The 57,671-nt window shown below is 35.1% G+C and carries 54 protein-coding genes and 1 tRNA gene (1 of these 55 running past the window's edge); 45 read left to right on the top strand and 10 right to left on the bottom strand.

Annotated elements, in window-relative coordinates:
* Positions 1-1,023, bottom strand: partial view of an NAD(P)-dependent alcohol dehydrogenase gene (locus tag BM371_RS17250; RefSeq protein WP_034679185.1) — the 5' portion only. It extends 30 nt beyond the left edge of the window; only the first 1,023 of its 1,053 coding nucleotides appear in the window; it begins with the start codon at positions 1,021-1,023; its stop codon lies beyond the left edge, outside the window.
* A 337-nt stretch (positions 1,024-1,360) separates the two neighbouring features.
* Here BM371_RS17250 and BM371_RS17245 point away from each other — a divergent pair, with 337 nt between their 5' ends.
* The 21 genes from BM371_RS17245 to BM371_RS17140 all read left to right on the top strand — a co-directional run bounded on the left by BM371_RS17245 (position 1,361) and on the right by BM371_RS17140 (position 21,849).
* A complete protein-coding gene (locus BM371_RS17245; RefSeq protein WP_034679187.1) occupies positions 1,361-2,263 on the top strand; it encodes a helix-turn-helix domain-containing protein in 903 nt (300 codons plus the stop codon).
* A gap of 66 nt (positions 2,264-2,329) precedes the next feature.
* Entirely contained in the window at positions 2,330-3,664 is a 1,335-nt protein-coding gene (locus tag BM371_RS17240; RefSeq protein ID WP_034679190.1) for a carboxylesterase family protein, read from the top strand.
* Between the two features lie 375 nt (positions 3,665-4,039).
* On the top strand, positions 4,040-5,359 hold the full coding sequence (locus BM371_RS17230; RefSeq protein ID WP_081874596.1) for a phenylacetate--CoA ligase family protein: 1,320 nt from the start codon (positions 4,040-4,042) through the stop codon (positions 5,357-5,359).
* The gene (locus BM371_RS17225) at positions 5,356-6,441 is read left to right on the top strand and encodes a 2Fe-2S iron-sulfur cluster-binding protein (protein WP_034679194.1); all 1,086 of its coding nucleotides are present in this window, start codon (positions 5,356-5,358) and stop codon (positions 6,439-6,441) included. Before BM371_RS17230 ends, BM371_RS17225 begins: the two co-directional genes overlap by 4 nt.
* A gap of 83 nt (positions 6,442-6,524) precedes the next feature.
* Entirely contained in the window at positions 6,525-7,463 is a 939-nt protein-coding gene (gene paaA / locus BM371_RS17220; RefSeq protein ID WP_034679304.1) for a 1,2-phenylacetyl-CoA epoxidase subunit PaaA, read from the top strand.
* A 189-nt stretch (positions 7,464-7,652) separates the two neighbouring features.
* The gene (gene paaB, locus BM371_RS17215) at positions 7,653-7,934 is read left to right on the top strand and encodes a 1,2-phenylacetyl-CoA epoxidase subunit PaaB (RefSeq protein ID WP_034679196.1); all 282 of its coding nucleotides are present in this window, start codon (positions 7,653-7,655) and stop codon (positions 7,932-7,934) included.
* Between the two features lie 30 nt (positions 7,935-7,964).
* Positions 7,965-8,753, top strand: coding sequence for a 1,2-phenylacetyl-CoA epoxidase subunit PaaC (gene paaC, locus BM371_RS17210; RefSeq protein WP_074958863.1), 789 nt, complete (start codon positions 7,965-7,967; stop codon positions 8,751-8,753).
* Between the two features lie 185 nt (positions 8,754-8,938).
* Positions 8,939-9,403 carry a 1,2-phenylacetyl-CoA epoxidase subunit PaaD gene (paaD, locus tag BM371_RS17205; protein ID WP_034679200.1) on the top strand — a complete coding sequence of 155 codons (465 nt, stop codon included), beginning with the start codon at positions 8,939-8,941 and terminating at the stop codon, positions 9,401-9,403.
* A 95-nt stretch (positions 9,404-9,498) separates the two neighbouring features.
* Entirely contained in the window at positions 9,499-10,299 is an 801-nt protein-coding gene (locus BM371_RS17200; protein WP_034679202.1) for an enoyl-CoA hydratase-related protein, read from the top strand.
* 83 nt (positions 10,300-10,382) lie between these two features.
* Positions 10,383-11,519 carry a 3-hydroxyacyl-CoA dehydrogenase NAD-binding domain-containing protein gene (locus tag BM371_RS17195; RefSeq protein ID WP_034679203.1) on the top strand — a complete coding sequence of 379 codons (1,137 nt, stop codon included), beginning with the start codon at positions 10,383-10,385 and terminating at the stop codon, positions 11,517-11,519.
* A gap of 88 nt (positions 11,520-11,607) precedes the next feature.
* The gene (locus tag BM371_RS17190) at positions 11,608-11,919 is read left to right on the top strand and encodes a hypothetical protein (protein WP_034679205.1); all 312 of its coding nucleotides are present in this window, start codon (positions 11,608-11,610) and stop codon (positions 11,917-11,919) included.
* Positions 11,920-11,924: 5 nt separating this feature from the next.
* The gene (locus BM371_RS17185) at positions 11,925-12,338 is read left to right on the top strand and encodes a PaaI family thioesterase (protein WP_034679207.1); all 414 of its coding nucleotides are present in this window, start codon (positions 11,925-11,927) and stop codon (positions 12,336-12,338) included.
* Positions 12,339-12,367: 29 nt separating this feature from the next.
* Positions 12,368-13,060, top strand: a complete 693-nt coding sequence (locus BM371_RS17180) for a DUF6624 domain-containing protein (RefSeq protein WP_034679210.1) — start codon at positions 12,368-12,370, stop codon at positions 13,058-13,060.
* Between the two features lie 62 nt (positions 13,061-13,122).
* Positions 13,123-14,331: a 3-oxoadipyl-CoA thiolase gene (pcaF, locus tag BM371_RS17175; RefSeq protein ID WP_034679212.1), complete on the top strand. Its 1,209-nt coding sequence runs from the start codon at positions 13,123-13,125 to the stop codon at positions 14,329-14,331.
* A gap of 120 nt (positions 14,332-14,451) precedes the next feature.
* Positions 14,452-15,045, top strand: coding sequence for an acyltransferase (locus tag BM371_RS17170; RefSeq protein ID WP_034679215.1), 594 nt, complete (start codon positions 14,452-14,454; stop codon positions 15,043-15,045).
* Between the two features lie 21 nt (positions 15,046-15,066).
* Positions 15,067-15,897: an alpha/beta hydrolase gene (locus BM371_RS17165; protein WP_034679216.1), complete on the top strand. Its 831-nt coding sequence runs from the start codon at positions 15,067-15,069 to the stop codon at positions 15,895-15,897.
* Between the two features lie 127 nt (positions 15,898-16,024).
* Positions 16,025-18,520 (top strand): phenylacetic acid degradation bifunctional protein PaaZ, encoded by a 2,496-nt coding sequence (paaZ, locus tag BM371_RS17160; RefSeq protein ID WP_034679217.1) that lies wholly within the window; start codon positions 16,025-16,027, stop codon positions 18,518-18,520.
* 110 nt (positions 18,521-18,630) lie between these two features.
* A complete protein-coding gene (locus BM371_RS17155; RefSeq protein ID WP_034679218.1) occupies positions 18,631-19,317 on the top strand; it encodes an SMUG2 DNA glycosylase family protein in 687 nt (228 codons plus the stop codon).
* Between the two features lie 132 nt (positions 19,318-19,449).
* Positions 19,450-19,914, top strand: a complete 465-nt coding sequence (gene tnpA / locus BM371_RS17150; protein WP_034679305.1) for an IS200/IS605 family transposase — start codon at positions 19,450-19,452, stop codon at positions 19,912-19,914.
* Positions 19,915-20,026: 112 nt separating this feature from the next.
* Entirely contained in the window at positions 20,027-20,791 is a 765-nt protein-coding gene (locus tag BM371_RS17145; RefSeq protein ID WP_034679219.1) for a methyltransferase domain-containing protein, read from the top strand.
* A 293-nt stretch (positions 20,792-21,084) separates the two neighbouring features.
* Positions 21,085-21,849: an enoyl-CoA hydratase/isomerase family protein gene (locus BM371_RS17140; RefSeq protein ID WP_034679220.1), complete on the top strand. Its 765-nt coding sequence runs from the start codon at positions 21,085-21,087 to the stop codon at positions 21,847-21,849.
* Positions 21,850-21,876: 27 nt separating this feature from the next.
* Here the strand turns inward: BM371_RS17140 and BM371_RS17135 are convergent, their stop codons facing one another.
* Complete coding sequence (locus tag BM371_RS17135; protein WP_034679221.1) at positions 21,877-22,419, bottom strand: GNAT family N-acetyltransferase; 543 nt, start codon at positions 22,417-22,419, stop codon at positions 21,877-21,879.
* 113 nt (positions 22,420-22,532) lie between these two features.
* Positions 22,533-24,134, bottom strand: a complete 1,602-nt coding sequence (locus BM371_RS17130; RefSeq protein WP_034679223.1) for a class I SAM-dependent methyltransferase — start codon at positions 24,132-24,134, stop codon at positions 22,533-22,535.
* A 101-nt stretch (positions 24,135-24,235) separates the two neighbouring features.
* On the opposite strand from BM371_RS17130, the gene BM371_RS17125 reads away from it, so the two are divergent.
* The 10 genes from BM371_RS17125 to BM371_RS17080 all read left to right on the top strand — a co-directional run bounded on the left by BM371_RS17125 (position 24,236) and on the right by BM371_RS17080 (position 30,348).
* The gene (locus BM371_RS17125; RefSeq protein ID WP_034679224.1) at positions 24,236-24,853 is read left to right on the top strand and encodes a hypothetical protein; all 618 of its coding nucleotides are present in this window, start codon (positions 24,236-24,238) and stop codon (positions 24,851-24,853) included.
* Between the two features lie 2 nt (positions 24,854-24,855).
* Complete coding sequence (locus tag BM371_RS17120) at positions 24,856-25,422, top strand: hypothetical protein (protein WP_034679225.1); 567 nt, start codon at positions 24,856-24,858, stop codon at positions 25,420-25,422.
* A 3-nt stretch (positions 25,423-25,425) separates the two neighbouring features.
* Entirely contained in the window at positions 25,426-25,716 is a 291-nt protein-coding gene (locus BM371_RS17115; protein ID WP_034679227.1) for a winged helix-turn-helix domain-containing protein, read from the top strand.
* A 68-nt stretch (positions 25,717-25,784) separates the two neighbouring features.
* Entirely contained in the window at positions 25,785-26,072 is a 288-nt protein-coding gene (locus BM371_RS17110) for a membrane protein (protein WP_034679228.1), read from the top strand.
* A 123-nt stretch (positions 26,073-26,195) separates the two neighbouring features.
* The gene (locus BM371_RS17105; protein WP_034679231.1) at positions 26,196-27,035 is read left to right on the top strand and encodes a metallophosphoesterase; all 840 of its coding nucleotides are present in this window, start codon (positions 26,196-26,198) and stop codon (positions 27,033-27,035) included.
* 10 nt (positions 27,036-27,045) lie between these two features.
* On the top strand, positions 27,046-27,354 hold the full coding sequence (locus BM371_RS17100; RefSeq protein ID WP_034679233.1) for a hypothetical protein: 309 nt from the start codon (positions 27,046-27,048) through the stop codon (positions 27,352-27,354).
* 24 nt (positions 27,355-27,378) lie between these two features.
* Positions 27,379-27,864: a Coq4 family protein gene (locus BM371_RS17095; protein WP_034679235.1), complete on the top strand. Its 486-nt coding sequence runs from the start codon at positions 27,379-27,381 to the stop codon at positions 27,862-27,864.
* 22 nt (positions 27,865-27,886) lie between these two features.
* The gene (locus BM371_RS17090) at positions 27,887-29,263 is read left to right on the top strand and encodes a DUF4153 domain-containing protein (RefSeq protein ID WP_034679238.1); all 1,377 of its coding nucleotides are present in this window, start codon (positions 27,887-27,889) and stop codon (positions 29,261-29,263) included.
* 64 nt (positions 29,264-29,327) lie between these two features.
* Positions 29,328-29,789: a hypothetical protein gene (locus BM371_RS17085; RefSeq protein ID WP_228376808.1), complete on the top strand. Its 462-nt coding sequence runs from the start codon at positions 29,328-29,330 to the stop codon at positions 29,787-29,789.
* A gap of 43 nt (positions 29,790-29,832) precedes the next feature.
* Positions 29,833-30,348 (top strand): hypothetical protein, encoded by a 516-nt coding sequence (locus tag BM371_RS17080; protein WP_034679241.1) that lies wholly within the window; start codon positions 29,833-29,835, stop codon positions 30,346-30,348.
* A 76-nt stretch (positions 30,349-30,424) separates the two neighbouring features.
* On the opposite strand, the gene BM371_RS17075 is transcribed toward BM371_RS17080, so the two are convergent.
* The 3 genes from BM371_RS17075 to BM371_RS17065 form a co-directional block, all read right to left on the bottom strand.
* A complete protein-coding gene (locus BM371_RS17075) occupies positions 30,425-31,390 on the bottom strand; it encodes a hypothetical protein (RefSeq protein ID WP_143106494.1) in 966 nt (321 codons plus the stop codon).
* A gap of 212 nt (positions 31,391-31,602) precedes the next feature.
* Positions 31,603-32,052, bottom strand: coding sequence for a D-aminoacyl-tRNA deacylase (gene dtd / locus BM371_RS17070; RefSeq protein WP_034679245.1), 450 nt, complete (start codon positions 32,050-32,052; stop codon positions 31,603-31,605).
* Positions 32,052-32,510: a hypothetical protein gene (locus BM371_RS17065; RefSeq protein WP_034679308.1), complete on the bottom strand. Its 459-nt coding sequence runs from the start codon at positions 32,508-32,510 to the stop codon at positions 32,052-32,054. The genes dtd and BM371_RS17065 overlap by 1 nt, the downstream gene beginning before the upstream one ends.
* Positions 32,511-32,618: 108 nt before the next feature.
* On the opposite strand from BM371_RS17065, the gene greA reads away from it, so the two are divergent.
* The 6 genes from greA (at position 32,619) to BM371_RS17030 (ending at position 38,597) form a co-directional block, all read left to right on the top strand.
* On the top strand, positions 32,619-33,089 hold the full coding sequence (greA, locus tag BM371_RS17060; RefSeq protein WP_034679246.1) for a transcription elongation factor GreA: 471 nt from the start codon (positions 32,619-32,621) through the stop codon (positions 33,087-33,089).
* Between the two features lie 20 nt (positions 33,090-33,109).
* The gene (locus tag BM371_RS17055; protein WP_034679247.1) at positions 33,110-33,499 is read left to right on the top strand and encodes an HIT family protein; all 390 of its coding nucleotides are present in this window, start codon (positions 33,110-33,112) and stop codon (positions 33,497-33,499) included.
* 64 nt (positions 33,500-33,563) lie between these two features.
* Entirely contained in the window at positions 33,564-34,751 is a 1,188-nt protein-coding gene (gene clpX / locus BM371_RS17050) for an ATP-dependent Clp protease ATP-binding subunit ClpX (RefSeq protein ID WP_034679248.1), read from the top strand.
* Between the two features lie 72 nt (positions 34,752-34,823).
* On the top strand, positions 34,824-36,827 hold the full coding sequence (locus tag BM371_RS17045) for a T9SS type A sorting domain-containing protein (protein ID WP_034679249.1): 2,004 nt from the start codon (positions 34,824-34,826) through the stop codon (positions 36,825-36,827).
* Positions 36,828-37,195: 368 nt separating this feature from the next.
* Positions 37,196-38,479: a peroxiredoxin family protein gene (locus BM371_RS17035; RefSeq protein WP_034679250.1), complete on the top strand. Its 1,284-nt coding sequence runs from the start codon at positions 37,196-37,198 to the stop codon at positions 38,477-38,479.
* 44 nt (positions 38,480-38,523) lie between these two features.
* Positions 38,524-38,597: transfer RNA gene (locus BM371_RS17030), tRNA-Met, on the top strand.
* Between the two features lie 545 nt (positions 38,598-39,142).
* On the opposite strand, the gene BM371_RS17025 is transcribed toward BM371_RS17030, so the two are convergent.
* From BM371_RS17025 to BM371_RS17010, 4 genes are read right to left on the bottom strand one after another with little or no spacing between them, the layout of a single operon-like run.
* Complete coding sequence (locus BM371_RS17025) at positions 39,143-40,198, bottom strand: DUF3810 domain-containing protein (protein WP_034679251.1); 1,056 nt, start codon at positions 40,196-40,198, stop codon at positions 39,143-39,145.
* A gap of 2 nt (positions 40,199-40,200) precedes the next feature.
* On the bottom strand, positions 40,201-41,961 hold the full coding sequence (locus BM371_RS20840; protein ID WP_034679253.1) for an MFS transporter: 1,761 nt from the start codon (positions 41,959-41,961) through the stop codon (positions 40,201-40,203).
* A gap of 46 nt (positions 41,962-42,007) precedes the next feature.
* Positions 42,008-42,733: a lysophospholipid acyltransferase family protein gene (locus BM371_RS17015; protein ID WP_081874592.1), complete on the bottom strand. Its 726-nt coding sequence runs from the start codon at positions 42,731-42,733 to the stop codon at positions 42,008-42,010.
* 3 nt (positions 42,734-42,736) lie between these two features.
* A complete protein-coding gene (locus BM371_RS17010) occupies positions 42,737-43,195 on the bottom strand; it encodes a GtrA family protein (protein WP_034679255.1) in 459 nt (152 codons plus the stop codon).
* 229 nt (positions 43,196-43,424) lie between these two features.
* On the opposite strand from BM371_RS17010, the gene BM371_RS17005 reads away from it, so the two are divergent.
* From BM371_RS17005 to BM371_RS16970, 8 genes are all read left to right on the top strand, one after another.
* Positions 43,425-43,688 (top strand): hypothetical protein, encoded by a 264-nt coding sequence (locus tag BM371_RS17005; RefSeq protein WP_034679258.1) that lies wholly within the window; start codon positions 43,425-43,427, stop codon positions 43,686-43,688.
* Positions 43,689-43,776: 88 nt separating this feature from the next.
* The gene (locus tag BM371_RS17000) at positions 43,777-44,628 is read left to right on the top strand and encodes an ATPase (RefSeq protein ID WP_034679260.1); all 852 of its coding nucleotides are present in this window, start codon (positions 43,777-43,779) and stop codon (positions 44,626-44,628) included.
* 16 nt (positions 44,629-44,644) lie between these two features.
* Positions 44,645-46,942 carry an NADP-dependent malic enzyme gene (locus tag BM371_RS16995; protein ID WP_034679262.1) on the top strand — a complete coding sequence of 766 codons (2,298 nt, stop codon included), beginning with the start codon at positions 44,645-44,647 and terminating at the stop codon, positions 46,940-46,942.
* Positions 46,943-47,255: 313 nt separating this feature from the next.
* Positions 47,256-47,840 carry a Holliday junction branch migration protein RuvA gene (gene ruvA, locus BM371_RS16990; protein ID WP_034679263.1) on the top strand — a complete coding sequence of 195 codons (585 nt, stop codon included), beginning with the start codon at positions 47,256-47,258 and terminating at the stop codon, positions 47,838-47,840.
* Between the two features lie 6 nt (positions 47,841-47,846).
* Positions 47,847-54,926 (top strand): T9SS outer membrane translocon Sov/SprA, encoded by a 7,080-nt coding sequence (gene sov, locus BM371_RS16985; protein ID WP_051883031.1) that lies wholly within the window; start codon positions 47,847-47,849, stop codon positions 54,924-54,926.
* 159 nt (positions 54,927-55,085) lie between these two features.
* Complete coding sequence (locus tag BM371_RS16980; protein ID WP_034679264.1) at positions 55,086-55,964, top strand: CPBP family intramembrane glutamic endopeptidase; 879 nt, start codon at positions 55,086-55,088, stop codon at positions 55,962-55,964.
* A 97-nt stretch (positions 55,965-56,061) separates the two neighbouring features.
* Positions 56,062-56,439 carry a glycine cleavage system protein GcvH gene (gcvH, locus tag BM371_RS16975; RefSeq protein WP_034679315.1) on the top strand — a complete coding sequence of 126 codons (378 nt, stop codon included), beginning with the start codon at positions 56,062-56,064 and terminating at the stop codon, positions 56,437-56,439.
* Between the two features lie 25 nt (positions 56,440-56,464).
* Positions 56,465-56,794: a VanZ family protein gene (locus BM371_RS16970; RefSeq protein ID WP_034679316.1), complete on the top strand. Its 330-nt coding sequence runs from the start codon at positions 56,465-56,467 to the stop codon at positions 56,792-56,794.
* Positions 56,795-57,671 lie beyond the last annotated feature (877 nt).

The raw sequence follows: 57,671 nt of genomic DNA, 5'->3' as shown, positions 1-57,671 counted from the left end.
ATATCTCACATCGCTTTTCAGCATTCTTTCATATGCTTCGTTGATGTCCTGCATCTTAATCATTTCAATTTCCGAAACAATATTATGTTCACCACAGAAATCAAGCATTTCCTGAGTTTCGGCAATCCCGCCAATCACTGATCCAGCGACCGATTTTCTTCCCATAATCATGGGTGGAGTAAATAAAGAATCTTCCATTTTACCGATAAATCCTACCAAAACGTGAGTTCCGTTGATATTTAAAGTAGTGATGTAAGGATTTACGTCGTGATCGTAAGGAACTGTGTCGATAATCAGATCGAACTTACCTTTTACAGAGTCCATTTGCGAATGATCTGTAGAAATGACAACATGATCTGCCCCTAATTTTTTAGCATCTTCAGTTTTACCGGGAGTTCTTGAGAATAAAGTCACTTCAGCACCTAAACCTTTTGCAAGTTTGATTGCCATATGTCCCAATCCACCTAAACCAACAACTGCCACTTTGGAACCTGGCCCAACTTTCCAGTGTCTTAAAGGTGACCAGGTCGTAATTCCTGCACAAAGAAGAGGTGCAACTGCTGCCAAGTCTAGATTTGCCGGAATTTTTAAAACATGACCTGCATCTACAACCACCTTCTGAGAATAGCCACCAAAAGTATGACCGCCCAAATGTTTATCCTGTCCGTTATAAGTTCCTGTAAATCCGTTTAGGCAATATTGCTCAAGATCCTGCTTACAGCTGTCACAAGTTCCGCAAGAATCGACAATACATCCGACTCCCGCAAGATCACCAACTTTGAATTTTGAAACTTCGCTTCCTATTTTTGTAATTTTTCCGATAATTTCGTGTCCCGGAACTGCAGGATATTTGGTTCCACCCCAATCATTTCTTGCCGTATGAAGATCAGAGTGGCAAACTCCGCAATACAGGATTTCGATTTCAACATCGTTTGATGTTACTTCTCTTCTGTCAATATTCATTTCTGCTAAATCGGCAGTTGTAGATTCTGCTCCAAAAGCTTTTACGGTAAATGTGTCCATATTTTTTTAATTTAGTTTGATATTATAATGTTTCTTTTTTCTAAGCTGATTATCGACAATCGGTCATAATTTGAAAAGTTCGTGTTCTTTGCTGGTGAAATCGCAGATTCGACGAAGTCAAACGCCTTTGCGAACGAAAAATATTTTCAAACATTTTAAAAAAAACTTTGCGCTCTTTGCGTTAAATTCAAATATTATCAATTTTCTGATACAAAATTCGATAGTTTAAATGTAAAAATACTTATATAAATTACAGAATGATTTACCAATTTTACTTACACCGAAAAATTGTAGACAGGAAATTGGTAATTTTGAATTAAAATTAAAAATTTACTTCATGAAAAATCAGGAAGTTGAAATAGTCAACAGTGTTTCGGAATATAATAAAATGGTGAATCATGAAACGATGAATCCTTTGGTTAGCGTGGTAGATTTTTCCAAATCTGATCCTATCTGTCAGTTCAAAAGAACTTTTGGTTTTTATACCGTTTTTCTGAAAGATGTAATGTGTGGTGATATGCAATATGGAAAACACAGCTATGACTATCAGGAAGGAACTCTGGTTTTCATCGCTCCGGGACAGACTTATGGAATTTATAATGCAGATACTTACATTCAGCCTGCAGGTTTTGCTCTGATCTTTCATCCGGATTTATTGAAAGGAACTAATTTGGGCAAAAACATCAGAAACTACAATTTCTTTTCTTACGATGTTCATGAAGCATTACACCTCTCAGAAAAAGAAAGAGAAATTATTCTGGAATGTTTTAAAAATATCAAGCTTGAGCTTGAACAGGCTATTGATAAACATAGTAAATCATTAATTGTTAACAACATTGAGTTATTTCTGAATTACTGTATGCGTTTCTACGACCGTCAGTTTATTACAAGAGATCACATTAATCAGAATTTTATAGGAAAGTTTGAAAAATCATTGGATGATTATCTGAAATCTGACAAACCTAAAAGCCTGGGCTTTCCGATGGTCAATTATTTTGCGGAACAGCTTAATCTGTCTGCGAATTATTTTGGTGATCTGATTAAAAAAGAACTCGGAATTTCTGCTCAGGAATTCATTCATAACAAACTGATTGACGTAGCAAAAGATCAGATTTTTGATGCATCAAAATCTATCAGTGAAATTTCTTATGATTTAGGGTTTAAGTACCCACAGCATTTTACAAGGCTTTTCAAAAGTAAAGTAGGCGTTTCTCCGAGTGAGTTTAAATCTCTGAATTAATTTTAAATTATAAATAAAATTTGTAAATTGTATTAATAAAATAAGTTTAAAGTCTATTGCGAAACAATGACCGCAAATCAGCATAATAGTAATACTTATACTTTTCAGTCGCCTTTCGGAAAAATCTTAGCTTTTAGAGAAAACGGAATTTTAAAAGCTAAAAACATTCGTTATGCCTATTCTGAAAGATTCAAAAAACCGATTGCTGTTGAGCCATCAGATTCGGAAATCATCTTTCCTGAAAAAACACCGGTTTGCCCACAGAATATCAGTCCGCTCTTAGAAAAGATGATTGGAAAAACCAATTTGGATGGTTTTGAAGTAGATGAGTCTCCGCAATATATTTCAATTTTCAGACCTCAAAATTTTACTGAAAATGAGAAACTTTCTGTCATTGTCTGGATTCATGGTGGTTCATATGAAATTGGCTGTGGCGATCTTTCCACGGCTGATCCCACAGATTGGGTGAAAGAACAAAATATTATTATAGTTACAGTCTCTTATCGTTTAGGAATTTTCGGGTTTTTAGGCGGAACTGAAAAAAGACCCGCTAATTTAGGCTTGTTTGATCTGATTGAAGCTTTGAAATGGATCAAAAATAATATTGCTGCTTTTGGTGGTGATCCGAAAAATATTACACTTTTCGGGCAATCTTCTGGTGGTGATGCAATTGCCCATCTGATGATTTCGGATGGTACACAGGGATTATTTAAAAGAGTGATTATTCACAGTGCGCCTTTAGGTTTGCGAAAAAACCGTCAGAAGATGGCAGCAGAATTTTTAAACAATACTAAAATGTTTGAGGATACATCTGATGTGTTAGAAATTATAGAAAACTACAAAAATTTTGTTCCTTCTTTTTTTAAGTATGGTTTAAAAGCAGCAATGCCTTTCGGTACTCAATATGGTTTTCCGCCTTTGTGTTATGAAAATGAAGTTGAAGAAAAATGGAAACAGATTGCCAAAAATATTGATGTACTGATTGGTTTAAATGACGAAGAAACTTCCTTTTACCTGAAAGCATCCGAAACTTTAAGTAAATACATCCCGAAAAAAATTCTCAACAAAGCTATTCGAGTGACGACCGAAATAATTTACGGAAAACCAGCCAAAGATTTTGCTGAAAATTATGCTGAAGCAGGGGGAAATGTTTTTTTATTCAGAATTCATCCTCGTCTTAAAGCAATGAATCATTTTTTAGGAGCTCATGCCATAGACCTGCCTTTTATTTTTGGTAATGAATCTGCATGGAAAAATGCCGGAATTTTAAAAAATATTCCCTGGAAATATATTGAAGAAAATGGCAAAAAGCTAAGGAAACTTTGGACAGAATTTGCAATAAATGGAAGCATTTCAGATACATCTGAAAGACCTGAAATTCTCGAGGTTTCTAAAGTCTAATTTTTTATGAAGCAAATAAAAAATCTGCTCAATCTCATAATTCTGCGAGAGAATCATTACTCATTTTTTATCTGATTGTTTGCGTTCCTTAGGAATCTCAAAATTGACAAATATGCTTAGATTCCACGCTTCAATGCGTTTCGCTCTGAATGAAAAACTATGTAAATATTCTTTATACAGCATCTTTGTCATTCTGACTAAGGAAGAATCAACTTTAACCTCGTTCTGAATGGTAAAATCAACATAAATCAATCTTAATTCAATCTCAACTCGATTATTTAGAATCATTCAAAATATGATGGAAATCATAAAAATTTTGTCACCTCCCAAATTCTTTTTAAATTTACACCTAACAAATGTTAGTTAGTTATGGATGTGGATTTTTCAGTTGAATACTTACAGCTCGACCAATTGAGACAACTCCAGTCGGAAAGACTGGTGAATTTGGTGGGTTATCTTGAGGAGAAGTCGGATTTTTATAAAGGAAAATTTGATGAATTAGGAATATCAACTGGGGAAATAAGGACAATTGAAGATATTGCAAAACTTCCGATTACTTACAAACAGGATTTAAGAGACAATTATCCGTTCGGATTATTTACCGTTCCGAAAAATGAATTGCAGAGAATTCACTGTTCAAGCGGAACGACGGGAAAACCAACGGTGGTAGGATATACAAAAGAAGACGTTGATTTATTCAGTGAAGTCGTGGCAAGATCTTTAAATGCAGCAGGAGCAAAACCGGGAATGCAATTACACAACGCTTACGGATACGGAATTTTCACAGGTGGACTTGGACTTCATTATGGAGCTGAAAAATTAGGAATGAGCGTTCTTCCGATTTCGGGAGGAATGACTTCAAGACAGGTTGATCTGATTATGGATTTTAAGCCTGAAGTGATCTGTTGCTCACCTTCATATGCGTTGACAATCGCTGATGAATTTGCGAAAAGAGGAATCTCGGCAGACGAAATCAGTTTAAAATATGCCGTTTTAGGTTCAGAACCTTGGACGGAGATTATAAGACATCATATTGAAGAAAGATTAGGCGTTCATGCAACCAATATTTATGGATTGAGTGAAATTATCGGACCAGGAGTTTCGATGGAAGATTTTGAGGAAAAAGGAGGTTCTTACATTTGGGAAGACCATTTTTATCCTGAAATTTTAGATCCGATTACGAAAGAAACTGTTCCTTTCGGGGAAGAAGGCGTTTTAGTGATTACGACTTTAACGAAAAAAGCAATGCCGCTTTTACGTTATTGGACCAACGATATCACAAGTCTTTACTATGAACAAAACTCAAAAAGAACAATGGTTAAAATGAAACCAATTCTTGGAAGAGCCGATGATATGCTGATTGTAAGAGGTGTAAATGTGTATCCAAGTCAGATTGAAGAAGCATTTTCTCATGTGGAAGGCGTGGTTCCGAATTATTATTTAACACCGATTGAGAAAGAACAAATGTGTGTTGCCCTTGATATTGATTTGGAAATTGATAATGAATTTGTGAAAGCGCAACAAATTGAAATTAATACCGATGATTATGCTATTTTTGTCGGAAACTTTGGAAAAAGTATAGAAAACGAAATAAAAAAACGAGTAGGGATCACCACGAAAGTGAAAATTCATGCTCAGGACAGTTTGCCTAAGTGCGAAGGTGGAAAAATTAATAGAATACTAAAAACAAAATGAATTCATTTTATAAATTAAAAACTGTAAGGGTTCAGAAAGATACCAACGACGCAGTCAATGTAGCCGTTGAAATCCCTGAGGAACTGAAAGATAAATTCAGATTCAAGCAGGGGCAGTATCTTAACTTCCGAATGATGATCGACGGAAACGAAGAGAGACGTTCTTATTCTATCTGCAACGCTCCGAGTGAAAAAAGCAACACGCTGGAAGTATTGGTTAAGTTGTTAGAAAACGGAAAAGTTTCAGGCTATTTCAACGAACATCTTCATATGGATGAAGTTCTTGAAGTGATGCCTCCGATGGGCGGTTTCAACACGTCTTATCACCCGACAAACGTAAAAACTTACGTTGGTTTGGCTGCAGGAAGCGGAATTTCTCCGGTTTTATCAAATATTAAAGAAAGTCTTTATCAGGAACCTAATTCCAATGCTTATTTGTTCTACAGCAACAGAAGTATGAATCATGTAATGAAAAAGGCTGAGATCGATAAACTGGTTGAAACTTTTAATGGAAGACTGAAAGTTGTTTATTTGGTAAGCCGTGAGCAACATGAAGATCCGATTTTTGAGGGAAGAATTTCTCCTGAAAAACTGGAACTTTTATTTGATAGATATACTGACATTGATGTAAAAGAATCGACTTATTTCATTTGCGGACCTTCAGAAATGATTAAAGGGATCGCAGATTATTTAAAGAAAGATAAAAAAGTACCGGCAATTCAGGTTTTATTTGAATATTTCACCGCTCCTGACGAAGAAAATACGGAGGAAATGAGCGATGAGTTCAAGGCCATTGCCAACATCGAAAGTATGGTAACGGTAATCATCGATGATGATGAATATTCGTTCCACTTGAATTCAAAAAAAGAGAGTATCTTAGATAAAGCATTGAAAGACAATCTTCCTGTACCTTTTGCGTGCAAAGGAGGAGTTTGTTGTACGTGTAAAGCCGAAGTTTTAGAAGGTGAAGTTTTCATGGAGAAAAACTACGCGCTTACCGAAGAAGAAGTAGCCAGAGGCTTCGTTCTTACTTGCCAATGTCACCCGACAACGAATGTGGTGATGCTTAATTATGATGTTTAATAGAATTTGAAAATTTGAAAATGTGTTAATTTGAAAATTAATTGATGCATTCTCAAATTCTCAAATTTTCAAATTCAAAGATTATGGATTTAGAAAAATTTGTACAATACGTACACGACGAAAATAAAGTGGAACCAAAAGATGTAATGCCAGATGATTACAGAAAATTACTGGTTCGTCAGATTTCACAGCACGCCCATTCTGAGATTGTCGGAATGTTGCCGGAAGCCAACTGGATTTCCAGAGCTCCTTCTTTGAGAAGAAAAATGGCTCTTTTGGCTAAAGTTCAGGATGAAGCAGGTCACGGTTTATACTTGTATTCTGCGACTGAAACCTTAGGAAACGGAACTATCAGAGCGGATAGAGATGCGACTTACGATGACATGTTGGAAGGAAAAGCAAAATATTCAAGTATTTTCAACTACCCGACACTGAGTTGGGCAGATATCGGTGCCATCGGATGGTTGGTTGACGGTGCTGCCATCATGAATCAGGTAATGTTGATGGGGAATTCTTACGGTCCTTACTCAAGAGCGATGGTGAAAATCTGTAAAGAAGAATCTTTTCACCAAAGACAGGGTTATGAGATTTTAATGGCACTTTGCCGTGGAACAAAACAGCAGAAAGAAATGGCTCAAGCTTCGCTAAACCGTTTTTGGTGGCCTGCTTTAATGATGTTTGGCCCCAATGACGACAGTTCGCCAAACTCTAAAATCTCTATGAATTACAGGGTAAAAAGAGAAAGCAACGACAGTCTTCGTCAGAGATTTATTGATGTTACGGTTTCTCAGGCTGAATTTTTAGGCTTAACCATTCCGGATAAAGATTTAAAATGGAATGAGGAAAGACAGCATTACGATTTCGGAGAACTTCCTTGGGATGAATTCATGGAAATCTTAAAAGGAAACGGACCTTGCAACAAGAAAAGATTACAGACAAAAGTAAAAGCACAACAGGAAAACCTTTGGGTAAAAGAAGCGGCTATTGCTTTTGCAGAGAAACAGCAAAAAGAAGTAATATAATATTTAATATAAACCATTAAGATTTTGTTTAAAAGTCTAGTTTAATTAAGATAAATCATTTTGATTGTAAATCTAAAGAGTAGCTAAACTTAATATTCTTAACAACTTAATTGTCCTTAATGGTTAAAAATTAAATTTCAAAAATAATTCAAAATCTAAAATTTAGAATTTAAAAATTAAAATTTGACTATGGCAAATTTAGATATGTGGGAAGTGTTTATTCAGACTAAACCGGGATTATCTCACAAACACGTTGGAATAGTACAGGCACCAACAGCAGAAATGGCTTTGCAGAACGCAAGAGACGTTTATACAAGAAGAAAAGAAGGAACTTCTGTTTGGGTGGTTCCAAGTAAGTATATTGTGACTTCAGAAGGAATTGATAAAGAAGCTTTCTTTGATCCGGCTGATGACAAATTGTACCGTCATCCGACCTTCTACGATATTCCAAACGATGTAAAAAATATGTAAAACAGCGATTGGCTGTTAGTTTCTCGCAATTTGCCAAAAGCTAAACGCCAAAAGCCAAAAGCTAAAGTAATGAACCCATTATATAATTATTTATTAAAACTAGCGGACGACAGTTTCATTATGGGACAGCGTTTGTCTGCGTGGTGCGGAGAAGGCCCTTATTTAGAGGAGGATATTGCATTGACAAACATCGCGTTGGATGAACTTGGACAGGCAAATAACTTCTATGTTTACGCTTCAAGAGTGATTGATAACGGTAAAAGCGAAGATGATTTAGCATTTTTAAGATACGAACACGAATATGTAAACGCCCACTGGACAGAACTTCCGAACGAAGATTATGCTCAGACGATTCTTAAAGTGTATGTTTTCGCTGTATATCAGAAGTTAATGTACGAAGCATTATCCAATTCTGCTAATGAAGAACTTTCTGCTCTTGCCCAAAAATCTTTGAAAGAAGTAAGGTATCACTATACTCACGCTTCTTCTTGGATGAAAATTTTCGGACAGGGGACAGAAGAAAGTAAATCTCGTCTGGTAAAAGCAATTGAAAATATCTGGGAATATTCAAAAGGTTTATTTGCAAAAGTGGAAGGAGAAGATGATTTGATTGCTTTAAATATCGCTCCAAATGTTGATGATCTTTATGAAGATTTCCTTGCTATTACCAAAAGAGATTTTACAGATTTCGGATTAGAATATCCTGCGAATCCTTTTATGCAGCCAAAATCAAGAACAGGATATCACACAGAATATTTCGGATTTATGCTTTGTGAATTACAGTATATGCAGAGAGCATATCCGGGTTGTACTTGGTAGGTTTTTGAATGTAACAATGTATCAGTTTATCAATGTAACAATTTTAAGGTGAAATGTTAGACTGTTATTGAGTATTTATTCTTTGTTGACTTTGCTAAGTGAAACGCCTTTGCGAACTTAAAAACAGTTAGTAGTCAAAAAAATCTTAGCGCACTTTGCGTTAAAAAAAATCAGATTAAAAAAGATTGAAAAATCCTTTAGAAATATTAGAATTAGTTCCCGACCCGGAAATTCCGGTAATCAATATCGTGGAATTAGGTATTGTAAGAGAAGCAAAAGTTACCAGCGAGAATTCTTGTGAAGTAACGATTACGCCGACTTATTCTGCCTGTCCCGCTATGTTTACCATTGAGGAAGACATCATGAAAATCATGAAAGAAAACGGTTGGGATGCGAAAGTGGTCACCAAAATGTTTCCGATTTGGACAACAGACTGGCTGACGGATGAAGCGAGAGAAAAACTCCGTGTCTACGGAATTTCACCTCCCGAAAAAGGAGCAGACGAACATCACATCGGGAAACCGAAAAAATGTCCGCGTTGTGGTTCTATGAATTCAAAACAGATCAGCAGATTCGGGTCTACATTATGTAAGGCTTCTTATCAGTGTTTAGACTGTTTAGAGCCTTTTGACTATTTTAAGTGCCATTAAAAAATTTGAAAATGTGCTAATTTGAAAATGAGTAAATTAGTAGTGAAATCAGAATTTTCAAATTGACTAATTTTTCAAATTAAAAAATTAATACTATGTACACACAACTCGATATCGAATCACATTTTGACGGAAAGCTGAAAATTGCTTATCTGAATCAGCCGGACACAATGAACGCGCTTACCAAGCCATCTTTATCAGATTTAAAAGACTTTGTTAAAGAATGCAGTGAAGATCCTACTATAAGATGCGTGGCAATTTCTGGAAGAGGAAGAGCCTTTTGTTCCGGTCAGAATTTAGATGATGCTTTCGTTCAGGGTAACGATCATCATGACGATGACATTATCAGAAGAATTGTAACCGATTATTACAATCCTTTGGTGCTTGAAATTACCCGTTGCAAAAAACCTGTTGTTGCATTGGTAAATGGTCCTGCAGTGGGAGCGGGTGCGATGTTGGCATTGATTTGTGACTTTGTTTTGGCTTCAAATAAAGCATATTTCGCTCAGGCATTTTCAAATATCGGATTAATTCCGGATACAGGAGGAACCTATTTCTTACCAAAATTATTGGGAAGACAATTGGCGAATTATTTAGCATTTACAGGAAAAAAATTATCTGCTGAAGAATCAAAATCATACGGCTTAGTTGCTGAGGTTTTCTCTGAAGAAGAATTTAATTCTAAATCAATGGAAATTTTAGAAAAGACATCAAATATGCCGACTGTTGGTTTAAAATTAACAAAAAAAGCATTCGCCGCTTCTTATAACAATACGCTGAAAGAGCAATTGGAATTGGAAGGAGACCTACAGCAGGAAGCTGCTGAAACGGAAGATTTCAAAGAAGGGGTACAAGCCTTTTTACAAAAAAGAAAACCTGAATATAAAGGAAAATAATATTATAGAATTTAGAAATTAGAGGTTAGAAATTAGTTTACAAAATCTAACTTCTAACTTCTGGCTTCTAACATCTATAAATAATGAAAAACGTAGGAATTATCGGTGCCGGAACTATGGGGATAGGCATCGCACAAGTAGCCGCAACGAACGGATGCAAAGTTTGGGTTTATGATGCCAATGCAAAACAAGTAGAAACGGCAACCGTAGGTTTGGAAAAAACATTGACCAAATTGGTTGATAAACAAAAAATTTCAGCAGAGAAAATGACTGAAATTTTAGCCAATATTTCCATCGCTACAGAATTGAAGGACTTCAAAGATTGCGAATTGGTCATCGAAGCCATCATCGAAAATAAAGAAATCAAAACCAAAGTTTTCACAGAATTAGAGAAATACGTTTCCGAAAACTGTGTGATTGCTTCCAATACATCATCTATTTCCATTACCTCTCTCGGTGCAGAATTACAAAAACCGGAGCGTTTCATCGGAATTCACTTCTTCAATCCTGCTCCTCTGATGCCTTTGGTTGAGGTTATTCCATCTTTATTAACAAAAAAATCTTTAGCGGAAAAAATCTACAACCTCATGAAAGATTGGGGCAAAACTCCTGTGATTGCTAAAGATATTCCAGGATTTATCGTCAACAGAATCGCGCGTCCTTATTATGGTGAAGGGTTGAGAATCGTTGAAGAAAACATCGCAACAGTAGAACAGGTTGATGATGCCATGAAAACATTAGGTAATTTCAAAATGGGTCCTTTTGAATTGATGGATTTAATTGGTGTTGACGTGAATTTCTCTGTAACAACAACAGTTTACAAAGATTATTTCTACGACCCAAAATACAAACCCTCTCTTCTACAACAAAGAATGTCCGAAGCAAAACTTCACGGTAGAAAAACAGGAAAAGGTTTCTACGATTATTCAGAAAATGCTCAAAATCCTGTTGCAGAAAAAGAAGATACGCTTTATCAACAAATATTTTTAAGAATTATTTCAATGCTGATTAACGAAGCCGTTGAAGCAAAAAGATTAGGCGTTGCCAACGATGAAGATCTTGAATTAGCAATGCAGAAAGGAGTAAACTATCCAAAAGGATTATTGGCTTGGGGAAAAGAAATCGGATATGCAAAAATCTCCGAAACCCTGCAGAATCTTTACGAAGAATATCAGGAAGAAAGATACAGACAAAGCCCGTTGCTGCGTAAACTGAATTAGACAATTTGAAAGTGTGCTAATTTGAAAATTAATCACAGCAGTTTTCATTTTCAAATTCTCAAATTGATTTAATTCTCAAATTAATATTATGGATATAGACGAATTCAGAGCTGAGCTAGAAACAAGGCTCATCATTGAAAAAGAATACATCATTCAGGAAATTTCTTCGATGGATGATGATCAGGAAAGACTTGAGTTATTAGGAAAATTTAATGATAAATATAAAGAGCTGGTAAAACGATTAGCTAATGAAAATGGTATTGATCTACATGCTCCTTATCAATCTGAACATCCGTCAAATTCCGAAAATCTTTCTAACGAGCAAATAATTCTCGGCAAAACCATGAGCATTTATGACAAATTGGTTGATGAATTATATGATAAAATAACAAGTATATAGTAAAAATGAATCCAAGACAGGTTGCAGAATATATGTTTGATCAGGATTATTTTTCCCAATGGATGAATATCAAAATGATCGAAGTCAAAGAAAATTATTGTTTACTGGAAATGCCTATCAAAAAAGAGATGATCAATGGGCTTAAAACGGTTCACGGAGGCGTTACGTTTGCTTTTGCGGATTCTGCATTGGCATTTTCGTCCAACAACACCGGAGATGCGGCCGTTGCGTTGAACTGTATCATCAATTTTACCAAAGCCGGAAAAGAAGGTGACACTTTCAGAGCTGAAAGTTTCTTGGTCAATGACACCAGAAAAACCGCTGTTTACGACATTAAAATTACCAATCAAAATGAAGAATTGGTCGCAAAATTTGTGGGAACAGTTTATAAGATTGGAAAAAAAGTAACGGATTTGTAAAACACTAACCAGATAATAAATTATACAAAATGAGGAAAATATTTTTACTGCTTTTCATGCTTTCAACATTTCTGATCAATGCTCAGCAGAAAGTAAATGAAACTTTGAAAAAAGAACTTGATGAGATTATGACTGTTGATCAAGGCTACAGAATGCTTTTTGATTCCGAAATAACTCCGGAAAAGAAAGAGAAGTTACTGAAAGATCTGAATATCGATAAAGAAGAGTTTGAAAAGAAAAGCTGGCAATTGGTTGCAGAACATGATAGCCTGAACATGCAGAAAATTGAAAATATTATTGCTCAATATGGTTATCCGGGGAAAACGCTTGTAGGAGAACCAACGAATCAGGCAGCATGGTATGTGATCCAACATTCAACTAAAATTGGAAAATATTTGCCTCTTATTAAAGAAGCTGGAAAAAAGAAAGAAATTCCTTTTACATGGGTTGCGATGATGGAAGATCGATATCTGATGAATGAAAATAAAGAACAGATCTATGGAACACAAGGGAAAGGGGAAATGACAAAAGATAAAGATGGGAAACAAATCTTTATCAATTTTGTATGGCCTGTTAAAGATCTTAAAAATGTGAATAAGAGAAGAAAAGAAGCAGGATTTGATTCTACCATTGAAGAAAATGCTCAAAGGATGTTCGGAAAGGATTTCAAATTCGAACCTTACACTTTACAACAGGCTTTAGAATTACGAAATAGAAAATAAATCAATAGAAGTGAATGTGGTAATTTCAAGTTATCCCACTATTATATTTTTAAAGTGAAATTATGAACAACGTATACATCATAGATTACATCAGAACTCCCATTTCAAAACTAAGTGGAGGATTGTCAGAAGTGAGAGCCGATGATTTAGCAGCAATCGTTCTAAAAGAGATTGTTGCAAGAAACCCTGAAGTTCCTGTTGAAGAAATTGAAGACGTTATTTTCGGATGCGCTAACCAAGCGGGTGAAGATAACAGAAACGTAGCGAGAATGGGACTTTTATTGGCAGGACTTCCTTACAAAATCGGAGGTGAAACGGTAAATAGACTGTGCGCTTCGGGCATGTCTGCAGTTGCTAATGCTTTCCGTTCGATTGCTTCCGGGGAAGGCGAAATTTATATCGCAGGTGGAGTGGAGCATATGACGCGTTCACCTTATGTAATGTCAAAACCAAGCGCAGCTTTCGGGAGAGACAGCCAAATGTTTGATACTACTTTCGGATGGAGATTTGTAAATCCCAAAATGAAAGAAATGTATGGCGTTGACGCAATGGGAGACACTGCAGAAAATTTAGCTGAAATGCACAACATCAGCCGTGAAGATCAGGATAAATTTGCCCTTTGGTCACAACAAAAAGCGACTAAAGCTCAGGAAAGCGGAAGATTGGCAGAAGAAATTGTAAAAGTTGAAATTCCACAAAGAAAAGGCGAACCGAAAATTTTCGATAAAGACGAATTCATAAAACCAACTTCTTCAATGGAAGGTTTAGGAAAACTTCGTCCGGCTTTCAAAAAAGAAGGAGGAACAGTTACCGCTGGAAATGCTTCGGGAATGAATGACGGAGCAGCAGCTCTTATTTTAGCAAGTGAAGAAGCGGTTAAAAAATATGGTTTAAAACCTAAAGCTAAAATCTTAGGATCTTCTGTTGCAGGTGTTGAGCCAAGAATCATGGGAATTGGCCCCGTTGAAGCAACTCAAAAACTATTGAAAAGACTGAATCTTTCATTAGAAGATATGGATGTTATCGAATTGAACGAAGCGTTTGCTGCTCAATCTCTAGCAGTTACCAGAAGTTTAGGTTTACAGGATGATGATTCAAGAGTAAATCCAAACGGAGGTGCCATCGCAATTGGTCACCCACTTGGAGTTTCAGGAGCAAGAATTATAGGTTCTGCCGCGTTGGAACTTCAAAAACAAAATAAAAAATATGCCTTGTGTACACTTTGTATCGGTGTCGGACAAGGATATGCGATGGTGATTGAAAAAGTATAACTTTTTCAATAATGTAACAATATAAAAATGTATCAATGTAACAATTCCTGTCATTCTGAACAAAGTGAAGAATCTCAATTGGTAAACTGTTAGATTGATATATTATTAAATTTAAAAATTATGAATATCTACTCATATCACGGAATTCGTCCCATCATCAAATCATCCGCCTATGTTCATCCCCAAGCGGTGATTATCGGAAATGTAGAAATTGGTGAAGAAGTATATATCGGTCCAAACGCGGTGATTCGTGGCGACTGGGGTAAAATTATCATCAAAGACGGTGCAAATGTTCAGGAAAACTGTACACTTCACGTTTTTCCGGGGATTGAAACTATTTTGGAAGAATCTGCGCACATCGGTCACGGTGCGATTATTCATTCCGGACATATCGGAAAAAATTGTCTGGTTGGAATGAATGCTGTAGTGATGGACAAAGCCGTAATCGGTGATGAATGTATCATCGGCGCATTGGCTTTTGTTCCTGCAAATTTCAGATGTGAAGCAAGAAAATTAATTGTGGGAAGTCCTGCAAAAATCATCCGCGATGTTTCTAATGAAATGATCAAATGGAAAACGGAAGGAACAAAGCTCTATCAGGAGTTGGCAAGAGAAGGAAAAGAAGCGATTTTACCCTGCGAACCGTTTACAGAATATGTTCAGCAGATTCCTACGAAAGTTGTTGATTACGGCATTTGGGACGATGTGAAATAACCCAACCCTACAAAATTTAATATGATTAAAAAAATTCTCGCTTTCTGTAGTATTTTGCTTGCATTTCAAAGTATGCTTTTAGCACAAAACGGAAATGTAAAACCATTAACTATTGGAGAAATCAGAACCATAAAATCTAAGATTTTAAATGAAGAAAGAAGGTTAAACATTTATCTTCCGCAAAATTTCGATAAAACAAAAACCTATCCGATTATTTATCTTTTGGATGGAAGCATGAATGAAGATTTTATTCACGTAACAGGATTGGTTCAGTTTTTTAATCAAATGTATTCCATGCCGGAAACGATTGTAGTAGGAATTGCGAATATTGACAGAAAAAGAGATTTCACGTTTCATACCGATTTAAAAGATTTACAAAAAGATTATCCTACAACAGGACATTCTGATAAGTTCATCAATTTCCTGGAAAAAGAATTAAAACCTTATATCGAAAGTCAGTTTAAAACTACCGATACATATTTATTCGGGCAATCGCTGGGTGGACTTTTAGCAACAGAAATTTTGCTGAAAAAACCTGAAATGTTCAATAATTATTTTATCATCAGCCCGAGTTTGTGGTGGGATGATGAAAGTCTTTTAAAACAGGCTAATCAATTATTAACTAAAATACCGGATACTAAGAAATTTATTTATGTTTCTGTAGGAAAAGGTGAGCATCCGGTGATGGTAAAAGATGCGGAAAATTTATTCGATATTCTAAAAAAATCAAATAAGAAAAACTGGACGGTAGAATACAAAATGATGGAAACTGACAATCACGCAACTATTCTTCACAGAAGCCTGTATGAAGGGTTGGTGAAATTGTTTCCTTATCAGGAACCGAAAAATTAAAAATATAACAATCTAAAAATGTATCAGTGTAACAATTTTTGCAATTTGTCATTCTGAACGAAGTGAAGAATCTCATTGGTAAACTATTACATTACTACATTGTTGAATTTTAAAATATAAAAACTATATGGAAAAATTAAAAAACTATATCCACGGCGAATGGATCGAAGGCACCGGAAACGGAATTCCCTTATACAATGCCGTGACGGGAGAGCAGGTTGCTGTTTCGGATACAGATGGGCTGAATTTTGAGCAGGCTCTTGATTTCGGAAGAACAGTAGGCTACAAAAATCTTTCTTCAATGACATTCTATGATCGTGGGGAAATGTTGAAAAAAGTAGCACTTTACCTTTTAGAAAGAAAGAAAAAATATTACGAATTATCATATAAAACAGGTGCGACTCACGCAGATTCTTGGGTAGATATCGAAGGAGGTTTTGGTACGTTTTTTACGTATTCAGGACTGGCAAAGAGAATGCTTCCGAATACTCCGTTTTGGGTAGATGGGGAAACTCAGAAAATTTCTGCGAACGGAACTTTCTTAGGAACTCACATTTTAACACCGAGTGAAGGTGTTTCTGTGCAAATCAATGCATATAATTTTCCTGTTTGGGGAATGTTGGAAAAACTATCTACTTCATTGTTGGCAGGCGTTCCAAGTATTGTGAAACCGTCTCCTTATGGTTCTTATTTGACGAACGCGGTTTTCCAGGATATGATTGAAAGCGGCGTTCTTCCTGAAGGTGCGCTTCAATTGGTTTGTGGTGAACCGGGAAATATTCTGGATTATGTTAAAGACGGAGATTCTGTTTTGTTCACGGGTTCTGCAACAACGGGTAGAAAACTGAAATCTTTACCTTCTGTTTCAGGAAATGCTGTTCGTTTCAATATGGAGGCAGATTCTTTGAACTGTTCAATTCTTGGATTGGATGCAAAACCGGGAACTCCTGAATTTGATTTATTCATCAAAGAAGTTCGTAACGAAATGACGACGAAAGCCGGACAAAAATGTACAGCAATCAGAAGAATTCTTGTTCCTGAAAACTTAATTGGTGATGTTCAGAATGCTTTGTCAAAAGCTTTAGATCAGACAAAAATCGGAAGTCCTTTAAGTAGAGAAACCAGAATGGGTTCTTTGGTTGGAAAGCAGCAGTACGATGAAGTTATAAGAAAAATAAATATCTTAAAAACAGAAAATGAGCTTGTTTACGACGGAAAACACGAATTGGTAGATGCTGATTACGAAAACGGAGCATTTATGTCTCCGAAGTTATTCTTAAATGATTCTCCGTTTACAAAAAATATATCTCATGATGTCGAAGCTTTCGGTCCGGTTTCTACTTTGATGCCTTACAAAGATGCGGAAGAAGCTGCAGCGTTGGCAAAAAGAGGAAAAGGAAGTTTGGTAGGTTCAATTGTCTCTCATGATAACAATTTCGTAGCAGAAACTTCCTGGAAAATGGCTTCTCAACACGGAAGAATTTTCGTTTTAAACAGAGACAACGCGAAAGAAAGTACAGGTCACGGTTCGCCACTTCCGACTTTGATGCACGGAGGTCCTGGTAGAGCAGGAGGCGGCGAGGAAATGGGTGGATTGAATGGTCTTCATTTCTTCCTTCAAAAAACGGCGATTCAAGGTTCTCCGGATACTTTGACAGCAATTACTAAAATTTATCAGCAAGGCGCTGAGAAAAAATATTCAGACAAACATCCTTTCCAGAAATATTTTGATGAAGTTGAGGTCGGAGATTCTTTGGAAACAGCAGGAAGAACGGTAACTGATGCAGATATTGTTAATTTCTCCAATGTTTCTTGGGATCATTTCTATGCACACACAGACGCAACGAGTTTGACCGGAACCATTTTCGATAAAACCGTTGCTCACGGATATTTTATTCTTTCTGCAGCGGCTGGATTGTTCGTTTCAGGGAAAAAAGGACCGGTTATTGCCAATTATGGTTTGGAAAACTGTTCGTTCTTCAAGCCTGTTTATGCAGGAGATACAATCACCGTTTATTTAACGGCCAAAGAAAAAATCAACAGAGGCGTAAAAGGAAGAAATATTCCTTCCGGTGTGGTAAAATGGCTGGTGGAAGTAATCAATCAAAGAGATGAGGTGGTTTGCGTGGCGACAATTTTAACGCTGGTGGCTAAACACTCTCCGTTTATCGATTTTAAAGTTCAGAATATTCAGAAAAAATTGAATGGTTTAACTGAAAATACCAAACCTGTTTTTGGAGATTTTACGCCGCAATTGATGGTTGAGCATTTGGAAGAAGTTCTCAGAAACGGTTTCGGTAATTTGAAGCCGGAGGATTTTGATGAAATTCCTGCTGAGAAATTAGAAAAACTTCAGGATTGGCTGTATACCGATCAAAAGATTCGTCCGGGAGCACAATATCCTTTGTGGAAAGAAGGCGAAGTTCCTCAGAATAAAAATAAAAATCTGGATGCGGCTAAAACTCAGTTAATAGAAACACTGAAAGAATTTACAGTTTATTTCAAAGAAAATCCTTTTGCGGAACATTACAATCCAAGATTCGGACATTTGAATAAAGAGATGATGGAGCTTTTCCAAAGAAAGCATTTTACGCATCATTTTGAGCAGTTTGGATTGATTTAATTCAGAATAAAATATATATTTACAATCCCTTTTGGTTTTTACTGAAAGGGATTTTTTTGCTGCGAATAAAGATTTACCCCATTTTTAGTTTAAATGATTACATTTATCCCATGAAAACCTTCGCCGATCAAGTTGTTGAATTCAATAAAAATTTACACTATTCCGGAAAGCTTCCCAAAGATTTTCAGGTATTAAATCCTTATCTTGATAATCCTGAAACGATGGAAGTCATGCAAAAGTTTTATCATAAATATTACAACGATTCCAGTCAAAGAAAATTTATTATTGGAATCAATCCGAGTCGTCACGGAGCAGGAGTTACCGGCGTTCCTTTTACTGATACAAAACGATTAGAAAGTGTTTGCGGAATAAAAATGGAATCAGCTTATACTCATGAAATTTCTTCCGTTTTTATGTATGATATGATCGCAGAATATGGAGGAGCAGAGGAATTCTACAAAGATATTTATATCAATTCACCTTTTCCTTTGGCGATTGTTAGGAAATCAAAAGGAAGCTGGATTAATGCCAATTATTACGATGATAAGACACTTTTCAATGATGTGAAAGATTTTATGATTGATTCTTTGAAAAAACATATCAGCTTAAATCTTGATACTTCAGAAGTGTTTATTTTAGGGAAGAAAAATGCAGATTTCATTTCAAAATTGAATGAGGAAGCTCATCTTTTCGACAAAATGACGGTTTTGGAACATCCCAGATATATTCAGCAGTATAAATCTAAAGAAAAAGATTTGTTTATTGATAAGTATATTTTAGCCCTTAAAAACAAATGAAATCAATGCTGAATAAATAAGATTATGATAAAATATTTTGTTGTACAGAGTTTCGTAGAAACGCAATCTGTGTAGAAAAATAGTTAAATCTAATAGCGCGTTCCGTAGGAACGCTATCCAAAAAACACAATGATGCCAAACACATACACCCAAATTTACATTCAATTGGTTTTTGCTACAAAAGGCAGAGAAAGCAAAATAACTAATTTAATTCGTGATGAAATAGAAAAATATATTTGCGGAATTTTTAATAACAAAGGACAAAAAGTTTTAGCGATTTATGCCAATCCTGACCATATTCACATATTTTTTAGTTATAAAAATTTACAGATTACTATCTCAGATTTGGTGAAGATTGTAAAGATAGAGTCGACAAATTTTATTAATGAAAAGAAATTGACCTTAAATCATTTTGCATGGCAACAAGGTTATGGAGCATTTTCTTACGGAAAAAGTCAAAAAGAAAAGGTTGTTCATTATATTTTGAATCAGGAAACTCATCATAAAAAGAAAAGTTTTAAACAAGAATATATCGAATTTTTGAACGCATTTGAAATCGAATTTAAAGACGAATATTTATTTGAATTTTATGATTGAAAAAAGATAGCGTTCCTACGGAACGCAAATTGCACCGGTCATTAACAATTCTACACAGATAGGATTCCTCCGGAATCCGCGAAAAAGTTAATCTAAAAAATATAAAATAGTTATGCCCTGGAATCCCGAAGTTTACAATCAGTTTAAAAATATTCGTTATCAGCCATTTTTTGATTTAGCAGAAAATATTTCATCAGATGGCTTAAAAAAAGCAATTGACATCGGTTGCGGAACAGGCGAACAAACCCATATTCTGTCACAAAAATTTAAAGATGCTCATTTTTTAGGAATTGATTCTTCGTCAGAAATGCTTGAGAAATCTTCCAATCTTGAAAATGAAAGACTACGCTTTAAGCAACAAACCATTGAAGAACTGTACAATTCGGATGAAAAATGGGATTTGATTTTCAGCAACGCGGCGCTCCAATGGTCGGATGATCACCAAAAGCTGTTTCCAAAATTGCTTTCTTTATTAAGTGAAAACGGACAGTTTGCTGTACAAATGCCGGTTCAGCCTGAAAATTTGCTTAATCAGATTTTGTTTCAGCTGGCTTCTGAAGAACCTTACAAAACTCAGCTTAATAACTGGAACAGAGTTTCTCCGGTTTTAAGTTTGGATGAATATGCTAAAATGATGTTTGATGCAGGTTTAAAAGACTTCAATATCTCCATAAAAGTCTATCCAATTATAGCAGACGATGCCGAAAAATTATTTCAGTTCATCTCTGGTTCGGCTTTGATTCCATATTTGGAAATTTTAGATCAAGATCACCAAGAGAAGTTTATAACTGAATATAAAAAGAAAATTTCCGAAAAATTTGAAAACTTCCCTGCAATTTATGCGTTCAAAAGGATATTATTGTACGGTAGAAAATAGAATGGTATTACTGAAAAAATAAATTCCCCAGTAAAAGGGGAATTTTCATTTATGCTTAGAATCGTTTTTTTTGAAAACAGTTAATGGTTATTAAAAGTTTTCATGGGAATTAGTTTAAAAATTTTTTGTTGAGTCAAAGTAACGGATTTCCGGTAGACTGCGGTAGCGTACAAATACCCAATTTTAAAATACGTATTTATACTGATTGTGATTTTAATGAAGAAATTATAAGCATTAAATTTTTTAACCGAACAATTGTTAGTATTTTTGTTTGAATCCAATATCAGATAAAAATGAGTGATTTTGTAACATCAGAAATTAAAAATAATATTGCCGAAATTACATTCGGAACCGCAAAAAGCAATGCTCTTCCCGGAGCAATTCTTGAGAAATTAGCACAGACTATTCTTGACGAAAGCGCAAGAAATGAAGTCAAAGCTATTCTTGTAAAAAGTGAAGGTGAAAAAGCTTTCTGTGCAGGTGCAAGTTTTGATGAACTTCTGGCTATCGAAGAATTGGGAGCTTCTACAAGATTTTTCGGAGGTTTTGCCAAAGTTCTCAATGCAATGAGAAATTGCGGTAAAATTGTTGTGGTAAGAGTTCAGGGAAAAACTACCGGTGGTGGAGTAGGTTTGGCTTGTGGTGCAGATTACTGTTTTGCAACCAAAGATTCTGCTTTAGCTTTAACTGAAATTAATTTGGGGATCGGACCTTTCGTAATCGGACCTTACGTTGAAAGAAAAATAGGTAAATCTCAGTTTTCGGCAATGGCGATTGATGCAGATTTCAGATCGGCAGATTGGGCAGAACAGCACAATATTTACCATTCTGTTTCTGATACGGTTGCAGAAATGGATTCTAAGCTTGAAAAATTTTTAACGACACTTTCTACAAGAAGTGAAGATGCTTTAGCTTTAATCAAAAAAGTATCTTGGGAAGGAACGGAGCATTTCAACGAATTGATGCCTGCAAGAATTCATATGAGCGCAAGCTTGATTTTAGAAGATTCTGCGAAGAAAAGTATAGAAGCAATCAAAGAAAGATTGAGAGCAAAATAAAAAATAAAGCGTTGAGTTTTCAGCGCTTTATTTTTTGTATTCTGATTTTAACAAAGAATATAGAACCGAATCTTCGAAAGTTCCGCCAACATGATAATGTTCTCGAATAATACCTTCTTTCGTAAAACCAAAATACTCCAGTAACTTTTTGGATGGGGTATTATTTTCGTCGATCAAAGCTTCAATACGATTAAGTTCTATCTGATGAAAACCATATTCAATGACTTTTCCGAGAGCTTCTTTCATAAATCCCTTATTTTTAAACTCGTCAGAATTTAAAGCATATCCTACTTCAGCACGCTGATGTTGCGGATTCCAGGAATGAAAACCACAATTGCCGATAATGGTATTGCTTTGCTTTTCTACGATTTGAAAATTCAGCATTTTCTGATTATAAGATTCGTATCCTTTTTCATGAATTCTTTTCTGTCGGGCAAACTCTTCTTCGTTGGTAATTCCTAATATTTTTTTGATTTCGTGTTCATCAATTGTTTTAAAAATGGTGTTCATCGTTTTAGAATCCAGTTTTTGAATGAATAAACGTTCTGTTTCTATGGTTTCAAATTTCATTGTTTTTCGTTTAAATTAATGTAATTGATGTTTAAGATTTGATTCTCGCTGATGGTGCAGATTTCGTAGATATAAAAAATTAAAAAAACTGCGTGAAACTTACTAATCTTTCACTAGTTTTTTAATAGATTAATGGAAACCGTTGCCAATTCAGAATTAGGGAATTTTCTGAACAAATCTTTATCTGTTTTTAAGCCGGCTTCAATGCAGATCTTTTTAAAAACTTCCACCTCCAGAATATACTGGTCAGAAAAACCATGCGTTGCTTCATAAGCTGTTGCCGGAGTTTTTCCTAAATTTTTAGCTGTAAGTTTAGAATCTAAAGCATGAAGTTCAATGATTAAGAGCCCGTTTTTCTGAATATAAGGAAGCCAAAGCTCAAGATGTTCTTTTAAGCTTTCTTCAACAAGATCATTGGATAATCTTTTTCCACGATAAGCAAATGCTCCTGTTGAGGTGCTTATTCTTTGGGGGTGATTGTTTTCAGGCGTTTTCCATACTCTGTTGTGATCGAGAAAAGTTCTAATGTTTAGTAAATCCGAAAGATCAATTTCATAGTTTTCCTTTAAATCTTCAGCCAATTGTTGAGGATTTCCGATATCTCCCCAGATTACTTTTGCCCAAATATCATTATTAATGAGATTGGCTCGTGTTACCTTTAATGCAGCCTGATTATAATCTGCGCCTACCAGAAAAAGCGGATGCTCTTCCAACATTTTTCCACGGAGCGTATGTCTTTCGATGGTTTCAAAAATGTGTTGGATGAAAGCGCCGTTTCCACAACCCATATCAAGAACACCTTTTGGTTGCAGATGAATCGGCTGATTGAAAATCTGAATAATAAAATCATTGGCAACTTTAAAATAATTCGCATGAGAACCGCCACTTCCCCAAACATTCATGGCTCGGTCAACGTGAATTTCGTCTTCGCCTTCTGCAATTTCTCTGATTTTTGAAGCATTTCCGAACAATAGCTCATCCATTTTATTCAGTAATGGGAGATAAGAAACTGTAACTCCATAAGAAGCGGCTCGTTTTGCAAAATAAATTCCGGTTTCGGTAAATTTATAATTGTCATTTGATTTTTTAAACCAGCCTAAATGCGTCATAAAATCTAAAATCACTTCAAAATTCTCTGAGTTTTTATGAAACTCTGCAGCCTGAAAAGATGTTTCCATAAAATATTTATGAAACATTCCCGTCATTCCTAAATAGACAATTACCGGACTGATGATGGAGCCTTCAATATGCTTTAAAATCTGTATCTGAACATCTTTTTCGTCAGCAGAATCTGAAAGATGAATTCCAAAATTATCTTTAAGTGTACTGCTCAATTGCTTAAACTCTTCAATAAAAGTAGCTTCATTGATTTGATTTTTAATGTCTGTAGAAAGTTTTAGAAAAGAAATGACTTTCAGATAGAGTAAGCCATATTTTTGTAGAAACTGCGTTTTTTCATTGGCTGAAATGGTAATAACATCATTCTCATTATCGACTTCATAATTCAGAAAATCCTGAGAAGCCAAAGTACGAATTGCCACATTCAGATAACCTTCATTTGCTTTAAAATTTTCTGAAAGTTCACTTAAAATCACTTCTTCTCTTTGTATGATGAATGTAATGATTTCCTTTTTAAGCAAAGAAGCAACGATTGGCGCAGTAACTACACCATCCAGATGTCTGAAAATTTCTGACCGCAGAATCTCTTTATCCATAAATATGTTTTTTCTAAAGTTAAGAATTTACATAAATTATTTGCAGAAAAATTTTGGAGTTTCAAAATTAATTATAACTTTGTAATTCAAAGTTCTTTTATATGGATTCGAAAAACTATCACGAAGACTTATCGCACATACGTTCCATGATGGAGCGTTCTTCAAGGTTTATTTCATTAAGCGGATTATCCGGAGTGGTTGCTGGTTTGGCTGCAATCATTGGAATGGGATATGTCTGTTTTGTATTTAAGAGAGAAGGACTGAATTATTTTGAAGGTGAGAGAATCACATTCAGTAAGAGTATGGTTAATGAACTGGTCATTACCGGAATTGTAATTTTAGTAGTTGCCATTTTAAGCGGATATTTTTTCACTGCCAATAAAAGCAAAAAGAAAGGCCTGAAAATTTGGGATGCGACAACCAAAAGACTTTTGTTTACCTTTGCAATCCCTTTGGTAACGGGCGGATTGGTTTGTCTTGGGCTGTTGTATCATCATTTGTTTTCATTGGTTGCTCCGGCTACATTGATTTTCTATGGTTTAGCATTGGTAAATGCAGAAAGATATACTCTCACAGATGTAAAATATCTGGGATTTTGCCAGATTGGTTTAGGATTGATTTCGTTATTCTTTTTAGGATGGGGATTAATTGCCTGGACTTTTGGCTTTGGCGTTTTGCATATCGTGTATGGTTTGATTATGCATAAGAAGTATAAGTAATAATGAAAAGTTGGAAATCAATTTTGTTATTTATTTTGATAATTCTTGTTGCTGTAAAGTACATTGATTTAACAATAGAGTATCAAGACAATGATTTTATATTTGCCGGATTTATCATAGGATTTTATCTGTTATTGTTTCTAATTTTTGGAACTATAGCTTTAAATATTGAATTTAAAAAATATAGGCTTTTAAAAGATTTAAAAGTTTTTAAACTGACTACAATGTCGATCTTGATTGTTTTTGTTGCATTAGGAATGCATACGTATTTTGCAGTTAGAGATTCTTCTAATATTATTTTAGAAGCAGAACAAAATTTCGATCTGAATCATATTAAAATAGAACTTAGGGAAGATAAAACATATAAATTCACAAATGGCTCTGCGTTAGGAAACTCATATTGTCGTGGAAATTATATTAAAAATGATTCAATTATTACAATTGATACTGCTAGTTCAGATAAGTTGTTACAATCTAATCAATTAGCAATCAGGGGAAATCTAATATATATGATAGACTCAAATCATAGAATTGTAGATTCTACATTCTATTTTATATTAAATAATTAAATAATGATCAACATCAGTCAACTCAATAAAGAATTCGAAAGCCGTGTAAGATTGGGCATTATGTCCGTTCTTATGGTCAACGACTGGGTTGATTTTTCTGAAATGAAAAGCTTATTGGAAATTACTGACGGAAATCTGGCAAGTCACAGCAATGCCCTTGAGAAGTCAAATTATATTGAAGTAAAAAAAGAATTTGTGGGTAAAAAGCCGAAGACTTCTTATCGTGTAACTCAAAATGGAAGAACTGCTTTTACAGAGCATTTAAATGCTTTGGAAAAACTGATCGGAAAATAAAAGCTATATTTTTTTGAAAATAAACTTTGAAATACAAAGTACTTTATAAATTAAAAATAAATAAAATAATGACACACAAACAAACCACTTTAGCAATTTTTGCTGTTCCTGTACTCTTATTGGCAACAGCATTTTTAGGAAACATCTTTGTAGAAGGATGGAACTGGTCGAAATTCGATTTTCTCGTAGCCGGAATTCTGCTTTTCGGAACGGCAGGCTTAATAAGCTTGGTAAGAATGGTGGTTAAAAACAGGAATTATAAGATTATCATTAGTCTTGTGATCGTAGCCATTCTTGTTTTAGTCTGGATGGAACTGGCTGTAGGAATTTTCGGAACTCCGTTCGCTGGAAGCTAATTTTTTACAATTGACACATTTGTCATTCTGAGCGAAAGGAAGAGTAGCGAAGAATCTTATTAAATGAGATTCCTCCTTTGTCGGAATGACATCAAAATTAATTAATCAAAAAATACAAAAGTAATGACCAGAAAAAAATTTCTCAAGAGACTTTTGCAAATTTCAGCAGCCGGAGCTCTACCTTTTCTTTATTCATGGCAAATCGAACCGTTTTGGGTGGAATTTGTTGAGAGAAAACTTCCCATTAAAAATTTACCGGAACATTTAGCAGGAAAAATTTTAGTGCAGATTTCAGATTTACACGTCGGAAACAGATTCGACTGGAATTTTCTCATAGAATCTTTCGGAAAAGCAAAAGAATTCAATCCGGATTTTGTGGTATACACAGGCGATTACGTCAATCATGGAACATCTGAAGATCACAAAAGTTTAGAAAAAGTGATGCAGAACGCTGTTTTCGGAACATTGGGAACTTTTGGAATTATGGGAAATCACGACTATGGAAAAAACTGGAAAGATCTGGGTTCTTCGGAAGAGATCAGTCGAATTCTGGAAAATAATGGGGTGACAATGCTTAAGAATCAGCAAATAGAATCTCACGGTTTGAATATTATTGGTTTTGATGATCTATGGTCGCCCAATTTTGATCCGATGAAAGTGATGAAAGATTACAATCCTGAAAAAGGAAATCTTGTACTGTGCCACAATCCTGATGTTTGCGATAGAGATGTCTGGAACGGTTATCAAGGCTGGATTTTAAGTGGTCATACTCACGGCGGACAATGCAGACTTCCGGGAGTCATTACTCCAATCCTTCCAGTGGAAAACAAAAAATATGTTTCCGGAGAAATTGATTTGGAAGATGGAAGAATGCTCTACATCAATCGTGCTTTAGGACATTCCTATCAGGTAAGATTTATGGTTCGTCCCGAAATAACGGTTTTTACTTTAACTCAAGCTTAAAAATTTAAAGATGAAAAATAAAGATATTATTACTGTAGGAAAGATCTCCTTTTGGCTCTTCTTTATATTAGGAAATATTTGTCTTTTTGGATATTTAGTTACTAAAATTGAGGCTTTTGCTTCCTATGGATTTTTACTGCTGTTTTTTGCAGCTCCAGTTAATTTAGTTGTGATTGCTATACTAATTATTTATGGATTATTTAATAAACATTACTTAAAAGAATGTATAAAAGCAGCATTAATCATTTGTATAAATATTCCAATCGCAATTCTGTATTTCTATCTAGGAATTTTTCTAATGGGTTTTAGTTCTAATTAATTTTCAAAATAAAATACATAAACTATGAAAAAACTACGCACAAAATTTATCATTTTCATGTACGAAAATTCCCAAAAACAGTACAGGAAATATTTCAAAAAGAAAAAAAGACAATGGCAGTTCAATGAAGAGCAACTGTTGAGTTTCAAACAAGATTCTTTGGGACGAACTTTAGGTGAATTTTACAAAAATCATGGTTTCAGAATGATTCCGAAGATGGAAAATCACGATGTTTATCACCTGATTACCGATTGTAGCACCAATATTCAGGATGAAATTGCAATGCAGTATCTTCTTTTCGGAAACGGAAAACGCAGCGCTTACCTTCTTGGTGTTCTTGCTTTGGGAACAATCGTTTTCCCTGAATATTTTAAAAATTATTTACAAGCTTTTAAAAAAGGTCAACAAATGAAAACTTTCCATCATTGGAATTTCGAAGAGCTTTTATGGCAAAATTTCGACAGTCTAAAAGATTTTATCAAACAAAAAGAAACTCCGGTTTTCTATTAATCTCAACCTCAATCTTAACCTCATGAAAACACATCACTATATATTTCTCAGCACCATCGCATTTATCATTTTGTTTTATAACGAAAATGTTGGCTTAAATCTTAGTATTTTAGGTATTCTATATGCGATCCTGACACTTTTGAAAACCCCGGAAAGAAACCGCAGTAAAGTATTTCTTCTGCTATTCGCAACGAGTATTTTGTCGGGCATTGCATTTGCCTGGTTCGGCGATATCAGTTCGTTTCTGGCTTTAATCATTTCACTTTTGCTGCTTTCTTTCCGGTCAAAGAACAGAAGATTGAAAAGTCTTTTTCTCGTTCCGGTTTTTGTGATCAATTTTTTCACATTCTTTTGCCGGGTTTTTAGTTTCGAAGACTGGCTTCCTAAAAAAAATATACCGAATCTGTTTCAGAAAATATTTGCTTTCGCAGTTGTTCCTTTAGTTCTTGTATTGGTGTTCTTTGGTATTTATGCCGGAGTTAGCGACCATTTTGCGAATCTTTTCAATGATTATGAATTTGAATTTGATTTTTGGCAGATCATCAGGCTTGTTGTTTTTGGTTTTTTTATCGCTTTTAATTTTTGGAATTTCAAGGTTGAAAAGTTTCTGTATAAGCAAAATCACTTCTTAGATAATAATTTTCAAAACAATGATCCCGCTTTAAAATCTACTTTTTCTTTTATGGATCTTAATATAGAAAGAATCAGTGGAGTAATTTCTTTGCTTATGTTAAATATTTTGCTTGTTTTCTTTATCATTGCATACAATTACGAGCAGTTTTATGAAGTGGTAAAAAGCCCGGTGCAACTCTCTGAAGAAACTCATGAAAGGGTAAATTCAATTATACTTTCTATTATTCTGGTAATTTTAGTGATGATGTTTTATTTTAAATCAACTTTTAATTTCGATTCTAAAGCAGGTTTATTGAAAACACTTGCCAAAGTATGGTTATTTCTAAATGCAATCCTGATTTTTTCCGCGATGTTAAAAAATACAGAATACATTAATAGTTATGGCTTTACCTACAAAAGACTCGGAGTTTACGCTTTTCTGCTTTTATCTTTGATTGGTTTGGCGCTTACATTTATTAAAATTCAGTACAAAAAGAGAAATGCCTTCCTTTTCAACTCGATGAGCTGGTTTTTTTATGGAATGGTTTTAGTATGCAGTTACATCAACTGGGGTGGTATCATTACATCTCAAAACATGAAACGTTCTGATTTTGGGGTTGATTATCATCTGAATTCAATCTGGTTCAGCGAAAAGCCTCTTTTGAAATATGCAGAAGAAAACAAAGATACTGAACTTAAAAAAGAGGTTTTAGAACAAATAAAAACCAAAAAATCAACAACCGTTTTATCTAAAATTCTTTATTATGAAACCATTCAAAGCAAATAGTATGAAAAAGTCAGCTCTTATATTGCTCCCGTTGATAGTTTTTTCCTGCAAAAAAGCAGTTCCTATGTCAGAGAAAAAAACGGATTCGGTTATTGTTTCCGAGCAATCTGCCAACACTTTGCCGTCAGATTCACAAGATTTGAAAATCAATCATGATAGCCTTAAAACCATTCAGAAAATTGACAGTGACGCTGATGAAATAAAAAACGGACAAATCATTAAAGTAGTCGACGGTGAAAAGCTTCCATTATTAATTGATGAAAAATTTACCGATAAAAACCAAAAGCTTGTTCTGAAGATCAGGAATTACAAGAAATCAAGTTTGAAAGCTTCTATTTTACCTCAGAATAACAAGATGAACATCCGTTTTAACCAAATCAAAACACCCGATGGGAAATTCGACGGGCCTTTCGGCAGAGAACTCTCTTACGAGATTCCCAAAAATGGTGAAGTCTGGTTAATTATAGGTAAAAACCTGATGGCAGAAGGGGAGATTGCTGGTGATTTCTCTGTAAGGATAGAATAAATTTGGTATACTTTGTGCAAGGGTACATTTAAATTTTAATCCTATGAAAAATATATTTTCATTAGCAATAGTGTCTTCCATGGCTTTAGCAAGTTGTGGAGCAGTACAGTCGATTGTACAGAATACTTTTCCTTATACTGCCAATGTTTTGGTTTCTACGGGAGTTCCTGCGAATAAGGAAGTTTCTTCCACCGCTACTGCATCGAATGTGCAGACTTGGGTAGGAGGAAATAATAATGCGCAGATAAAAGATGTAAGAATTTCTGATGCTAAAATTTCTGTAGTTTCACCGAGTGGTGGTACTTTAAATGCTTTGAAATCTGTAAAGGTTTATATTTCATCAAACGGTACAAATGAAAAACTCGTGGCTTCAAGATCTGATATATCAACGAATTCTTCAAGCTTAAATTTAGATCTTAACAATGATGGCGGTTTTCTGGATAGTATCGTGAAGAGTACGGGTTTAACGGTAAGAACGGTTTATGAACTGAAAAATCAGACGACTTCCGATATGAATTTGAAAGTTTCCCTTAATTTCAGCAGCGTACCTGTAAGATAGTTTATTATTAAACAAAAAAATAAAGCTTTCCGACATTGGAAAGCTTTTCTTGTATATAAGTTATGGTGAATTTGTGTTATCTGATTTTATAAATTGACAGCTCTGCCGAAGCATCTGTTAATACACCCAGAGCTAAACCTCCGGTAAGAACTCCAAACCTGATTCTTTCTCCAGCATTGAACTGATAAATATGGTTTATCTGTCCTTGCGTCAATGCAAGATTTCCTAATGATAGCGTAACGTTTGGTAATAAAGGCTGCAACGGGATGGTAAGATTTCCTAAACTAATGCCTCCAAAATAACGATAATCAATAGGTGTAGCAGCAACTGGTAGACCACCTGCTGGAGATTTCGTGATAATAAGTCCTGGCCTATTTGCTCCTAAAACTTCTAACCTTAAACCTTGGCCGGTTCGATAACTGTAATTAATGTGATAAAGCCCCGTTGACGGAACGGTGTAATAAGAGTCACCAGGCGAAGTTGGCCCGGTGCCAATAGTAGTGGATATATTTGCTATTCCAGCGACATCCAGATTGATGTCTACGACAGGAGTAGTAGTTGGAGTATTTACACTGGCAGTTGGAAGTGGTATTATCTGCACGGTATTATTCAAAAGATTTAAACCGACTTGTAACAGTGATAATCCACTATTTATTCTTGCCGCATACGCTCCATCACCCGTACCTGTGGGAGTGGTTGTCGTTGGAAGCTTGTTCCAAAGCCCAGTTCCTGTGCCGTTTGATGCATTTGCATCATAAATAAAGAGCCCCGTACTGTTCACCCCGACTGTCTTCGGTCCCGTAGTAACAGCAGGAGAGGTAACGTATACAATGGCACCATTTTGCGCTGCAGCATAAGCGCCTTCTTTCAGTCGCAGTGAGTCTCCGGAAATTCTCGGCGGAATGATTCCGTCAGCAAAAGAGAGTTCTGTTCTTTTCTGAACGTGTAATGTCGATTTGGGATTATCGGTGTTAATTCCCACTTGAGCGTTTATGCTATAACCTAGCATAAAAAATAGCATGATAAAATAGCATTTTTTCATATTAAAGAGTTTTAGGTTTCGGTTCCTAAAGGTAATAAAAAATACTATATCGTTAACGTAAATTGCGTTTTTTTATGAATTATTGCGTTTTTCCGTATAAATACGGATGCCTAGGTGTGAATATGTGGTATTTTTTGCGAATTTTATAGATCGTCTCTATTGTGTGTTCATAATTCATTAGATAATGATAATTATTGTATAGATTGAGATGTCTACGATTTTGTAAATGAATCGATTACAATCGTTACTGGTCCGTCATTGATCAATGAGACTTTCATGTCTGCACCAAAAATTCCGCTTTCAACTTTAAGATCAGATTTTGAGAGTTCGGTTTTGAAATATTCAAATAGGGGAATAGCTTTTTCTGGTTTTGCAGCTTTAATGAAGGAAGGTCTGTTGCCTTTTTTGTAATCCGCAATTAAAGTGAATTGGCTGATGCACAGAATTTCTCCTTCTATATCTTTTATAGATAAATTGAGTTTGCCATTTTCATCGCCAAAAATACGAAGGTTCAGAATCTTTTGAACGATCCAGTCTGCATCTGTTCTTTCATCATTTTCATCAATTCCTATTAAAAGCATAAAGCCTTTTCCTGTTTTCCCTACTATTTCTTCATCTACTTTTACGTGAGCTTCAGAAACTCTCTGTACTACAACCTTCATTAATTATATAAACTTAAATTTTTTGTCGCAGCATCGTAATTCCAGAAATACGTTTTAGGTGGTAGAGAAGATCCTGTAGTTGGTTGTCCGCTTAATAAGATCCATGTTGCGTTGTCTTTTGGGCAAATAATGCTGATGCCATCTTTTACTTCTAAGGTTGTATTGTTTTCCGGACAAATATGAGGTGCATTTCTGTCGTACACTTTAAATGATGCAGGGTTGTCTGCCGTTCTTACGACGATCAGGCCTCTTGTTCCTGATTGTTGTTCATCCACATAAATCCATCCTCCAACGAAGTTGAGGTTGTTATATGCTGCAAGATTTAGGTTTAAATTGACACTGATCGGCGTTAAAGGAAAGCAGCTTACCGTATCATCACGGTTACTGCAGGAATTTATATTTAAAATACTGAATGTCAGTAAGATGAAAATTGATGTGATTGAGAAAGTTTTTTTCATTTGAATATAAATTTTTATATATTTGTAGAACAATAACGATTAACACGCAAAAACATTGTCCGGCAAATGTCGGATAATTTTTTTATACTAAAACAAAATTTTAAGATTATGGCAAGCTATGTAACCAAGGAAGGTTTGGACAAAATGAAAGCCGAGCTGGAGCAGCTGGAAACGATTGAAAGACCAAAAATTACTCAACAGATTGCAGAAGCAAGAGATAAAGGAGACTTGTCTGAAAATGCAGAGTATGATGCCGCTAAAGAAGCACAAGGAATGCTTGAAATGAGAATTTCTAAACTGAAAGATGTGATTTCAGTCTCAAAAATTATAGATGAAAGCCAGCTGGATACCTCAAAGGTTTCTATTCTTACAACGGTAAGACTTCTAAATAAAGATACTAAAAAAGAACAGGTTTTCACTTTGGTACCTGATAATGAAAGCGATCTGAAAAGCGGGAAAATATCAGTAAATACCCCTATTGCTAAAGGTTTATTAGGTAAGGCTGTCGGTGAGGCAGCAGAAATTGTACTTCCAAACGGAAATAAATTGTCGTTTGAAGTTTTAGAAATAACTTTGTAGATAAATTTAATGAAGATAATATGAGTACGATTTTCACTAAAATTATCAATGGCGAAATTCCTGCATACAAAATTGCAGAGGACGAAAACTTCGTGGCATTTCTTGATGCGATGCCTTTGGTAAAAGGTCATACATTGGTTGTTCCTAAAAAAGAAGTAGACCTTATTTTCGATATGGAAACAGAGGAATACAAAGGTCTTTGGGCCTTTGCTCAGGAAGTTGCTAAAAAAGTGAAAAATGCAGTTCCTTGCATAAGAGTAGGAGTGGCAGTAGTGGGATTAGAAGTTCCGCATACTCATATTCATTTAATTCCTCTAAACAAAATGGAAGATATGAATTTCAGAAACGAAAGGCTGAAACTTAGCCCGGAAGAATATTCAGAAATTCAAAATTCAATTATTAATTCTTAACAAATATCAGAGAATCGTAAAAAAGTAATTTTTTACGATTTTCTTTAAAATATCTATATTTAAAATGAATCCAAACCAATGTTCTTTCTGTGGTAAGAAAAGAAATGAAGTGCAGATGCTGATTTCGGGACAAAATGGCTTTATTTGTGAAAACTGTATCGAGCAGGCTCATTCCATTGTAAAAGATACAGTTTCTTCTGCCGGTTTTTCACCTGCAGAAAGTATTGATGAGCTTAAAAAACCTAAAGAAATTAAAGAATTTCTGAATCAATACGTTATCGGGCAGGATCAGGCTAAAAAACAACTTGCAATTGCGGTCTACAATCATTATAAAAGACTTCTTCATGCAAAAGAAGAGAATAGAGAGGTAGAGTTGGAGAAATCCAACATCATTATGATTGGTGAGACAGGAACAGGAAAAACGCTTTTGGCTAAAACAATTGCTAAAGAATTAAATGTTCCTTTCTGTATTGTTGATGCAACGATTCTTACGGAAGCGGGATACGTCGGTGAAGATGTGGAAAGTATTCTTTCAAGACTTTTAATGGTTGCCGATTATGATGTCGAAAAAGCAGAAAAAGGAATTGTCTTTATTGATGAGATTGATAAAATTGCTAGAAAATCAGATAATCCGAGTATCACGAGAGATGTTTCTGGTGAAGGTGTTCAGCAGGGTTTACTGAAGCTTCTGGAAGGAAGTATCGTAAATGTTCCGCCACAGGGTGGAAGAAAGCATCCGGATCAGAAATACATCCAGGTGAATACACAAAATATTTTATTTATTGCTGGCGGAGCTTTTGATGGTATTAAAGAAATCATTGAAAGAAGAATGAATAAGCAGGCAATTGGTTTCAGTGCAGAAAAAATCAATAAAGTAGAAGAGGATGAATATGTATTAACAAATATTAATGCCATCGATCTTCGTTCTTTCGGATTAATTCCCGAACTTTTGGGAAGATTTCCAATCATCACATATCTCGAAAAACTTACAAAAGAAACGATGATCAGGATTATGAAAGAGCCTAAAAACTCAATCGTCAATCAGTTCGTGGAACTTTTTAAGATGGATGGGACAAAATTAGTCTTCACTGATGAAGCAATAGAAAGTATCGTCGATGAAACAATGGAAAAAGGTTTAGGAGCAAGAGGACTTCGCGGAACCACCGAAAAGGTGCTTGAAGACTACATGTTTACGGTAGGTGATCACGATGAAATAATATTAACAAATGATAATATTTTGATTAATAAATAATTTTAACTTTTTTTTTAGAAAAAAATTATATCTTTGCATAGAATATTGTACTAACACAAAAACTGAGATACAATGAAAAAAAATTTATTAACTATAGGGCTTTTAGCGATTGGGTTATCTGTTCAGGCGCAGGTACTACTTCATGTAGACAATACTGCTAAGATGTATGTGAGTAACGGAACTCTTGTTTATAACGGAGGCGGTCTTCAGACAAGAGGTTCCGGAAATATTGACCTTTATGGAAACATGATGGTCGTGGGTAACGGTTCATCAGATGTTCTTAGAACCATTACTACTACTGCAACAGATCCAAAGACAGACGGTACAAATATTGTTCTTCGTCTGAATCCTGGTGCACCTGTAAGTGCAACATATGGTCAGCTTTACATCACGGGAATACCTCAAGGAAATATCACGGGTATTGTTGATAAAGAGTATGCTGCTACAAAGCACGGTGCATATCAACAGTTTGGTATTCCTTTCATCGGAAAATCTTTCTCTGATTTAGGTACTGAACTAGGTGGCGGAGCAAATGCATTCAATAATACAAGATGGGGTGGAAGAGAAATCCTGAAGTGGAACAATGCAAGTCTTCGATGGGACGGATCAATCCCTGTAACTGCTCCAATCACGAGTTTCACCCAGCCAGGAATCACTATTGATGCTTTGTCTCCTACAAGTGTAACTACCGCTGCAGATAGAACTGCCTATTTTACAGCAGGAACTACAAACTGGACTACGGAAACTCTTCACACAGTTAAAGGTTCTCCTTTTGCGGATGGAATTAACGGTGCAAACAGAATTCCATTAACATCAGCTCCGCAAACGGCCGTTTCTTTCGGTTTAGGAACGGGTAACAATCAGAATTTCTATTACGAGCAATATAAAACTTATATATTCGACAGCTTTAGTACAGCAACGGCTTGGACAGGAGATTGGGGGAAATTTACCTATCAATTCTCAAATCCATATTTAACGAATATTGACCTGTCATTGATAGCTTATGACGAAGGAACTGCAGTTACGGATAACAATGATTTTGGAAACAATGTTTGGGGTATAAGTGTAGATCCCCAGAATGTAGTTTATAATTCAACTACAGGTACAACATCATCGTATGCGACAACTCAAAATCTTACTTTTTCGGCAAGTGGAGTGCCAAACGGTAATTATGATGCGCTTGTTATAAAGCCTTTGGGTACTTTCAAAATTAAATTAAGAAATGGAACAGATCAACTGCTAGATTTTGATAATTTAAGAAGATTCAGTGCTACTCCAAGAGCTGCCACCACTTCATATGGTGTAACAGCTGCTAAAAATACAAACTACGGAACGATTAAACAGTTAGGAGTTTTAGCTTTAGACGCTAATGGTAATCAGATTGGTGAAACTTATTATGTGGTTTCTCCTGATTATGCTACCGGTCATATCCAAAACTCTAATACAAGTTCTGTTCAGGCAGTTACTACTCCGTCTGCAATTATTCAGACTTTTGAAGAAAGTGCTACAGGAGGAATTGATCCTAATTACTCTTCTACTTATAGATTATACATTAACGAAGCAAACGAAACCAATTATCTTGGTAAGAGAATTGACATGAGTGTTTTCGGTAATAATGTAGCTTCATTAAAGTTTGAGATCAGAGATAACGCAAATTTGGTAGCAAATAATACTCATGTTCTTTCAGGCGGAACAGGATTCTATTATTCAGTAGCAAATGGTCAGGCTGTACAGATTAAACAAGGAGATGTAATTCCTGTTTCAAATACCAATTATGGTCTATACTACGGTGCTCCTCAGAGTGTTTTGGGTACTGGTGAAGTTAAACCTCAATCTAGAACTTTGATTACGTATCATCCTGCTATCGATAATTATATCGTTCGATTTGATCCGGAATGGAAATCTGCTTCTATTGAAGTATTTGATGCAAGCGGAAAACTAGTTGTTTCAGAGAAATCTGTTAAAACGAATACTGACTATGTTATAAAGCTAGATTCTCAACTTAAAGCTGTATATGTGGTTAAAGTTGTAGGTAATGACGGAACTATTGTAAACTCCAAAATATTAATTAAATAAAACATGATGATGAGATTTTTCGACAAAAAAATACTTTTAGCACTATTTGTTGTGTCTTTTAGTTTAGTGAATGCTCAATCAAATGGTCCAGGTGTGCCGTGTGGGGCTCCAATTGCAGGGTCACCTCCTTGTAGTCCGACTTCTCCGATTGACATGTATGTTTATATTTTGGCTGCGGTTGCAATTCTTGGAATTGGTTTCTTCGCTACAAAATACAGGACTCAAAAAATATAAAAATTATATTAAAATATGTAAAGCTCTCTGATTAGTCAGAGAGTTTTTCTATTTTTACATATTAAATCCCTACGAATACCGAAGTAGGTATTTGAATAATGTGATTATTACTATAAAATAATTAATATCTACTTATGAAAAAGATATTTATGCTGTCAGGAACTGTATTTGTATTTTCAATGAATGCACAATTTTCTGTTAATATACAGACTCAGCCAGATTTTAATGAACAGGATGCTGTATTGTATACTCTGAATGGTTCTAAAGACATCATTTTTACTAAAGAAAAAAATAAGAATAATTCATGGACTTTTAAATATCCAAAAAATTATTCCGGAATGATGAAAATATATTTTCCCAATACCAATAATTCTGTAAGCTTTATTTCGGAAAATAAAAATGTAAACATTAAGCTGGAAACCAAAGCAAATAAAATTCAGAATATTATTTATCTTGACGAAGCGAATGAGCTGATGAATAATATACAGGAATCTTCTCAGAAAAAAGAAATCATACTTCCTGCTTTAGCTCAGATTAAAGAATATTATAAAGATAATACTGAGTTTGGAAAAGCTTTAATCAGTGAAATGGGAAAATTGTCTGGGACAAATTCAGTTGATCAGACTAAAAACCCTTTCGTATATTATTATAATACAAATTACAACAAATTTCTTTCTAACGATTCTTCTAAAAAAGCAACTCAGGAAGAGATTGTAAACTTTATTGATAAATCAAACGATATGTTGGAGAGCTCCTCGCTTTTAAGACCTCTTTTGGTTTCATATCTGAATGTGGGAGGAAATACAAATGTCAGCACATCTGTGGATACACTGATCAATAGATTGAATGTAGAAACTCCGAGAGGACAAACGGTTCTTTCTGAATTGATCGATATTTTTGATGTCTATGACATGAACGAATTCAAGACCAAATATCTTACTCTTGCTAAAAATTTAAAGTGTACGATAAATGATCGTCTTGCATCAACTTTAAAATCTAATGCTGCAACCGATTTAGGAGCTGTTTTTCCGGCTTATAAATTCTATTCACCTGTCAATACTACGGCAAAGACCATTGCGGATGTAAAAGCTGATAAAAAGGTAATTGTATTTTGGTCTTCCACTTGTTCTCATTGTGAAAACGAATTACCAAAACTGTTGACAAAATATAAAGATCTTCAGGATAAAAATATCCAGGTAATAGGTTTGTCTTTAGATACAGATAAAAATTCGTATACCACAAAAATTGCTGCTTTTCCATGGATCAATGATTCGGAATTGAGGGGTTGGAACAGTTCTTTTGCGGAAACTTACAATATTCATGCAACACCTACTTATTTTATTTTGGATGCTAACAATAAGATAATCAGCAAGCCAAATCATGTTGGAGATGTTTTGGAATATTTAAAGCTAAAATAATTTTGGAGGTTAGTAAATATTTTCTATATTTGCACCACCAAAACGGCGAGGTAGCTCAGTTGGTTAGAGCGCAGGATTCATAACCCTGAGGTCACGGGTTCAATTCCCGTCTTCGCTACATATTTTAAACCATAGATTTTTATCTATGGTTTTTTTTTGATCTATCGTATGAAAAAGCTTTGCTTTAAATTTTTGCGAAGTAACAAATGCCTATCGAAAATTTCATTTTCTTCTTGAAAATTATATTTTATGCTTCTTACTGAAGCAATTTGTACTTATTTTTCTTTTAAAACTACAATTTCAAGTTTGCTTAGCATCATGAAATTGTAGTTTTATATTAAAATTGGTTAATTTTTTTTATTCGTATGCTATTTTTATTGTTTTTAAAAAATATTATTGTTTAAAGTAAATTTTATTAATTTTATTCGCAAAATTAATATTTTAGCGATAACTGTAAATCTATATTTAGAGATAAATATAAAATCTTAAACTTTCAAATCATAAATTTTTCATAAAATTGTAAGAAAAAGTATTGTAGCATTTTGAAATTAAAAATAATATTGTAATTTTACAAAGCCTTGAATGAGGGAACAAGTCAAGGTAATAAATTTTTTTTCATCATTTGTGTTTTTAGAATCGTATCGCCTGATACGATTCTTTTTTTTATTTTTTGTTGATACTTTTATAACGAACTAAGAGATCGATGAAATAAGAATAAGTAACAGACCCTTCCTGCTGATTGCTTTTTAGGAAAAGATTATTGGTGAAACCGAAAAAGTCATTAAGCAATCCTTGATGCTCCGAAATAAACTTCTTTTCATTAAGTCTGTCGCGTTTCATTTCATCAGAATAACGATCCAAAATATTTTTCACAAATTTTTCATCTTCATAGATGATCGAGTTTAGAAGGCTTTTTAACGTAAAATATTCTGTGCTGTATTTCAATTCCGTATTTGTGGAGTTTGTCCCAATCAGATACCCGATAAAGTTAGCTTCCTGCTCTCTTGCGAAACCCAATTGATGAGAACTTTCATGAGCTAATGTAAAAGGCAGATAAGAAGACGGTAATTCGGTATTATATTGTGCTTCTGCGGTAAAAGGGTTGTAGTATCCCAGAATCCCTGTAAAACTCATTACATTCTCAAATAAACTAGGTTTAAATGAATTTATATTATCAGTTTGTTTGTTAGTTATAAAATTTGGAAGTTTTTTTTGCTGCTGTAAAATTTCTTTCTCTATCGATTTTAGATCTTTAATCATAAAAACCCCATCCTTGTCTTCCTGAACTAATTTTCTTGTTGCTTTCGCTTTTTCTAAATAATCAAGAGCTAAAGCTTTTCTTTTTTCGAGGGTAATGGCTGCTTTTGGGAGTTTTGAAATAATCGGAGTCTGGAAATAGAGCATTCCCCAAAAAATCTGGTAAATGAAATAGGTGATGTTTAAAACAATTAAAATGTTTAATAAAGCATTGTTTCTTGTTTTCTTTCGGAATAATTTAATGATTAAATACACCAAAAAAATTCCGAACAATACATAGATTACATCTCCAATTGAAAAAGGAATCCAGGCAAACAAAAGCTGATGGATTTTTTTCTGAATCTCAAATAAGTTTTCAAAAAAAGAAACTGCAAATTTTAATTTTGAAAAAATAAAAAACAAAAGAAATTGGGCAAGTAAAATACCCGCCCAAAATCTTTTTTTATGATATGATTTTACCATAATTAATGTCCTGCTGATGATGTTTCACCCATTACAATTCCCTGTTTTCTAAGAAGTCTCGGTGTTAAGAAGCCGTAAAAAGCTAAGTATGCAAAGCAAATGATAGGGATAACGTAAGAGAAGTGCGTCCATGTGATTCCCATGATACCTTCCGGGCTTGTTTTATCAAAATCGCAAATCCAGCCCTGGATAAGCGGAATAATTCCTCCTCCTAATATCATCATGACAAGGAAGGAAGAAGCTTTTCCTGTGTTTTTGCCAAGTCCCGCAATCGCAAGGTCAAAAATTGACGGCCACATGATGGAACAAAAAAGACCTCCTGAAATAAAGAAATATTTTGCAATTTCTTTATCCGGATACACCAGTCCCAAGATCATCATGATCACGCCTGCAATTCCGAAAATCATAAGTGTTTTTCCTGCCATTTTCCCTCCGATAAAACTCATGATAATAAATGCCAGAATCCAGAAAGCGTACACGTAAAAACTTGAAACATCTTTACCGCTAAGTTCATTTGCGAAAATGATAATCGCAAAGGCAATAAAAGGAACTATGAATTTCATTACCGTATTCATGGTTTTAGACATCTTAAAAACGTTGATACTTCCGCTCCATCTTCCAATCATCAGACTTCCCCAGTATAATGATACAAATGGGGCAATATTGTGTTCAAGTACACCTCCAAATTCTTTTGTATGCAACAATGCAGGAAGGTTACTGATAATAGAAACCTCGACACCAACATAAATAAAAATGGCAAGCATCCCTAAATAAAGCTGCGGATATTTTAAAATGCTGAATTTTGTCGATCCGGTTTCAATTGCTGCCTCTTCTTCTTTAGCAGGGTCTTCAATTTTTGAAAACAACATAAAAATAGCTACCAGAATAAAAGCAATACCCAATCCAATAAAAGGCATTTTAACCTGCTTAAGATGCTCTTTTACAAAGCCAACCGGATATTGAATGCTAGTGGATTTTTCTTTTATTTCACCCAGTTTTTTTGTGTATGCATCAACCTGAGAATCATTAGCAGAAAGATTTTGATCAATAGACTGTATCTCTGTATCTAAAGACGAAATATTTTTTTCAACTTTAGCTATAACTTCCTGTACTTTTGCAGGGTCATCCTGATTATCTTTCTGAAGCTCAGTAATATTCTGAGATAACTCATTTTTATGAGTGAGGTACTCAGTTTTTACAATTTCAATTTTTGATAAATGATCGGTTTTTGGCTGAGAATCTTCTTTATTTCCCATTCCAAATAAAATAATTCCTAAAAGAATGGGTCCGATGGTGGTTCCCAAAGAATTGATACCTCCTGCAAGTGTAAGTCTGTGTGCTCCCGTTTCCGGACTTCCCATTTTAATGGCAAGTGGGTTGGCAACAATCTGCTGTACAGAAAATCCTAATCCTACAATAAATAATGCCGACAGGAAAAACCAGAAATTGGCAGCCAGTGCAGCCGGTACAAAAAGAAATGCGCCTACTGCAGAAAGACACAAACCTACCGCCAAAGTTTTTTTGTAACCAAACTTCTGGAGAATATCACTTTTTAAGGAAATGATAAAGAAGATAACAGATCCTACAAAATAGGCAACATAGAAAGCCCATGCCACAAGCTGGCTCTGAACCTGCGAAAGAACAAACCATTTTTTGAAAACAGGGATCAGTATATCATTATTTGCCGCAACAAACCCCCAGAAAAAAAATACGACAATTAACGATAGAAATTGTGACCATTTGGTCTGTTGATTAGAATCCATAGATTATTAATAATTTATTATCAACAAATATATATTTTTTCTTCGATTAACGATGTTCTATCAAGGTTTTTTTTATTGTCTCAAAAGCAGACAATTTTAAATTTTTCGGAGAATCGGCAGGTTCGAGAATATCATTGAAATATACTTTTACTTTTCCGGGATAGCCTTTAGAATGATCAAACGGAAACATTTCTTTTAAACCGATAAAAGTAAACACCGCAATAGGTGAGTGGTGTTTTGATGAAAGAGTGAAAGCTCCGTCTTTAAATTCATCCAACATAATCGAAGTGTCATCGGGAACTCCACCTTCCGGAAAAATGACGATGCTGTTGCCTTCTTCCATTTTTTCGGCACATCTTCTGTACACGTCAGCTCGGCTTCTCGCGCTGCTTCGGTCTACCATCACACAGATTCTTTTATAAATCGTTCCGAAAATAGGGATTTTTACCAGTTCCTTTTTTCCAACATAGCAAAGCTGGTGATTCGGAAATAAAATACAGGGAAGCATAATGTCCATGATCGAAGTATGATTCGAGATGACAACGTATTGTCTGTTTTTATCAATTTTTTTATCAGTGAGATTAATGAGTTCGTATCGTAAACCCATTCCGAAAAACATTCCGAAACACCAAAGTCTGATGAGTTTATAGGCGTATTTGTAATTTTTTTTATTGAAAGATAAAATGTAGACAGGTATTCCTAAAGCAATTGTCAGAACAAATGCAATGATGATCAGCCAGATTCTCCAGAGGTAATTTAAAATTGTAGTCACAAATCAACCGTTAAATATTACTTTTTTCTTTACCGAATAATTAAGGATGGAAACAAGTAAGATTGCCGCAATTTTACTGATGATTTCCGGACTCAAGGTATAAAAAATTAAATTGATATTGTCTTTGAAAACAAAGCTGTAAAAAACCTGGAAGAAAGTTAAACTTAAAATCGTCGAAATGAAAGAAACTACCATGAAATAGAAAAACTCTTTTTTCTTAGAATGCTTTCCTCTTTCGAAAACAAACCAGATGCTCAGAAAATAATTGAATAAAATTCCGCAGCTCGTCGATAAAATATTACTTAAAGGGTAGTGTATCCCGTGAAAATTCTGCTCCTGAGCAATCACTTGTGGTAGGTAGGTACTGAAGAATTTAAAGCTTCCGATTTCCACCACCGCACTGAGTCCGCCTGCAATAATAAATAATAATACCTGTTTCTGGCGTAGTAATAATGCTCTCATTTATTTTAATAATACGCAAATTTATAACTATATGTTAAACAGTGAAAAAAGTTGTTAAATTTTTTTTCACATTAAAAATAATTTCTAAATTTAATTTTCAGAACGAAAGAAATTGTACCTGATAAAAAATTCATTTTCAACTTTTTCTGTTGATGGTCTTTCTATCTTGTAGTGCATGATGAGAAGTATCTGCGCAAGTTTTTTAAACCACATTAATCTAAATATTTGTATGAAATCTCAAAACAAATACAGAAAATTTCAGCTTCAGCAAAAAAATATTGAAGTTTTGGAAAAAGAAAACTCTCGTTTCAAGAGAGTATATTCAGAGTACGAAAATATGTCTAACGATCTTTGGGATCTAGAGAACTCAGACGGAGATCCTATTCCTGACGATTTTATCACTGCTATTCAATTACAGACCGCGTATCTGGAAGAAGAAATAGAAGACTGGCTTGTACAATTCAATCAGAACAAAAACGAAATCAAAAGCTAATTTTAATCATAAAAAAGGGTTTCCATATTTGTTTTTAAAGGCTATGTAAAGATAAATTTATAATTTAGCACTCTTAAATTTAAGAAATATGGTTGCTATTGTTGATAGTGGTTCTACGAAATCGGATTGGGTGATTCTGGATGACTTTAAAAATGTTTTCCTGAAGACCGAAACCATTGGTTTCAACCCGAATTTTATCAACAGAGAGCTTATTGTACCCGAAATTGAAAAAAATGCAAGCTTAACATCGGTAAAAAACTCAATCACCAGAATTTTTTTCTATGGTTCCGGATGTGGTGTGAAACAAAATTGTGACACTATTGAAGAAGAAGTTGGGAAGGTTTTTACCAATGCAAAAATCGTTGTAAAAGAAGATCTTTATGCTGCTGCATATGCTGCTTATGCAGGAAAACCTACAATTGTCTGCATTTTAGGCACAGGTTCAAACTCATGTTATTTCGACGGAGAAAATTTAACGATAAAACTTCCCTCTTTGGGTTATCTCATGGGTGATGAAGGAAGCGGAAGTGCTATAGGAAAACAACTCGTGCGCAGATTTTTTATGCAGAAACTTCCTCAGGATTTACATCTTGAGTTCGAAAAAACATACGGCTTAACAATCGATGAAGCATTGAAAAATATGTATCATACGACAAGACCGAATGCTTATTTAGCCAATTTCAATAAATTTGTGGTCGAAAGAAAAGATCATCCCTATTTCCAGAATATGGTTTTGGAAGAGATGAAAAATTTCTTCGATTATCAGGTTCTTCCTTATGAAGAATCTCAGAATGCTGAGATCAACTTTATAGGATCCATTGCTTATTATTACGAAAATATTTTACGTTCTGCGGCGTCAGAACTCAATTTGAATGTGGGACATATTGTACAGAAGCCAATCGAGAGTTTGGTTAACTACCACATTAAATATATACTTTAAAAAAACAAAAAATCTTATGTCAAGTAAAAACCACCGCGACGAAAAAACTTTTAGTCAGGCAGCGTTAGATTATCATAAAGCAGAACCGAAAGGGAAAATTGAAGTAATCCCTTCAAAGCCACACTCATCTCAAAGAGATCTTTCATTAGCGTATTCTCCGGGAGTTGCGGTTCCGTGCATGGAAATTCACGATAAACCTGAAACAGTTTACGATTACACAGGAAAAGGAAATTTGGTGGCGGTAATTTCAAACGGAACAGCGGTTCTTGGTTTGGGAGATATTGGTGCGGAAGCTTCAAAGCCGGTAATGGAAGGTAAAGGTCTTTTGTTTAAAATCTTTGCAGACATCAATGTTTTCGATATTGAAATTGATGAAAAAGATCCTGATAAATTCATCGAAATTGTAAAAGGTATCGCTCCGACTTTTGGAGGAATCAACCTTGAGGATATTAAAGCTCCCGAAGCTTTTTATATAGAACAAAGATTAAAGGAAGAATTGGATATTCCTTTGATGCACGATGATCAGCACGGAACGGCAATCATTTCTGCTGCGGCATTAATCAACTCTTTGCAAATTGCCAATAAAAATATCGGAGATGTAAAAATGGTCGTGAATGGGGCAGGAGCTGCTGCCATTGCATGTACCAATCTTTATATTTCTCTTGGTCTGAAAAGAGAAAATGTATTAATGTGCGACAGTAAAGGTGTAATCAATCACAGAAGAGAAAATCTTACTCCTGAGAAATTAGATTTCATTGTTGAAACAGATATTGATACTTTAGAAGATGCTGTAAAAGGTTCAGATGTTTTCATTGGTTTGTCTAAAGGAAATGTAATGAGCCCTGAAATGCTTTTAAGCATGAATGAAAATCCGATTGTGTTTGCATTATCAAACCCTGATCCGGAAATCGCTTATGACTTAGCTTTAGAAACCCGTAAAGACGTGATTATGGCAACCGGAAGAAGTGATTATCCTAATCAGGTAAACAACGTTCTTGGTTTCCCGTATATTTTCCGTGGGGCTTTGGATGTTCAGGCAAAAGGAATTAATGAAGAAATGAAATTGGCCGCAGTTCACGCCATCGCCGATTTGGCTAAAGAACCGGTTCCCGAAGCCGTAATTTTAGCGTATAATGTTCAGAATTTACAGTTCGGAAGAGAATATTTTATTCCCAAACCGTTTGATAACAGGTTGATTACCAAAGTTTCTAGCGCTGTTGCAAAAGCTGCAATTGAAAGCGGAGTGGCTAGAAAAACCATCACTGATTTTGAAGAATATGAAAATCAGCTTCTCGACAGGATGGGAAGAGACGAGAAGTTGGTAAGAATGATGCAAAACCGTGCAAAAGCAAATCCGAAGAGAATTACTTTAGGAAATGCTGAAGAATATAACGTTCTGAAAGCTGCACAAATTTTATATGAAGAAGGAATTGCTCATCCTATTCTTTTAGGAGACAAAAAATATGTGAAAGAGCAGATGGAGCGTTTCGGAATCAATCTTGATGTTCCGATTATCGATCCGAGTGATGATGATCAGAAAGAAAACAGAAAAAAATACAGAGAAACACTTTGGAAGCTTCGTCAGAGAAAAGGGATGAACGAGTATAAAGCAAAAAGATATGTTCGCCAAAGAGATTATTTTGGCCCTTTAATGTTGAAACATGGTGATACGGACGGATTAATTATCGGTTTTTCTAAAAATTATGTATCAACCCTAAGACCTGTTTTAGAAGTAATCGAAAAAGATAAAGGCGTTGACAAAGTTGCTGCCATGATGATGATCTTATCTGAAAAGAAACCTATTTTCTTTGCAGATACATCGATCAACCAGAATCCTTCTGCTGAAGATCTGGTAAATATTGCTAAAATGGCAGAACACACGGTAAAATCTTTTGCGATCGAACCAAGAATTGCGATGTTGGGCTTTGAAAACTTTGCAGCAATTTCTGAAACTTCAAAGAAAGTGGCAAAAGCGGTAAATATTCTTCATGAGAAATTTCCAAAAATGATTGTGGATGGAGAAATTCAACCTGATTTTGCCATGAATTCTGATCATTTGAGTGATTATCCGTTTTCAAAATTAGGAACTACTCCTGCGAACACATTTATTTTCCCGAATCTTGAATCTGCTAATCTATCTTACAAAATCATCAGAGGAATGAAGGTTGCTCAGGTAATCGGGCCTATTTTGATGGGGTTAAAACAACCTGTTCACGTTTTACAGATGCGTTCAAGTGTGGATGAGATTGTGAATCTTGCAACGGTTGCAGTTTTGGATGCTCAGAGAAGAGAAGGTAAAAGTAAAAAAGATTAGTGAAAAAGAGTCCCGAAGGGACGGTCTTCTACAGGATAGGATAAAATCCTATCAAACATAAATTACGAAACCTGGTTGAATTCATTGAATTCAAACCGGGTTTTTAGATTTTAGAAATAATAAATAAGCAAATAAAAAAATAATTTGTATTAATAATTGGTTTGGAAAAACTATAAAAAACTTTTTCGAGTTGATACTTTTAACTTCATTTTCTTGTCGGTGCTGTTTAAAAATAAGTTAAAAACTATTCTTCTCTGAAATGAAAACATTACTTAGTTTAAATTACTATATTTGGAAGTTATAAAAATTAATAATGATATTTTCCCTACAGGGCATCGTTCAGGAGCTTACGCCAACTTACGCTGTGATCAACGTAAACGGAGTGGGCTATTATACCGGGATCAGCCTCATGACTTCTCAAAAACTTACTCTAAATAAAGAAACATTTCTTTTTATCCAGCAGATTATTCGTGAGGATGCACATCTGCTTTTCGGGTTTCATACGCGTGCGGAAAAGGAAATGTTCAACCTCTTGATAAGTGTTAACGGTGTAGGTGCTGTTTCAGCGCTTATTTTACTTTCCACTTTAAGTCTTGATGAAATTGCTTCAGCCATACTTTCTGGCAACAGTGCGCTGATTCAAAAAGCTAAAGGAATCGGAGCAAAAACTGCTGAAAGAATCATTGTTGATCTGAAAGACAAAGTACAGAAATTCAGTAATCCGGAAGAGAATATTTCTTCTTTTGCAAATAATAAAATCAAGGATGAGGCGTTATCTGCATTAGAAGTTTTAGGTATTCCTAAAAGATCAAGCGAAAAAATTGCAGACCGCATTTTAAAGCAAATACCTGAAATATCGGTAGAAGAATTAGTAAAACAAATCTTAAAAAATATTTAACATTTGGTGAAAAATAATAAGTTTCTCAGTATTTATATATTCTTGTCATTTTTATTTGGCTCAGTAAATATTTTTGCACAGGAACAAAACCAGCAGAATTCTTCGATAAGGAAGAATTATGAGGTTACCGACCCAACCTATTATGAAGCGTATTACGATATCAAAACCGGGATGTATTATGTATATCCTAAAATAGGTAATACAATAACGGGGCCAGGTGTAGCTATGTCGCCAGATGATTATAAAGAATTTATGTTGGCGGAGCATTCTAAAGCTTTTTACAGAGATAAAGCTGATCGCTACAACTTAATGTTCAGAAAAGATAAATCTGAAGCGGCTAAAAAAGGACTTATTCCTTCTTTAACGATTAATAACCGACTTTTTGAATCAATCTTTGGAAGCAATAAGATTGAAATAATTCCTTCCGGTTACGCTTCATTTGATTTTGCAGGATTGTACCAGAAAATAGACAATCCGTTGATTTTACCACAAAACAGAACAAGTTTTACTTTTGACATCGACCAGAGAATTCAGCTTGGTTTGGTGGGGAAAGTTGGTGAAAACTTACAGCTAAAAGCCAATTACGATACCCAAAGCGGATTTGCATTTGAGAACAGAATGAACCTGGTTTGGCAGTCAAAAGGTACCTGGAAAGATCTTCAGACAAAAGGTCTGAACGAAGTGAATAAACCGAATGCAGGAGGTGAAGATAAGATCATCAAAAGAGTAGAATTCGGTAATGTGAATATGCCACTATCCACAAGCTTAATTCGTGGTTCTGAATCTTTATTCGGGGTGAAAACAGAATTTCAGTTAGGAAAAACCTTTGGTACAGTGGTGCTTTCACAACAGCAGGGTGAAGCCAGAAATATTGTTGTACAGGGTGGCGGAACGATGAACAATTTTAAAATTAATGCAGTCGATTATGAAGAAAATCAGCATTATTTTATAGGGCAATATTTCCTGAATAATTACGATAATGCCTTATTAAATTATCCTCAGATCAATTCCAGAATCAGTATTTCCAGAATGGAAGTGTGGGTTTTAGATCAGGGTAATTCAAACCTATCGTACCAGAAAAGTATTATCGGGATCAGAGATTTGGGTGAAGGAGCTTCAGGTCTACCGGATAATTCGCAGAATGGTCTTTATCAGCAAATTAATTCGGCAATCGGAACTCCAAGAGAACAAGGGAAAAATTATCTTCCGACTTTTCAGGGACAGACTTTTCCGGGAAGTACAGAAGCTTATGATAATGGTGAACATTTTGTTTTAAGTACAAAAGCAAGAAGATTAAATTCAAACGAATTTACCTATCATCCACAATTAGGATATATCTCTTTAAATCAGAAACTAAACGATCAGCAACTTTTGGCAGTTTCATTTTCATATACGGTGAATGGAACCAATCAGGTATATAAAGTTGGGGAATTTTCGGAAGAGAGTCCTGTACTGGTTACAAAACTTTTAAGATCAAATACAAAAATAAATGTTCAGTCCCCGATGTGGAACTTGATGATGAAGAACTTCTATTCTTTGGATGCTGCACAAATCGATCAGGACGGATTTATTTTAAATGTATATTATCGTGATGCTCAAACCGGAGGTAAGGTAAATTATCTTCCTAACACCAGTGTTGCGGATACCAATCTACTAAAATTATTAAACTGGGACCGTCTCAACGTAAACGGAGATTTACAAAATAATGGAGCCGTTGCCGGTGATGGAGTTTTTGACTTTGTGGAGGGAATTACCATTAGAAAAGATCTCGGTAGAGTCATGTTTACCAAGGTACAGCCTTTCGGAAGTTATATGGCTCAGGTATTGGGAAGCAGCAATCCTCAGTATGTTTATTCCGATTTGTACAGCCAACAAAAACAGGTGGCAACTCAAAGTAATCTTTCTCAACGTTATACGATGGAAGGTCGTTATAAAGGTGCACAAGGACAAGGAATTTCTTTGGGAGCTGTAAATGTACCACAGGGTTCGGTAAAAGTTTCTGCAAATGGAGTACAGCTTACGGAAGGAATCGACTATACCGTTGATTATATGCTGGGAACAGTGACCATCATCAACGAAACAGTGAAACAATCGGGTCAGGCAATTAATATTTCATTAGAAAATCAATTGACTTTCAATACCCAAAGAAAAAGATTTTTAGGTTTAAATTTAGAAAGAAGAGTAAGCGAAAACTTTATCTTCGGCGGAACTGTGGTTAATTATTCTGAATCTCCGCTTACCCAAAAAGTAAATTACGGTCAGGAAGCCGTAAACAATACCATGGCGGGAGTGAATATGATGTATAACAATCAGCTTCCGTTCCTGACAAGACTTACCGATAAAATTCCGGGGATTAATACAGAAGCTCCTTCTAACTTAAACTTTAAAATGGAGGCAGCCTATCTGATTCCGGGAATCAATAAAGGAACAAATGATCAGTCATACATCGACGATTTCGAACAAACTACATCAAAAATATCATTAAAGGAACCGACAGCATGGAGTTTGGCTTCTAAGCCTGAAAAAAACCAAAGTAATCCGATTTTTGCCGGAGCAGGTGTTAATGATGATCTTACCAATGGATATGGCAGAGGTTTGCTTACGTGGTATAATATTGATCCTAGATTTTGGGGTGTAGGAGGAAGAGCTCCACAAGGAATTACTGCAGAATCGGTATCGAACCACGCATCAAGACGTGTACAGTTTTCAGAGATTTTCAACAACAGAGATTTTGTAGCGGGAGAGCAGACCTTTACCAATACTTTTGATATTTCTTATTTCCCTCAGGAAAAAGGACCATACAATGCCAATCCTGCAACGGAAACGACCGCACAGAGATGGGCGGGAATCATGCGTCCGATAAGTGTTTCCAATTTTGTGAATTCAAATATTGAATATGTTGAATTCTGGATGATGGATCCTTATGCAGATGGAAACAATCTAGGAACAGAGCCTAAACTTCTTTTACAATTAGGAAACGTTTCTGAAGACATTCTTAAAGACGGTTTGATGCAGTATGAAAACGGTTTGCCAACAGGTGGAATTCCATCAACAACGACCACATCAAACTGGGGTATTCAGCCGAAGCAGCCACCAATTTTATATGCGTTTTCAAGTGAAGGAGGAGACAGAACAGCACAGGATTTAGGTTATGATGGTTTGAATTCTGATCAGGAAGCAATGCGATTCGGAAATACTTTTGTAAACCCGGTAACCAATCTTTCCGATCCTGCAGTAGATGATTTCGTATTTTATATGTCTGATAAATTTACAGGAAGCCAGGCTTCTTCAATTATTCAGCGATACAAATATTTCAGAGGCCCTGAAGGGAACTCGCAGAGCAATTCATTAGAAGTTTCTTCACAAACTCCGGATGCAGAAGATATTAATAAAGATTATAACTTAGACCAAACAGAAAGTTATAACGAATATGTTGTTAAACTTGATCAGGCTAGTTTATCTGCAGGAACAGGTAATTATATTGTTGATCAGAAAACGGTACAGGCTACGTTTCAAAATGGCAAGACTGATGATGTGAAATGGTATCTTTTCAGAATTCCTGTTTCAGATTTTGCTAAAGCAGATGCAGGTGGAGAAAAAAATCCATCCATCCTTAATAATGTAAGATTCGCAAGAATGCTTTTAACAGGTTTTGATCAAACCTCTACATTAAGATTCGGAACGATGGATCTGATCAGATCGGATTGGAGAAAATATTCAAAAAATATTGCGAAATATCAGCTTGTCGCACCTCCAACAATACCTGATCCGGCAACTGATGAAGGTTTAGCTAATGTAGACAATAACGATTTTGAAGTTGGGAGTGTGAATATCGAAGAAAATGCTCTGAACCAACCGCCATATGTACTCCCTCCTGGAATCGACAGACAGGTTCTTAGTGGAAATGCAGGCGCACAGAGACAAAATGAATCTTCTTTGTATTTGAAAGCTACCAATCTTATTGCTAATGAAGCAAGAGGTGTTTTCAAAAATACCACTCTTGATATGAGAAGATACAAAAAATTAAAACTTTTTGTACATGCTCAGGATCCTACGAATCGTGCAACAGGAATAGATGAGAAAACTAAGTTTTTCATTCGTTTTGGTAGTGATGCAACTGATAACTATTACGAATATGAATCTTCACTTAAAATTACACCAGGAACTGCAACCGCTCCATTGGAAATTTGGCCATTTGAAAATGATGTAGATCTTAATATTCAGGAGTTCGTTGATGCTAAAATCAGAAGAGATAAAAATAGTCCAAACAAACTTACACAAAGAATTGAAGACAATGAATATGGAGGTGGAGAAACCGAGAAAAAAATCTACATCAAAGGTCGTCCGAGTTTAGGAAATATCACGACGATTATGATTGGTATCAGAAATGCTAATGATGTTGGAGGTTCTTCAATAACAAGAATTCTTTGGGTAAACGAAATCCGTCTTTCTGAAATTGAAAACGATGGCGGTTATGCAGGAAATGCGAGCTTAAATTTCAATTTAGGAGATTTTGCCACCGTTAATACAAGTGCATCCTATTCTTCAGTAGGTTTTGGAAATATTGATTCTAAACCGGCGGAAAGAAGTCAGTCTACCCAGTCAGCATTCAGTATTAATACAGCAGTGAATGTCGATAAGTTCTTACCGGAAAAAACCGGAATGAAAATTCCTGTGAACTACTCTTATTCGCAAACGATCGAGGATCCGAAATATAATCCTTTAGATACCGATGTTGAATTCAGCAAGGCTGCAAACAGAGAAGAGCTTAAAAAAGTTGCAAGAACGTACACTCAGCAAAGAAGCTTAGGAGTCGTAAATATGCATAAAGAAAGAGTGAAGCCGAACAGCAAGCCGAAGTTTTATGACGTAGAAAACCTTTCTCTTACGGCGGTGTACAATGATGATCATTACCGTGATATTTACACCAAGAAAAATTACAGACAGTATCTGAGAGGATATTTAGATTACAATTATACATTCAAGCCATGGGTAATCAGACCGTTCAATAAAATGATCAGCGATACAGCGAAATCTACAAAATATCTGAGATGGGTGAAAGAATTTAATTTTAATCCGATCCCGACCAGATTATCTTTCAGAACAGAGCTCGACAGAAATTACAACGAGCTTGAATTTAGAAATATCGATGCTATTCTGAGTGGAAATCTTAATGATGATTTTGCTGCTTTGAAGAACAGGAATTTCTATTTCGGATGGCAATATGGTTTAGGATTTAATTTTACAAAATCTTTAAAACTAGAAATTAATTCCGCAACAAGAACATTGAACGATAATGTAGATGTAAATACAATGGATACTTCCTCGATCTTCGGAAATATGTTCAGAGCAGGAAGACCGGTACTGTACAACCACAAAGTTCAGCTGAATTACAAATTGCCGTTCCAGTATCTACCTTACCTCGATTTTATCGAAGCTGAAGTTGGGTACGGATTTACCTATAACTGGAATGCAAGATCAACAGCGCTTCTTGCGAGTCCTGATGGAAGTTTAGGATCAATAGGGCAGAACACCAATGTTATTTCGGCAAATGCTTCAGCGGATATTCCGAAATTCCTCGGGCAGTTCAGTTATTTTAAAAGAATGTCTACGACCCTTCAAAAACGTAAACAGGAACAGGATTCATTGAATAATGCTTACACTCAGGCTTGGGAGAAAAACAGATATACATATAAAAAATATAAGTTTAAAAATAAACTGTCTGTACTGCAAAGTGCAGCATTCTTACTGACTTCATTCAAACAGTTGAATGTTAATTATTCCGAAAATAACGGAAGTGTTATTCCGGGATTGTTATCTGCACCGAACGGATATGGCTATGGTCAGACTTTGGGTGGCCCTACGCTTGGTTTCCTTTTCGGTTCGCAGGCAGACATCAGACGTACTGTGATGGAAAGAGGCTGGGTAAGTGATTCCGAATTCATGATTGATCCTTACGTCAAAATGTCGACGAGGGAATTACGAGCCGATTTGCAGGTGTCACCAATCAATGATTTCAGGATAGATTTTAATGTATTGAGTACATATAACAGAAACTTCTCGCATACAGGGTTTAATTATGTTGATCCTCAAACCGGCTTTGCAAACCCAAATCTTACCTTTGCAAGCGATATGGTTTCGTATTCGAATACGGTCGTGCTTCTTAATTCATCATTTAAAGAAAGCTCATATATTTATGATGCAATCAGATCAAATGCACAGGCTATTTCCCGACAAATGGGAGGATTGTTAAACTCGGACGGATATACGGATGGTCATAGTATTTCAAATGCATATGTTTTGATCCCTGCATTCCGTGCGGCAATGGAAGGTAAAAATCCGGAGAGATTAGGAAATCCTAAAAAAGCAGGTCTTCCGATTCCAAACTGGAGAATTATTTACTCAGGATTAAGAAATATACCGATCATCAATGGTCAGTTTACAAAGTTTGATATTTTACACAGCTACAGTGCTACTTATACGGCAACCGGAGTTCAGTCGAATATTGATTATTTTAATATTGCAAATGATGTTGAAAGCTCTCAACGTGATGTCAACAATAATTTTATCAATCCTTACACATTCTCTCAGGTAGGTTATACCGAATCTTTCTCACCGCTGATTGGTGTGGATGTAACGATGAGAAACAATATGCAGTTTGGTATTCAGTATAATAAAATAAGAACCATGATTCTTGGTCTGGTAAACCATACGCTTACTGAAGACTCAAATACAGAATATGTAGTAAGATTAGGATACATTGTAAGAAACTTCAGATTGGGAACTAATAACCAGAGAGGTGCGAAAGCTAAAGGTTCAGACCTGAATATCCGTGGTGATATTTCACTTCGTGATAGCCAGACAAGTATTATGAATATATTGTTAAATGATTCTCAGATTACGGGTGGACAAAGATTAATGAATATTAAACTTTCTGCAGATTATAACGTTTCGGAAAACCTGAATCTGCGTTTATTCTATGAGCAGATGACTTCTAAGTATAAAATTTCCACAGCCTTCCCGCTGTCGACCATCAGAGCCGGAATTTCCGCAACATTCACTTTTGGTGACTCCGGAGGTTTCTAAATCTAAAACTAAATCCCTTTCGAAAAAGAAAGGGATTTTTTATTTCACAACTATTGGAAGATAGCGTTCCAATCACTATATTTGGTAAGTAATAATAATTAATTTAAATCGGAATAAAAGATGCGCAGTTTTGTGTGTCTTTTGTTTTTAATAACCAACATGAAAATTTTAAATGAAAAAGAGAAGATTTATAAGGATAATTACTTATTGAAGTATGGGATTTTTATTTTCTTCGGCTCCCTCATCTGCAATATTATTTTTTCTTATTTTAATGAGTCAGAATTCTCATCCCGCGTTACCCGTTTCAACGATTTTACTTTAATTCATTTTGTTGCTGCTTTTACCATTGCTCCCGTTATAGAAGAACTGATCTTTCGGGGAATTTTCACAAGAAAGAAGATTTTCATGTATGTTACCTATATCGGATTGCTTGGTTATATTCTTTTGTTGCAGAATTATTATTTGATTCCTATTCTTGCAGCATTCATTATATTATATGAATTAAACAAGAGAAAAGAAGTTTCTGGTTACATTTATTTCATCAATGCTTTGCTTTTTGGCTTTATGCATTATGAATGGAATGATTTAAAAATTCCAGATACCTGGATCGGCATTGTAATGACTGCCGGAATGGGACTTATTTTAATATGGATGGTTCTGAATTTCGGATTGATCTATTCCATCTTATTGCATGCATTTAATAATTTCATTGCAATAGCTATCATTGTTATTGGCTACGAAAGTTCAGGCATGAGCCTAAAGGAAATTGAAACAAAAGATTTTACCATGAAATATCAGCGTGTTTCATTTTTTGTAGGAAGTGGAAATATGCAAACCGATGCAAACCAATTTTTAAAAGCAGAAAATATGAGTATGTCGGTCATTCATGGTTCAGTTTGTTTTGATGAGAAGCTCGGCGATCTTTATTTTGGTAAATACAATATCTCGATCGAAAGAAAGAAAAGCAGTATTAAAAAGCTTGACTGCACTTCTCTAAATCAGCTTCTTGATATAGCCGAACTCAAACAAAATAAATAAAATTCTGAAATATTTAAAAGCTTTAAATATTTCAGAATTTTATTGGAGCGTTAATGTATTTTTGAATAAATTTGTCAACATTAAAAAAGAAAGAAAAATGAATACACCGTCAGAATTAAAGTACACTAAAGATCACGAATGGATCAAGATCGAAGGCAATGTTGCTACAATTGGTATTACAGACTTTGCACAGGGAGAGTTGGGCGATATCGTTTATGTAGATGTAGATACTGTGGATGAAGAAATCAACGGTGGAGATGTTTTCGGAAGTGTTGAGGCAGTAAAAACAGTTTCAGACCTGTTCTTACCTATTTCAGGAAAAGTAATCGAGTTTAATGCTTCTCTTGAAGATCAGCCGGAATTACTAAATTCAGATCCTTACGGGAATGGGTGGATCATCAAACTTGAAATTGCAGAAGGTGCAGATCATTCAGAATTGCTTTCAGCTGAAGATTATCAGGCGATCATTGGATAAAATTTCGAACATATTTATAAAGATATTGCCCATTTATTGGGCATTTCTTACTTATATGCTTTTGCGTCCCGGAGTTGAGAACCACGAGTATTTCTTTATGTTCGATGGGATCGACAAGGTTTTGCACTTAAGCATTTTTGCGGCATTAGGATTTTGCTTTATCGCTGCCTTTCCCAAAATCAGATTTTCATATTACTTTCAGATCATACTTATTTACGCCTTCCTCACCGAAATTTTTCAGGAAGAAATGAACTTAGGCAGATCCATGGAAACTTTGGATATTGTTGCAGACACGATCGGCTGCCTGATCGGTTACTATATATATAAGATATTGATCAGGAAATTTTCTAATTAAAGCCTTCTGAAGAAAATTACTATTACTCTTAGCTTTACTTTTATTCTCCCGCGTTCCAATTCTCCGACTTTTCACATTCATATTTTTCTTAGGAGCTATTTCCCGCTCTCCACTATATCTTTTGCTCTTCGTTGCTCATCACAAAAGGATGCCGTTACGATCGGGGCTAGGGTTGAAGTCTTTTATACAGATTGCTATCTTCAAATTCCGGATATATCCAATTCTATTTAAAACATTCTATTCTTTTTGTGATTAAGGTTAAATACCAGATCAATCGGATAATACAACAGCAAAACAATTTCCCGCTCCATCGGAGCTGAACCACAGATGTAACAAGATGACGAGCTCCGTAAGAGCGAGCAAAAAGATGTCGTTAAAATCGCAGCTGACAGATTACCTTTAGAATATCTTATCCAGGCTCCGTAGGATCGTTTTGTTCATAGCAGACGATCTGCAAAAAGAATTTAAAGCTCCGTAGAAGCTTCCTGTTCATAGCTCCATCGGAGCGTCATCTTTGTAGAAAAGAAATATATCATATATAGAGCTCCGTAGGAGCGGCACCTCCCCCTACACAAATACGAGCAATGCATATCAAAATTATTAATCCCTGCAATCCCCTCTAACCCTCCGACTCTCCGACTCACCAACTTGCCCTCCAGCTAAAAACCCCAAACATTATTTTAAATTATTCTCCCACAAGTTCAGTGACTTAGTGTCAAATATGAATTTAACTTAAATTTTATGTTAAATAAATTAGGATTGTATAGGATAGAAGTACTACTTTTGCCCCACTGAAAAACGAGAGTTGTTTGGTAAGCGCAGAAGAGCTTTTGGGTAAGCATAATTAGAAAGAACTACTTTTATTATATATAAAAAA

Source organism: Chryseobacterium formosense, from assembly GCF_900116415.1.
Taxonomy (GTDB): Bacteria; Bacteroidota; Bacteroidia; order Flavobacteriales; family Weeksellaceae; genus Chryseobacterium; species Chryseobacterium formosense.
Note: the sequence above shows the minus strand (reverse complement) of the source record. Positions and strands in the feature narration are given on the sequence as shown.

Coding starts and splice junctions, on each gene's coding strand:
- BM371_RS17245 (WP_034679187.1), top strand. CDS start 1,361: ATGAAAAATCAGGAAGTTGAAATAGTCAACAGTGTTTCGGAATATAAT.
- BM371_RS17240 (WP_034679190.1), top strand. CDS start 2,330: ATGACCGCAAATCAGCATAATAGTAATACTTATACTTTTCAGTCGCCT.
- BM371_RS17225 (WP_034679194.1), top strand. CDS start 5,356: ATGAATTCATTTTATAAATTAAAAACTGTAAGGGTTCAGAAAGATACC.
- paaA (WP_034679304.1), top strand. CDS start 6,525: ATGGATTTAGAAAAATTTGTACAATACGTACACGACGAAAATAAAGTG.
- paaB (WP_034679196.1), top strand. CDS start 7,653: ATGGCAAATTTAGATATGTGGGAAGTGTTTATTCAGACTAAACCGGGA.
- BM371_RS17200 (WP_034679202.1), top strand. CDS start 9,499: ATGTACACACAACTCGATATCGAATCACATTTTGACGGAAAGCTGAAA.
- BM371_RS17195 (WP_034679203.1), top strand. CDS start 10,383: ATGAAAAACGTAGGAATTATCGGTGCCGGAACTATGGGGATAGGCATC.
- BM371_RS17190 (WP_034679205.1), top strand. CDS start 11,608: ATGGATATAGACGAATTCAGAGCTGAGCTAGAAACAAGGCTCATCATT.
- BM371_RS17185 (WP_034679207.1), top strand. CDS start 11,925: ATGAATCCAAGACAGGTTGCAGAATATATGTTTGATCAGGATTATTTT.
- BM371_RS17180 (WP_034679210.1), top strand. CDS start 12,368: ATGAGGAAAATATTTTTACTGCTTTTCATGCTTTCAACATTTCTGATC.
- pcaF (WP_034679212.1), top strand. CDS start 13,123: ATGAACAACGTATACATCATAGATTACATCAGAACTCCCATTTCAAAA.
- BM371_RS17170 (WP_034679215.1), top strand. CDS start 14,452: ATGAATATCTACTCATATCACGGAATTCGTCCCATCATCAAATCATCC.
- BM371_RS17165 (WP_034679216.1), top strand. CDS start 15,067: ATGATTAAAAAAATTCTCGCTTTCTGTAGTATTTTGCTTGCATTTCAA.
- paaZ (WP_034679217.1), top strand. CDS start 16,025: ATGGAAAAATTAAAAAACTATATCCACGGCGAATGGATCGAAGGCACC.
- BM371_RS17155 (WP_034679218.1), top strand. CDS start 18,631: ATGAAAACCTTCGCCGATCAAGTTGTTGAATTCAATAAAAATTTACAC.
- tnpA (WP_034679305.1), top strand. CDS start 19,450: ATGCCAAACACATACACCCAAATTTACATTCAATTGGTTTTTGCTACA.
- BM371_RS17145 (WP_034679219.1), top strand. CDS start 20,027: ATGCCCTGGAATCCCGAAGTTTACAATCAGTTTAAAAATATTCGTTAT.
- BM371_RS17140 (WP_034679220.1), top strand. CDS start 21,085: ATGAGTGATTTTGTAACATCAGAAATTAAAAATAATATTGCCGAAATT.
- BM371_RS17135 (WP_034679221.1), bottom strand. CDS start 22,419: ATGAAATTTGAAACCATAGAAACAGAACGTTTATTCATTCAAAAACTG.
- BM371_RS17130 (WP_034679223.1), bottom strand. CDS start 24,134: ATGGATAAAGAGATTCTGCGGTCAGAAATTTTCAGACATCTGGATGGT.
- BM371_RS17125 (WP_034679224.1), top strand. CDS start 24,236: ATGGATTCGAAAAACTATCACGAAGACTTATCGCACATACGTTCCATG.
- BM371_RS17120 (WP_034679225.1), top strand. CDS start 24,856: ATGAAAAGTTGGAAATCAATTTTGTTATTTATTTTGATAATTCTTGTT.
- BM371_RS17115 (WP_034679227.1), top strand. CDS start 25,426: ATGATCAACATCAGTCAACTCAATAAAGAATTCGAAAGCCGTGTAAGA.
- BM371_RS17110 (WP_034679228.1), top strand. CDS start 25,785: ATGACACACAAACAAACCACTTTAGCAATTTTTGCTGTTCCTGTACTC.
- BM371_RS17105 (WP_034679231.1), top strand. CDS start 26,196: ATGACCAGAAAAAAATTTCTCAAGAGACTTTTGCAAATTTCAGCAGCC.
- BM371_RS17100 (WP_034679233.1), top strand. CDS start 27,046: ATGAAAAATAAAGATATTATTACTGTAGGAAAGATCTCCTTTTGGCTC.
- BM371_RS17095 (WP_034679235.1), top strand. CDS start 27,379: ATGAAAAAACTACGCACAAAATTTATCATTTTCATGTACGAAAATTCC.
- BM371_RS17090 (WP_034679238.1), top strand. CDS start 27,887: ATGAAAACACATCACTATATATTTCTCAGCACCATCGCATTTATCATT.
- BM371_RS17085 (WP_228376808.1), top strand. CDS start 29,328: ATGTCAGAGAAAAAAACGGATTCGGTTATTGTTTCCGAGCAATCTGCC.
- BM371_RS17080 (WP_034679241.1), top strand. CDS start 29,833: ATGAAAAATATATTTTCATTAGCAATAGTGTCTTCCATGGCTTTAGCA.
- BM371_RS17075 (WP_143106494.1), bottom strand. CDS start 31,390: ATGAAAAAATGCTATTTTATCATGCTATTTTTTATGCTAGGTTATAGC.
- dtd (WP_034679245.1), bottom strand. CDS start 32,052: ATGAAGGTTGTAGTACAGAGAGTTTCTGAAGCTCACGTAAAAGTAGAT.
- BM371_RS17065 (WP_034679308.1), bottom strand. CDS start 32,510: ATGAAAAAAACTTTCTCAATCACATCAATTTTCATCTTACTGACATTC.
- greA (WP_034679246.1), top strand. CDS start 32,619: ATGGCAAGCTATGTAACCAAGGAAGGTTTGGACAAAATGAAAGCCGAG.
- BM371_RS17055 (WP_034679247.1), top strand. CDS start 33,110: ATGAGTACGATTTTCACTAAAATTATCAATGGCGAAATTCCTGCATAC.
- clpX (WP_034679248.1), top strand. CDS start 33,564: ATGAATCCAAACCAATGTTCTTTCTGTGGTAAGAAAAGAAATGAAGTG.
- BM371_RS17045 (WP_034679249.1), top strand. CDS start 34,824: ATGAAAAAAAATTTATTAACTATAGGGCTTTTAGCGATTGGGTTATCT.
- BM371_RS17035 (WP_034679250.1), top strand. CDS start 37,196: ATGAAAAAGATATTTATGCTGTCAGGAACTGTATTTGTATTTTCAATG.
- BM371_RS17025 (WP_034679251.1), bottom strand. CDS start 40,198: ATGGTAAAATCATATCATAAAAAAAGATTTTGGGCGGGTATTTTACTT.
- BM371_RS20840 (WP_034679253.1), bottom strand. CDS start 41,961: ATGGATTCTAATCAACAGACCAAATGGTCACAATTTCTATCGTTAATT.
- BM371_RS17010 (WP_034679255.1), bottom strand. CDS start 43,195: ATGAGAGCATTATTACTACGCCAGAAACAGGTATTATTATTTATTATT.
- BM371_RS17005 (WP_034679258.1), top strand. CDS start 43,425: ATGAAATCTCAAAACAAATACAGAAAATTTCAGCTTCAGCAAAAAAAT.
- BM371_RS17000 (WP_034679260.1), top strand. CDS start 43,777: ATGGTTGCTATTGTTGATAGTGGTTCTACGAAATCGGATTGGGTGATT.
- BM371_RS16995 (WP_034679262.1), top strand. CDS start 44,645: ATGTCAAGTAAAAACCACCGCGACGAAAAAACTTTTAGTCAGGCAGCG.
- ruvA (WP_034679263.1), top strand. CDS start 47,256: ATGATATTTTCCCTACAGGGCATCGTTCAGGAGCTTACGCCAACTTAC.
- BM371_RS16980 (WP_034679264.1), top strand. CDS start 55,086: ATGAAAATTTTAAATGAAAAAGAGAAGATTTATAAGGATAATTACTTA.
- gcvH (WP_034679315.1), top strand. CDS start 56,062: ATGAATACACCGTCAGAATTAAAGTACACTAAAGATCACGAATGGATC.